The organism is Amycolatopsis minnesotensis, assembly GCF_039529815.1.
In the GTDB taxonomy this organism is placed as follows: domain Bacteria; phylum Actinomycetota; class Actinomycetes; order Mycobacteriales; family Pseudonocardiaceae; genus Amycolatopsis; species Amycolatopsis minnesotensis.
The window spans coordinates 165,803-221,061 of sequence record NZ_BAAANN010000002.1 but is presented as its reverse complement, the minus strand read 5'-3'; the positions used below and the strand labels follow the sequence as shown (position 1 = coordinate 221,061).

The window sequence follows — 55,259 nt, the reverse complement described above, 5'->3', positions numbered from 1 at the left end:
GGCAGCTTCGCCGCCGTTCCCGCGCTGGTCCGCCACGCGACCGCGGTCATCCCGGCGCTGCGGCGCTCGGGCAGCAGCACGCCGTGCGCGCCGAACGCGGCCGCGGACCGGATCACCGCGCCGAGGTTGCGGGGGTCGGTCACGCCGTCGAGCGCGACGAGCAGCGGCGCGGTGCCGGATTCGGCGGCCACCCGCATCAGGTCATCGGGGTGCGCGTACTCGAACGGCGGAACCTGCAGGCCGAGGCCCTGGTGCATGGCCCGGTTCGTCTTGCGGTCCAGCTCCTCGCGCGGGATCTCCAGTATCGAGATGCCCTTGTCCGCGGCGATCCGGACGGCCTCGGTGACCCGGTCGTCCGCGTCGATGTTGAGCGCGACGTACAGCGCGGTCGCGGGCACGTCGGCGCGCAGCGCTTCGACCACCGGGTTGCGGCCCGCGATCAGTTCGGGGCTGTCGGCCTTCTTCTTGTTCTTCTTGTCCGCCGCGCGGGAGGCCGCGGCCGCCTTGCGCTGCGCGGGGTGCCCAGGCCGCTGGTCGGCACGCGGCGTCGGGCCCTTGCCTTCGAGGCCCTTGCGGCGCTGGCCGCCGGAGCCGACGACCTGCCCCTTCTTCGTGCCGGGCTTGCGGATCGCGCCCTGCCGCCGGGAGTTGCCTGCCATGGTTGAGCGTCCTGACTGCTAGTTGTGGTCCTTGAGCGTCCACACCGGACCGTTGGGGGTGTCCTCGACCGCGATGCCCGCGTTCGCGAGACTGTCGCGGGCGGCGTCCGCCCTGGCGAAGTCCTTCTCGGCGCGAGCCTTCTGGCGCTGTTCGAGCAGCCCCGCCACCAGGTCGGCAAGGGCTTGGCGGGCGGGTGTCTCGGCGGCCGAGCTGTCCGCCCACGCCGCCGAAAGCGGGTCGAGCCCGAGCACGTCGGTCATCGCGCGCACCGACGCCGCCAGCTCGAGCGCCCCCTTTTCATCGCCCGAATCGAGCGCCGTGTTGCCCTCGCGGACGGTGTTGTGCATCACGGCGAACGCCTGCGGGGTGGCGAGGTCGTCGTCGAGCGCGGCCGCGAACTCCGGTTTGACCTGTCCGATGTGGACTTCTCCGGCGGCGGTGCCGACGCGGCGGAGGAAGCCTTCCAGGCGCTGGAACCCCTGCGCGGCCTCGGCGAGCGCGCCGTCCGAGTATTCGATGGTGGATCGGTAGTGCGGCTGGATCAGGTACGCGCGCAGTTCGACCGCGCGGTAGTTCTCCAGCATCGCCGGGATCGACACGGTGTTGCCGAGCGATTTCGACATCTTCTCGCCGGACAGCGTCACCCACGCGTTGTGCAGCCAGAACCGGGCGAACCCGTCACCTGCCGCGTTCGACTGCGCGCGCTCGTTCTCGTGGTGCGGGAACACCAGGTCGACGCCGCCGCCGTGGATGTCGAACTCGGCGCCGAGGTAGCTGGTCGCCATCGCGGAGCATTCGAGGTGCCAGCCGGGCCTGCCGGGACCCCACGGGGTCGGCCACGAGGGCTCGCCCGGCTTGGCGGCCTTCCACAGCGTGAAGTCGCGCGCGTCCCGCTTGCCCTCCGCCAGCGTCTCGCCCTGCTGGACGTCGTCGAGCTTCTGCCCGGACAGCGAGCCGTAGCCGTCGAAGGACTTCACCGAGAAGTAGACGTCACCGCCCGCCGCGTAGGCGTGCCCGCCGTCGATGAGGCGCTGCATGAGTTCGATCATCTGGGTGACGTGCCCGGTGGCGCGCGGCGCGATGGACGGCGGCAGGCAGCCGAGCGTTTCGTACGCCGACTCGAAGGCCCGCTCGTGCGTCGCCGCCCATTCCCACCACGGCCTGCCCGCGCCGGCGGCCTTGGCCAGGATCTTGTCGTCGATATCGGTGACGTTCCTGACCAGCAGCACGTCCAGTCCACTGTGGACGAGCCAGCGGCGGAGCACGTCGTAGTTCAGCGCGCCCCTGACGTGCCCGATGTGCGGCACGCCCTGCACGGTCGCCCCGCACACGTACATCGACGCCGTTCCGCTCCGGGCGGGGTGGAACTCCCGCACGCTTCGGGTCGCGGTGTCGAACAGGTGTAAGGGCACGCCCGAAATGGTACCGGGGTGCGTTCCGCCTACAGAACGCCGTGCTCCCGGAGCGCGGTCAGCAGCGCGTCGGGGCGTTCGGTCGTCGGCAGCGGGTCGACCAGCGCGAACCGGCAGCCCAGCGCCCGCGCCCCGCCGTCGGCCTCTTCGCTGTCGCCGACCATCAGGGTGTCTTCCGCGGGCACGCCGAGCCCCTCGATCGCGGCTTCGAAGATCCGCGGGTCGGGTTTCTGCGCGCCGACCTCGAAGGACAGGACGAACTCATCGACGTAGGCGTCGAGGCCGCGCGCGGTGAACGCGGGGCGGATGTCGAACGCGATGTTGCTCAGGATCCCGACCGCGAGCCCGCGCTCGGCCGAGCCCTTGAGCGCCGCCTCGGTGTCCGGGTACGGCGTCCACTCCGCCGGGTCGCACAGCCGCGTGTACAGGGCTTTCGCTTGCTCGTCGTTCGGCACGCCGGACTGCCGGAGCACCTCGAGGTAGACCTTCTCGTGCAGGTCCGGGTCGAGATCGCGGTTCTCCCACGCGTGCTGGTACTCCGCGTCGAGCTGGACGACCTGGCCGACCGGGGCGGTCATGCGCCGCATCAGCTCGGCCTGGGCTTCGAGGTCGAGCGGATCGCCTTCGTCGCCGGTCAGGTCGGCCAGCCAGGTCTCGTCCTGCTCGAGGCGGAACACGGTGCCGGAAAAATCGAACAACACAGCCCGAATCGTCACGGCACCACAGTACCCACGATCATGCTCAGGCAGAGAAGCCTGTGATCTTCTCGGGGACCACGCGGACGATCACGCGGACCACGTCGGCGGGCTCCTCGGGGTAGTCGTTGCCGCCGTACTTGTTCGACAGCTCGTCGATGAGCGCGCGGCCGTCGGTCTCGGTGATTTCGGCGCGGCCGCGGACCTCGACGTAGTTGTACGGGTTCTCGGTCTCGAAGATCGAGATGGACACGCGCGGGTCGCGGGCGAGGTTGCGCTCCTTGCGCCTGCCGCGCGTGGTGGAGAACAGGATGTCGTCGCCGTCCCGCTTGACCCAGACGACCGAGGACTGGGGCTGGCCGTCGGGGTTCGTGGTGGCGATCGTGGCGTAGTTCTTCCCGTCGAACAGGCCGCGGGTCTTCTCGTTGAGAGTGGCAGTCATGACGCCGAACCTAGCGGCACGAGCAGCGCGGTCGCGATCGCGGCGACGCCTTCACCCCGTCCGGTGAGGCCGAGTCCGTCGGTCGTGGTGCCCGCGACGCTCACCGGCCCGCCCGCGGCGTCGCCCAGTACGCGCTGCGCCTCCTCGCGCCGAGTACCGATGCGCGGCGCGTTGCCGATGACCTGCACCGACGCGTTCCCCAGCGCGAACCCGGCCTCGGTGATCCGGCGCCGGACCTCGGCGAGCAGCGCGGGACCGTGCGCACCGGACCAGCGCGGGTCGCCGGTGCCGAACACCGCGCCGAGGTCGCCGAGGCCGGCGGCGGTCAGCATCGCGTCGCACAGCGCGTGGGACGCGACGTCACCGTCGGAGTGCCCGGCACAGCCTGCGGCACCGTCCCAGCGCAGGCCCGCGATCCAGCACTCACGGCCGTCTTCGAGGGGATGGACGTCGACGCCGGTGCCGATTCTCACAAGCTCTCCAGTAGCGATTCGGCGACCGCGAGATCGAACGCCGAGGTGATTTCGAGTGCGTTCGGATGTCCGTCGACGAGGTGCACCGCGGCGCCGAGCGCCGCGAGCGGGTCGGGGGAGTCCGCTACTTCGCGGAGGGCTTCCGCGGTGTAACCCTGTGGTGACTGGACGGCCCGCAGGAAGGCGCGGTCCTCGGTGGTCGTGAGCACGCCGCCTTCGACGATCTTGACGGTGTCGGTGACCGGGACGACCGGTACCACCGCCCGCGCGCCCGCGCGAACCGCTTCGACGACCGATTCGACCAGCGCGGGCGGAGCCAATGCGCGCAAGGCATCGTGCACGAGCACTATTTGCTCCGCCGACAATTCCGCGGCGTCGAATGCGCGACGCAAGGGCGAAACACCGGGGCGGTCTTCGACAACACGACAATGGTGTTTCAGAGAAGGCCCTTCCGGAAAGAGAAGGGCGTTTTCGTAGGACGCAACACGCCGCGCGGGGGCGGTCACGATCACCAGATCCACGCACTGGGAATCGATCAGCCCGCGCACGGCGCGCGTCAGCAGTGGCTCACCCTTGACGAGGGTCAGCACGCCGGGTTCCTCGGAACCGTCGGTCGGCACGAGGGCGACCACACTCGACTCGGTCATCAGGCGCGATCGTGTCCGGCTGAATACGTACTGTTCCTCGGGGTGATTCTCGGTCAGACCGCTGCGGTTTCCAGCACTTCGTCGAGCAGCACTTCCGCTTTGCCCTCGTCGGTGCCTTCGGCGAGCGCCAGTTCGCTCACCAGGATCTGCCGCGCCTTGGCCAGCATCCGCTTCTCGCCGGCCGAAAGGCCGCGGTCCTTCTCTCGCCGCCAGAGGTCTCGCACCACTTCGGCCACCTTGTTCACATCGCCGGAGGCGAGCTTCTCGAGGTTGGCCTTGTACCGACGAGACCAGTTCGTGGGCTCTTCGGTGTGCGGAGCACGCAGCACGTCGAAAACGCGGTTCAGACCATCCTGGCCAACGACATCGCGCACGCCGACGATCTCGGCGTTGTCTGCTGGCACGCGAACCGTGAGATCCCCTTGCGCGACCTTGAGGACGAGGTACTTCTTTTCCTCGCCCTTGATCACACGGGTCTCGATCGCTTCAATGAGTGCGGCACCGTGGTGCGGGTAGACGACGGTCTCTCCGACCTTGAAAACCATGTGTCCTCTGCCCCTTTCGCTAGACCCATCCTATCACGGCGCGCCGAGGGGCACCTAGCGCCCCGCATCCGTCCTCGCAGGTCAGCGGCCTAATGGTGGCACGAGCGGGGGTTGACAAACGTGCATTTCCCATGCTCATGCAGGTGAGGCGCGAGCCGCCGGGGCACGCCTCGGTGATTCCACTGTGGACGGTTGATCATCATCGCCGCGCCCGCTGCCGGTACCAGGTTCTCCGGTGCCGGCGGGCCCCGGCTACCCTTCGCGTGGACAAGGCACGCCCTAGGAGGGACGGAAGACCGTGAGGCTGCAGAAACGTCGCGTACTGGGGGCCACCGTGCTCGGTTTCGGTGCCGTCATGGCGATCGCGGGATGCGGCGCCGGGCAGATCACCCAGACCAACACCCAGCAGGCCGCGGTGAACGGCGCCTACGCACAGGCCGGCGGGCTGTCCATCCGGGATGCCGCGGTGGTCAACCGCGAGCAGTGCGAGCAGGCCTACCCCCAGGGCAGTTCCGCGCCGCTGAGCCTGCGCGTGATCAACCAGGGCCCGAAGGACGACGTGCTCGAGGCGGTGACCTCCGACCTCTCGGCCGGTGGTGTCGTCGGCGGGTCGAAGACGATCGTCGCGTCGCACACCCTCGTGCTCGGGCCCGCCCAGGCCGCCGGCGACGAGCAGGCCGCATCGCCCGGTTCGTCCTCGGCCCCGTCGTCCCCCGGCGGCAAGCAGAGCGGCGCGCCGTCGGCGTCGTCCGAGCCGTCGGCCGCCGAGCCGACCCCGGCCAAGGTCGGCGAGGGCACGGTGACCCTGGAGGGGCTCAAGACCGCGATCTGGCCCGGCCAGACCGTCAAGGTCACGTTCACCTTCCGCGACGCGGGCGCGGTGACCGTCGAGGTGCCGATGGCGGCTCCGAAGCACGCGCTCAAGTGCGGCGTCGAGACGAAACAGGAACAGCCCGCGCACGAATGACCGGGATTGTCGGTGCCCGGCGCTAGCCTGGCGTCGTGGTCAAGAAGGGTTCCGGCTTCCGGTGTGGCGAATGCGGGTACGAACCCGCCAAGTGGGTCGGACGCTGCCCGGAATGCCAGGCGTGGGGCACCATCGAGGAGCGCGGTGACGCACGCCCGCCGATAGCCAGGGTCGCCGCGGGTGCGCCGAGCGCTCCGGCGCGGCCCATCGCGGAGGTCGACGTCGAGGCCGCGCGGGCGCGGCACACCGGCGTCTCCGAGCTGGACAGGGTGCTCGGCGGCGGGCTCGTCCCCGGCGCGGTGGTCCTGCTCGCGGGGGAACCGGGGGTCGGCAAGTCGACGTTGCTGCTCGAAGTCGCCTACCAGTGGGCGGTCGGCGGCACCGCGGGCCCGTCCCTGTACGTCACCGGTGAGGAGTCGGCGGGCCAGGTCCGGCTGCGCGCCGAGCGCACCGGGAACCTCAACCGCGGGATGTACCTCGCCGCGGAGAGCGATCTTTCCGCCATCCTCGGCCACGTCGACGCGGTGAAACCGGGCGTGCTGATCGTCGACTCGGTGCAGACCATGTCCTCGCCGCAGGTGGACGGCGCGCCGGGCGGGGTGACCCAGGTCCGCGCGGTCACCGCGGGACTGGTCGCGCTCGCGAAGGAACGCGGGCTGCCCATCGTGCTCGTCGGGCACGTCACGAAGGACGGCTCAGTGGCGGGGCCGCGCGTGCTCGAGCACCTCGTGGACGTCGTGCTGCAGTTCGAGGGCGACCGGCATTCCACGCTCCGGATGCTGCGCGGGGTGAAGAACCGGTTCGGCGCGGCCGACGAGATCGGCTGCTTCGAACTCGTCGAGGACGGCATCGTCGGGGTGCCCGACCCGTCCGGCCTGTTCATGAACACCGGCGCCGATCCGGTGCCCGGTACCGCGATAACCGTTGCGGTGGAAGGGAAGCGCCCGCTGCTCGGCGAGGTGCAGGCGCTGGTGTCCAAATCGCACATGCCCCAGCCGCGGCGCGCGGTGAGCGGGCTGGACTCCGCGCGCGTCAACATGGTGCTCGCGGTGCTGGAGAAGCGCGCCGGGGTGAAGCTGAGCGAGATGGACGTCTACGCGGCCACCGTCGGCGGGATGAAGATCACCGAGCCCGCGATCGACCTCGCGCTGGTCCTCGCGGTCGTGTCCTCGGCGGAGGACGTGGCGCTGTCGTCCCGGCTCGTGACCGTCGGTGAAGTGGGGCTGGCGGGGGAAATCCGGCGGGTGTCCGGCACCGGGAGGCGGATCGCCGAAGCCGCCCGGCTCGGTTTCACGCACGCACTGGTGCCGCCGGACTCCGGGAAGCTGCCGGACGGGATCCGGGTGCTGGAGGTGAGCAACGTCGGACTCGCGCTCGCCGCGGCGAGAAAGGCTTGACGGGCCGATCCTGCTACCTCACGGGCTTCTCCCCGCGCTTCGTACTCACGCCGTAGGTCAACACGGACTCGTCGACGACAGTTCCGGGTTTCAGGTCATCCGAGATGTCGTTGTAGTCGGGAAGATCCTGGAGGGCGGTCGTTCTGGTGCCGATCAGCTGTCCGGTCCGGGGGTCGACGGTCAGGGCGAACAGTTTGGTCGAGGTGGCCAGGCTGAACTCGGTGCCGGTGCGGCCGTCCGGCAGGGCAGCGTCCGTGGTGATCGCGACCTGTGGCAGCAGTGCGAGGGCCTGGTAGAGCCGGGTTCGGATGGAGGCTGGGTACAGGCCGGTTCCCAGCATCTCTCCCGCCAGCGAGAACACACTGGACTCGGCCTCGCTGATCGGCAGTGAATGGCGCAGGGTGGCGAGGAGGTCTTGGGCGGTGTGCGGCAACGAGTCCAGGATCGCCTGCCTCGGTGACAGCCACCGCGTGGGGTACTCGTTGTCCATGTCGCGCCGTAGCGAAGGTGCGCAGTAGTAGTAGGCGTTGCTCGCGGGTCCGGCGGGTGGCGGGTTGAGGCCGTAGTTCTCGGCATCTTGTGCGGTACTGGAGATCCACTGGATGCGACCGGTCATCGTCTGCGTCTGGCCGAAGTCGGCGGCGCCGAAGCCCGGCGACCAGGTTTCGGACAGGCACTCGGAGCGGTAGGCGATGGGCGTGCCCTTGGCATTGGTCCGCTTCCAGTGGCGGTCCGCGATGTAGAGGTATTGCCCCTCTGGCAGCACCGGATCGGTCGCGTGGATGCCGTCGAGTGCGGATTGCCTGCTCGCCACGGGGGTGCTTTCTTCACCTCGCACGGCGATCACGGTTGCCCCGGTCATCAGCGCCAGCGCGGTGACTGCGGCCGCTACCGGTCGCCAGCGATGCGTGCCGCGCGGGCTCGGCGCGGCCACGAGTCGCATGTGCGTCTCTGGTGGCGGTTCGGCGCGCAGGAGCAGCGCCCTGGTGTCGGCGAGCCGACTCTCGTCGGGGCCGGTTTCGTTGTGCAGCAGGGAAAGTGCTTCGTCCAAATCGGACTCCGACCAGAGTTGGCGCGGGGTGTCGTCAGTCATCGCGGTCGCCTCCCTTCGGTGCGCTGGCGCGGAGTTGCCGTCGTACCCGGTGCAGGCGCGATCTGACCGTCCCTTGGGGAATGCCGAGCGCCTCGGCGACTTCCGCGGGTTCGAGCCCCGCCCACGAAACCAGGAGCAGCGTGTCGCGATCGGCTTCGCTGAGGTCCGCGAGCGCGCCAGCGAGCAGCGCGGCCTTCCGCTGCGCGTCGACCGCGGCGGGCACGTGCGAGTCAGGCCCGTGCGCCACATGCTCATCCCGCCCCGCGAGCCGTGCTGTCGCGTTTAGCCCGCGAACTTCAGTCCGGACGTGGTGGCGCAGCAGGTTGGTGGCGATCCCGTAGAGCCACGCGCGGAACGTCCCGGTGTCGGGGCGGTAGGTCTCGCGCTGGCGCAGCGCGGTCAGGAAGGTCTCGCCGACCAGGTCGTGCGCGGTCTCGGTGCCGACGCGGCGGGCGAGGTAGCGGTGCAGCGCCGCGGCGTGCCGGTCGAAGAGGAGGCCGAAGACCGGCGCGGGGTCCCCAGAGGTCAGATCGGGGCGGTCGAGTCCCATGGCGGGCACCGCCGGATCGGACGCGTCGGTCAACGGCTGCATGTGGAGGTCTCTGCCGGTGCGCGCCGCGGCGTTCATACGTTCGGCGTCAGTGGTGCGGATTCGTGCCAGGTTAGACCGTTCGGCGGATAGTGCAGAAATTCCGAAATGACTAGAAAGTCGGTAAGTAATTAACGCTGGAGGGGTTCATGATCCGGAAACTCGCCTTGGTGACCGCTGCGGTACTGGTCTCGGGAACGTTGGTGCTGCCATCCGCGGCGACCGCCGCCCCTGCCGCGGTGAAGACGCTGAACGTCGACTACCAGGTGCAGGTCACCGGGTACTACTGCGGGCCGGCCGCGACCAGGATCGCGTTGTCGGCGCGCACCCAGAACCTGCCGGGCCAGGACGACCTCGCCGCCCAGCTCGGCACCACCGAGAACGGCACCGACCACATCAGCCAGGTGGTGACCGTGCTCAACAACGACCTCGGGACGACCTGGTACGAAACGAAGGAGATGCCGAGCGACCCGCCGAGCCAGGAGCAGAAGGACCTGCTCTGGAACGACATCGTGAAGGACATCGACAACGGGTACGCGCTCGTCGCGAACATCGTGGCCCCGCCGGACAACCACCCGCCGGGCTACCCCAACGAGACGATCTACCACTACTTCACGGTGATCGGCTACGACACCGACGCCCGCACGGTCCAGATCGCCGACCCGGCGAACTTCGGCGGCAACCAGATCTACTGGCTCGGCTTCGACCAGCTCGCCTCCCTCATCCCCCCGAAGGGCTACGCGGCCTGAGCTGCAGTTAGCGGGCTAAACGTCCCCGGCGACAAAACGCGCTCGGCCCCTCGTTCTCGTGGGGGCCGAGCGCGTTTAGCCCGCTAACTGCGGGCGGGGGCTTCAGTCGGCGATCAGCCGCGCGACGGCCGCCACGATCGACTCGCGCCTGCGTGCCATCAGTGCGTCGTCCCGCTTCGGGGCCGACAGCTCGAAGCTGCCGGTCGTCGACAGGTGGATCACGAGGGTGAGCAGTTCCTCGGCGCCGAAGCGGCTCGGCAGGCTGCCGTTCTCCTGCGCGTCACGGATGGCCGCGACCTTGCGCACGGTCGCCTTGGCCACCATCGCGGGCGGCTCTTCGCGGCCGCCGCGTTCGAGCGCGTACCAGGTCGCGAGGCGCAGCGACTCCGGGTGCTCGTGGTAGCGGTCGAAGAGCTTGCCGGCGTAGCCGGGCAGGTCGGCCGGGTCGATCGGCACTTCGGTGACGGTACCGATCACGATCGCGTCGAAGACGGCGTCGAAGAGCTGGTCCTTGTTGCCGAAGTACGAGTAGATCATCGCCTTGTTGCAGCCCGCGTTGGCCGCGATCCGGTCGACCCGGGCGCCGGCGATGCCGTACGCGGAAAACTCCGCCGTCGCGGCTTCGAGCAGCTTCCGCCGAGTTTCCTGTGCGTCACGGGCCATGCCCTCAGGATAGTCGACTAACTAGTTGGTTGTACGGGGGCGGCGAAATTGCTTGGCCGGACCGGGTCGGCTCTGCACACTCCGGTGCGTGAACGTCGATCTGGTCGCCATCGCCGAAGAGGACCGGTCCGTGCTGGCGAACCTCCTGCAGCTCTACCAGTACGACTTCTCCGAGTTCCACGGTCACGAGCTGAGCTCGCACGGCACGTTCACCTACCGCCACCTCGACAGCTACTTCCTGGAGCCGGGCCGCGAGCCGTGGTTCGTCACCGTCGACAGCAGGCTGGCCGGTTTCCGCGCTGGTGCGGCAGGACGTGGACAACGACGGCTCGCGGAACCTCGGCGAGTTCTTCGTGGTGCGGAAGTACCGCAGGCGCGGAGTCGCCACCGCGGCCGCGAGACTGCTTTTCAGCAGGTACCCGGGGGTCTGGACGCTGACGTTCGATCACGACAACCCCGGTGCGGCCGCGTTCTGGCTCGCCCTGATCGAGCTGGTTGCCGAATCGGGCACGACGACGTTTAGCCCGCTGAACGCGAAAAGCCGGGTTCGGTTCTCGGTGCCTTGACCTCGACCGTGCTGGAGCTCGTAGGTTCGAGTCGTGTCCGATTTGTCTGGGCACGGCGGGCGGGGTGCGCCGGGGAGCTCCCGGAGCCGGTACCCGCGAGGAGCCAGCGACAAGGGGGCGCGGGATGCGTGACGAGAAAACCGCGGGCAGGCGCGAGTGGATCGGGCTCGGGGTGCTGGCCCTGCCGACGCTGCTGGTGTCGATCGACGTGTTCGTGATGCTGATGGCCTTGCCACGGCTGAGCGAGGACCTGCACGCCGACGGTGTCGAACAGCTCTGGATCGTGGACAGCTACGGCTTCATGATCGCCGGGTTCCTGATCACCATGGGCAATCTCGGTGACCGGATCGGCCGCCGCAGGCTGCTGCTCATCGGCGCCGTCGGCTTCGGGCTGGCGTCCGTGCTCGCCGCGTTCTCGGTCAGCGCGGAGATGCTGATCGCGGCTCGCGCGCTGCTCGGGATCGCGGGCGCCACGCTCATGCCGTCGACGCTGGCGCTGATCAGCACCATGTTCGCGGTGCCACGCCAGCGCGCGGTCGCGATCAGCGTCTGGATGGTGTGCTTCATGGGTGGCGCCGCGATCGGCCCGCTCGTCGGCGGCGTGCTGCTGGAGCACTTCTGGTGGGGATCGGTGTTCCTGCTCGGCGTACCGGCGATGGTGCTGCTGCTGGTGCTCGGGCCGCTGCTGCTCCCCGAGCACGCGAACCCCGGCGGCAGCGTCGACCTGGTCAGCGTCGCGCTTTCGCTGGCCACGATCCTGCCGATCATCTACGGCCTCAAGGAACTGGCCCGCGACGGGCTCGGCGCGTACCCCGCGTGCGCGCTGCTCGCCGGGCTCGCGTTCGGCGCGGTGTTCGTCCGCCGCCAGCAGACGCTCGCGCATCCGCTGCTCGACCTGCGCCTCTTCCGCAACCGCGTGTTCAGCGCCGCACTCGGCAACATGCTCTTCGGCACCTTTCTGATGGGCGCGATCATGCTGTTCATCAGCCAGTACTTCCAGCTCGTCCAGGGCCTCACACCGCTCGTCGCCGGGCTCTGCATGCTGCCCGCCGCCATCGGTTCCACGGTCAGCACGCTGCTGGCGCCGATCCTCGCCCGCCGGTTCCGGCCCGCGTACCTGATCGCGGGCGGCCTGGTGCTGTCCACCGCCGGGCTCGTCGCGATCACGCGCGTCGATGCCTCCTCCGGCCTGCCGGTACTGCTCGCCGGGTTCATGGCCATCAACCTCGGCGCGGGTCCGATGGTGGTGCTCGGAACCGATCTCGTGGTCGGGTCCGTCGCGCCGGAGAAGGCGGGCGCCGCGGGTTCGCTCAACGAGACCGCGGGCGAGTTCGGGTTCGCGCTCGGCATCGCGGTGCTCGGCAGCATCGGCGCCGTGGTGTACCGCGCTCAGGTGACGGTTCCGCCCGGGGTGCCGCCGGTGGCGGCGGACGCGGGCAGGCAGGGGCTGGCGGAAGCGGTCGCGGCCTCGGGGTCGCTGCACGGCGAGACGGCGGTGGCGCTGCTGCGTTCTGCCCGCGAATCGTTCACGGCCGGGCTGAACGTGGTCGCCGGGGTGAGCGCCGTGCTCCTGCTCGGGGCCGCCTTCGTGGCGCTGGGGATGTTCCGGTCCGTGCCGCCGCACGCGCACGCGGCGCAGGGGGAAGCCGGGAACCTGCCCGCCTCGGGTTGATTTTCCGATTTCACTCCAATGGGTGTGACAGTTGCCGTATGGTCTGTCACATTCATTGGGGCGAAGGAGTCGGACATGACCGGTTTCGATGTGGACCCGCAGGACCTTCGCGATGCGGCCGGAGCCATCAGGCGCGCGGTCGACGCCGCGGACCTCCACTTGGACGCCGTGCCCGACGGCTCCGTCTCACGGGCGTTGGGGCACGAAGGTGCCTTCGCCGCGTTGGCGCAGTTCTGCGGAACCTGGCAGACGGCCGCGGGAGACCTGAGGAAGCGCGCGCTCGACCACGCGGCGGACCTGGTCACCGCGGCCAAGAGCTACGAAGAGTCCGACCGGCAGGTCGTGCTGCCCGGCGGTGACCGCTGATGGCGGCCGAACTGGGCGGCACCGAAGACCCCAAGGCGCTCGTCCCCGGTGACCCCGTCGCGGTCGTCGCGGTCGCGGACGTCCTCGGCGAGCACGCCAAGACCTTCGGCAAGATCGGCGAGGACCTCGGCCTGGTCCGGATCGAAGGCTGGTCCGGCAAGGCCTGCCACGCGTTCTGGGAGGGCTTCTCGGCGGAGAAGCCCAAGTGGACGCTGGCGCGCGACACCCTCGACTCCGGTGCCGCCGCACTCCGCGCGCATGCCGAGACGCTGGGCTGGGCGCAGACGAACGCGGCCGAAGCGATCCGCCTGTGGAAGCAGGGTGAGGAGGCGAGCCGCAAGGCCGTCGCCGATTTCAAGGAGCACCAGGGCGGCGGCGTGGACGCCCCGAAGGACCCGATGCTGTCCGATCCCGGCGACGCGCTCCGCAAGCAGGCCCGCGAGCTGCTCGAGCGGTCGCGCAAGCAGCTCACCGAGGTCGGCAACGCCACCGCCGCGGCGCTCGGCCTCCCGGTGAGGAGCCCGACGTGGTTGCAGCGGGCGGGCCAGTTCGCCAAGGAGCACAAGGTCGGGCAGCTCAGCGTCGGCAAGGACAAGGAGTTCGGCGACAAGGCCGGAGTGCCGAAGGAAAACATGAACAAGTGGGGTCACCAGGACCCCGAGGAGCCCAAGAGCACCAAGCCCGACGTCGAAGTCACGATCCTCAGTGGCGAAGCGAAGAAGGGCGGCGAGTGGAACCTCGTCGATCACCAGCAGAACATCGGCGACACCACGTTCGCGGCCTCGGTCGACGCCGAGGCCGGAGGCAAGATCAGCGGCACACTTTCCGCGGGAACCGACGGGGTCAAGGTCGCGGGCGCGGTCAGCCTCGGCGTGACGGTGACCGGTGAGGCCACCTGGTCGTCCGGGCCGGTCGAAGTCGGCGCGAACGGGAAGGCCTTCGTCGGCGGTGAGGCCAAGGGATCGGTGACGATCGACAAGTCCGGCGCGCACGTCGGGGGCAGCGCGTTCGCCGGTGCCAAGGTCGAGGGCGAGGTGAAGGGGGACGTCGCCGGTGTCGGCGCGGGCCTCAAGGGTGAAGCGTGGGCGGGCGCGGGTGCGGCGGCCAATTTCGACGCCGGGATGAAGGACGGCAAGTTCACCCTCGGCGGAGATCTCGGGGTCGGGCTCGGGGTCGGCGGGAAGGTCGGCTTCGAGTTCACCGTGGACCCGGCGAAGGTCGTCGACAGCGCGGGTGATGTCGCTGACAAGGTGGGTGACACCGCGGGCGACGCGGTGAACGAGGCGAAGAAGATCGCCCACAAGTTCAACCCGTTCGACTGAGGAGCACGATGGCGACACAGCTACCCGTCAAGATCGACCTGACGCTGCCCGAGGGCTGGCAGCCGGCGCCGCCGGACGAGGTGGGCGCGCCGGAAGCCGCGTTCGTGGCACTGCGCCTGCCCGCCGACGACGGGTTCACCACGAACATCACCGTCAGCGGCGCGATCCGCGACGACGGCGCCACCCTGGAAGCGATCGCGGACGAGTCCGTCGGCAGGCTCAGCGGGTCCGTCGGCGAGGTGGACGTCCTGACCAGGGCGGCCGCGGGCACCGAGGAGGCGCCGAGCTACACGCAGACCCTGCGGGTGGCCGCCGAGCTGGACGGTGCCCATCGGGAGCTCATCCAGTGCCAGGTCTACCTGGAGATGCGGGACGACGATCTGCCCGCTGAACGCGCCGTGATCGAACTCGTGTTGACGAGCACGGTGGGCGGGTTCGAAGATTTCGTCGGGGAGTTCCAGGAGTTCGTGCGATCGGTGGTGCCAGCCGGCGCCGGGTGAAGGGGAGGCGGCCGGTGAACCATCCCGTGGTCGAGTTGATCGCCGATCGGCTGGCAGGCGGAAGCGAACCGGGCGCGCGCACGGACGGCGAGCGGCTCGCGCTGGCGGTCGAGGGCGGCAGCAGCCGCGGCACCTACTCCAGCGGGATGACGCTCGCGATCGAGGAACTGGGCCTGCTCGGCTGCTTCGACGCGGTCTACGGCTCGTCGATGGGTGCGCTGAACGGGGCGTGGCTGCTGTGCGGGCGCGCGGGCCGCGGGATCAGCACGTGGTGGGACCCGGCGGTGATGCGCCGGATCCTGAACCCGTGGGGGCCGTTGCACGGGCGTCCGGTGGTCGACACCGACTACCTCGTCCACAGCGTCTACAGCAGGCTCCAGCCGATGGATTTCCCGGCCATTCTGGACAATCCGGTCACGTTCCATCCACTCGGGACGGACGCGGACACGGGTGAGCCGACCGATCTGCACGAGTTCATCGAGGACGAGGACACCCTGAAGCGGTCGTTGCGGGCGACGGCGTCCATCCCGATCCTCGCCGGGCGCCCGATCGAGCTGGGCGGCAGGCGGTTCGTCGACGCGGGCATCGCGGAGCCGCTGCCGTATCGGACGGCGCTCAAGCAGGGCGCGACCCGCGTGCTGATGCTGCGCACGCGCCGCGCGGACGAGCTCCCGATCCGCCCGCCGCGCCTGTACGACGTGGTGGTGCCGCGGTTCCTGCAGCGCCACGCGCCGGGGGCGATCGGCGCCTGGCGGGCGCAGTACGAACTCGAAGTCGAAGACGAGGACTTCCTGGCGAACGGCGGCGACACCGTGCTGACGATCCGGCCGCCGCTGGACTCGCCGGACGTCGGCCTGCTCGAACGCGAGCCCGACCTGTTGAAGCGGGCTGTCCTGCTCGGCAGGGACGCCGCGCGGACGGCGCTGGCGGCCTGATCAGCGCGGCACGAGCAACTCGACGCCGTCGAGCGGGCGCTGGAGCCCGAACTCGAAGACGCTCTCCGGCTCGGACGCCTCGAACTCGTCACGGCCGAAGCGCGCGGTCATGGGCAGCCCGCCGAGTTCCTCCTTGCCCGGCCCATCGCCTCGACGCGGCGGCAGGTGCCGCGGATGGTCGCGGTGGAAAGCGCGGTGGCCGCCGGGGTTTCGGCGCTGCTCGGGACGGCGGCACGGTGCTGGTGGCGCTGGAACATCCCCGCGACCGAGGGGAACTCGGTCACCAGAGATGGGTGTGGCCGCTGAACTTCTGGAGGGTGCGCACCGACGGGCGGACGAAGAAGTGACCGGCGGCGAACCCGATTCCGGCCAGTGCCAGGAAGGCGAGCTGGCCGACGAGCGCCACCGGGTTCCCCGCGCCGGACAGGGCGCGCGCGAGCACGGCCAGCAGGGCGAAAGCCATCGCCGCGACCGCGCACACCACGAGCGCGTTCCTGGTCGTGCGGGCCTTCGGCACGTCGAGGTACGGGGTGCGCACGCATCGGCGGGCACTGATCAGCGCGACGCCGAGCGCCACAGTGGACAGTGGAGCGAGTGCGTCGGTGACCCGGATCGCCGCGGGGACGTTCTTCTCCAGCACGCCGCCGACGAACTGGAGCAAGCCGTAGAGGAGCAGGGCGCCCACGCACAGCGCGACCCCGATCAGCACCACGCTGGACCGGAAGCGGTACGCGAAGGCGGGCGGCAGCTCGCGGTACCTCGGGTCCATTGTGGTCTCCCCAGAAAAGGCGGGCGCCGGTGCGGAAAACCCCCACCGGCGCCGCTCGATTACTGCTGTGCCAGCAGGTTCGCGCAGCGGATGAGGCCGATGTGCGAGTACGCCTGCGGGTGGTTGCCCAGTGAGCGCTCGGCGACCGGGTCGTACTGCTCCGGCAGCAGGCCGGTCGGCCCCGAAGCGTCCACGAGCTGTTCGAACAGCTCCTCCGCCTCGGTGCGGCGGCCGGTCAGCAGGTACGCCTCGACCAGCCACGCGGCGCAGATGTGGAAGCCGCCTTCGCCGCCGGGCAGCCCGTCGTCGCGACGGTAGCGGTACACAGTGGACCCGCTGCGCAGCTCCGCCTCGATCGCGGTGACGGTGTTCTGGAAGCGTTCGTCGCTCGGGTCGATCAGCCCGGTGAGCCCGACGAACAGCGACGCCGCGTCCAGATCGGTGCCGTCGTAGGCGGTGGTGAACGCGGAAACCTCGTCGTTCCAGCCGTGTTCGAGCACGTCGGACTTGATCGCCTCGCGCAGTTCGTGCCAGCCGGCCGGGATGTCGCGGTCGTAGACCTCGCCGAGCTTGATCGCCCTGTCGATGGTCACCCAGCACATCACGCGCGAGTACACCCGGTGGCGCGGCACGTGCCGCTCCTCCCAGATGCCGTGGTCCGGCTCGAACCAGCGCCGCGTCACGGCTTCCGCCATCGCGCGCACCATCTGCCAGTCCTGGTCGCGCAGTTCGCCGCGCGCACCCGCCAGCGTCACCACCAGTTCCACCACCGGGCCGAACACGTCGAGCTGCACCTGGTGGTTCGCCAGGTTGCCGACCCGCACCGGCCGCGAGCCCGCGTAACCGGGCAGCGACTCGATGACCGCCTCGGCACCGATCTGGGTGCCGGCGAGGGTGTACAGCGGGTGCAGCCGTTCCGGGCCGGCGAGTGTCGCGAGCACGCCGTGCAACCAGCGCAGGTAACCCTCTGCCTCTTCGAGCGAGCCGAGGTGGACCAGTTCCCGCACGGTCATCGCGGCGTCGCGGATCCAGCAGTAGCGGTAGTCCCAGTTGCGGACGCCGCCGATCTCCTCCGGCAGCGACGTGGTGGCCGCGGCGAGCACGCCGCCGGTGTCGAAGTTGACCAGCCCGCGCAACGTCAGCGCCGAGCGGCCGACCAGATCCGGCTCCACCGACGGCAGCTTCAGGGTGGCGGCCCAGGTGCTCCAGTACGCGCCCGCGCGCGCCCGCCGGTCCACTTCGGACAGTTCGTGCGCGCCGAGATCCGTTGTGCCGCAACGGAGTTCGAGCACTACCGGGCGCTCCGGCTCGGGCTGCACGAGTGCGGTCGCGGTGTCGTGCATGCCGTCCGAGGTGATCTGCCACGCGACGCCCGGCGCGCGCAGCACGAACGGCTCCGAGGTGCCGAGCACCCGCAGCCCGTCGTCCTCCTGCACCAGCCGCACCGGCACGCCGCCGAACTCGGGGCGTGGCGCGAAGACCACCTCGGCCGCGGCCTGGCCGGAGATCACCCGCACCAGGTCGGTGCGGTGCGCCGGGCTCTCCGGTTCGAGGTAGTCCGTGACGAGCAGGCGCGACCAGCGCGTCTCCACCGTCATCGTGTTCGGCAGGTACCGCTGGCCGAGCGGGAGCCCGTTGCGGTGCGGCTTGATCGAGAAGTGCCCCGCGCCGGGGCCGCCGAGCAGGTCCGCGAACACCGCGGGCGCGTCGGGCCCGGGATGGCACAGCCAGGTCAGCTTCGCGTCCGGCGTGACCAGTGCGACCGACCGCTCGTTCGCGAGCAGCGAGATGCGCTCGATGGGCGGGGCCTGCTCGCCGTAGAGCCACGCGCGCCGCTCTTCGAGGATGAACGCGAGCACCATCGCGACGTCGATGGTGTCCGGCACGCGGAAGGTCGCGAGGGTTTCGCCGTCGCCGACCTTCACGCCCATGTCGGGCCCGGACAGCCTCGCGAACGCCTTCTCGTCGGTGACGTCGTCGCCGAGGAAGATCGTCGCGGTCGCGCCTGCCTGGTGGCGCAGGGTGTCCAGCGCGCGGCCCTTGTCGGTCTGGACCACCGCGAGCTCGACCACCTCCTTGCCGTCCGTTGTGGACACGCCCTCCCATGTGGACGGTCCGCTGTGGACGGAGGCGAGCACGCGGCGGCCCGCGTCGTGCTCGGCGCGCCGCACGTGGACGGCGATGCTGGCAGGCTTCACCTCGAGCGAGACGCCAGGCACGTCGAGCACGAGCTGTTCCAGCTCGCTTTCCAGCTTTCTGTGCAGATCACGGGCTTTCGCGTCGAGCGCGTGCACGAAACCGATGTCGAACTCGGAGCCGTGGCTGCCGACGAGGTGCACCTCGGATGGCAGGCGGGACAGTGTCGCCAGGTCGCGCAGCGCGCGCCCCGAGATCACCGCGGTCGTCGTCTCGTGCAACCCGGCGAGCGCTCGCAGCGCACCGACGGACTCGGGCAGCGGCCGTGCTTCGTCCGGGTTGGACGTGATCGGAGCCAGCGTGCCGTCGTAGTCGCAGGCGACCAGCAGGCGGGGCGTGCGGGCGATCTGGACGATCGCGCGGCGCAGCTCGGCGGGCAGGGCCTCGGCGGTCAACACTCCTCCTCGGGAGCTTGTGGTGGGGACCTAGGTGGCCGTCTCGGCCCCGAGTGCTTCCAGGAACGAGCGCGCCCACCGGTCGACGTCATGCGTGAGGACTTGACGCCGCAGGGCGCGCATCCTACGGCGCCCCTCGGCTGGGTCGAGCGTAATGGCTGCCTGCAACGCGTTCTTCACCCCGTCGAGATCATGGGGGTTCACCAGAAAGGCGCTGCTCAGCTCCGCCGCCGCGCCCGCGAACTCGCTGAGCAGAAGCGCCCCGCCGAGATCGTGGCGGCACGCCACGTATTCCTTGCACACCAGGTTCATGCCGTCACGCAACGGGGTCACGACCATGACGTCCGCCGCCGAGTAGAAGGCCGCCAGCTCCGCGCGGTTCACGGACTGGTGGAGGTAGTGCACGACGGGGTGGCCCACGCGCGCGAACTCGCCGTTGATGCGGCCGACCATCTGCTCGATCTCGCCGCGCATGCGCTGGTAGTGCTCGACGCGCTCCCGGCTCGGCGTGGCGAGCTGGACGAAGGTGACGTCCTCCGGCTTGACCCTCCCCTCCTGCAGCAGTTCGTGGAACGCCTGCAGCCGCAGGTCGATCCCCTTCGTGTAGTCGAGCCGGTCGACGCCGAGCAGCACGGTCTTCGGGTTGCCGAGGTCCTCGCGCACCTGCGCGGCCCGTTCGACGACCTCCTTCGTCTTGGACAGCGAGTCGAGGCCCGCCGCGTCGATCGAGATCGGGAACGCGCCGACGCGCACGGTCCGGTCGCCGACCTGCATCATGCCGGGCCGCGACCGGACGCCGACCGCGCCGCGGCTCGGTTCGAGCCCGACCAGCGTCCTGGCCAGCCACAGGAAGTTCTGCGCGCCGCCGGGGCGGTGGAAGCCGACGAGGTCCGCGCCGATCAGGCCGCGCACGATCTCGGTCCGCCACGGCAGCTGCATGAACAGCTCCACCGGCGGGAACGGGATGTGCAGGAAGAACCCGATCCGCAGGTCCGGTCTCAACTCGCGCAGCATGCTCGGCACCAGCTGGAGCTGGTAGTCCTGCACCCAGACGGTCGCACCCTCGCCCGCGACCTCCGCGCTCGCCTCGGCGAACCGGCGGTTGACCCGGACGTAGCTCTCCCACCAGCCGCGGTCGAACACCGGGCGCTCCACGACGTCGTGGTAGAGCGGCCACAGCGACGCGTTCGAGAAGCCTTCGTAGTAGTCCTGCACTTCGTCCGAGGTCAGCGAAACCGGGTGCAGGACGAGCCCGTCGTCCTCGAACTCTTCGACGTCCACGTCGGGCACGCCGGGCCAGCCGACCCAGGCGCCCTTGCGCGACCGCAGGAACGGTTCCAGCGCGGACACGAGCCCGCCGGGGCTCGCGGTCCAGCGCTGGGTCCCGTCCGATGAGCGGTCGAGGTCCACCGGCAGCCGGTTGGCCACCACGACGAACTCGGCGGAGGTGTAAATGCTCTGACTCAAGGCAGCTGCTCCCTCGCTCGGCGCGACGCACTCGGCGTCACGACACTATCCGCCCGAGTGCCCCGATGCGGGTGAGCTAATCCACCCTTCTCCCCTGATCCAGTGGTCCGGCCATCCGCGGCCCGGCCAGCTTGCGCTCGAGCCTGCCGAGCCCGGTGCGCACCGGCTGCGCGAGGTATTCGCCCAGCACCACCCCCGCGGCCAGCGCGAGGCCGACCGCGATCGCGGTCATCAGCGTCGAGATGTTCGTCGACGGGTCGACCGCGAGGTTGTACAGCCCGCGGTAGGTGGACAGGCCGGGCAGCAGCGGCGTGATCCCGGACACCGCGACCACCAGCGGCGTCACCCGGAGGCGCCGCGCGAGGACGCCGCCCGCGAATCCGACGAGCGTGGCCGCGCCCGCCGACGCGCTCACGGCTTCGAAGTCGCCGAGGACGAGCAGCCCGTATGCCGCGGCGCCGATCGCCCCGGCGGCACCGGAGACCAACGTCGCCCGCAGCCGCGAATAGCTGGCCAGCGCGAAGCACGCCGCCGCGCCCGCACCGCCGACGATCATGATCGGGAGCAGCTGCGGGCTGTAGGGCGGGACCTCCGGCGTGGTCGGCGGCAGGCCGAGCTTGACCGCGATCTTCAGCGCGAGGATCACGCCCGCGATCAGCCCGGCGCTCATCAGCGCCGTTTCCATGGTGCGGCCCGCCGCCGTCACGTTGTAGCCGGTGATGGCGTCCTGCACGGCGGAGACGGTGGACAGCCCGGACAGCAGCACGGTGATCGCCGCCGCGACCACGAGCGTCCGCTTGTCCTCGGTGATCAGGCCGGAGGAGGAGATCGCGATCGCGGACACCGTCGCCACCATCCCGCCGACCACCTGCTGGAAGAAGAACGGCAGCGCGAAGCGGTTGAGCAGGCGGCCGATCCGGTCGATCACCGCGCTGATCACCATCGCGATCAGCGCCACGTCGATCGTGCCGCCGATGAGCAGGGTGATGAAGAAGGCCAGGCCGCCCCACGCCGTCGTCGCGACCCAGCGCGGGTACGGGTGCTTGGCGCGCGTAACGCGCTGGAGCTCGGTGTATGCCTCCTCGGCGCTGATGTTGCCGCGGGTGATCTGCCGGACGAGGAGCTCGGTGTCCGAGAGCCTGCTGTAGTCCAGGCTGCGGGACCGCACCACGCGCAGCGCGCTCACCGGGTTCATGTCGGTGCCGCGGTGGCAGGTGACGGTGATGGACGTGAAGATCACGTCCACCTCGCAGTGCGGCAGGCCGAGCGCGTTCGCGATGGCGAGGATCGTCGCCGTCACGTCGGAAGCGCCCGCGCCGCTGGACATCTGCACCTCGCCGATGCGCAGGGCGAGGTCGAGGACGAAGTTGACGGTGGAGTCGTCGGGCAGCGCGGGCCCGTGCAGCGTGTCGCTGTCGACCACGGGCTGTTCGCCCGTCGGCGCTTCCAGGATGTGCCACGCGCGTCGGCGCAGCTCGCGGTGCTTTTCTCTGGACCTGCGGCCCGCCGGTGACTTGTCGGCGCCGGGCTTTTCTTCCGGGGCCTCGAGAATCCGCCAGGCGCGCCGTTTGTTGGCAGGCCCCTTGGCGCGCTGGTTGATCTTCATGATGTCGTCCACCTCCTTCGTCCTCGCCCGGACCATCGACACGCTCGCTCCGACCGTTGCACGACTGAATCTGTGGCGTCCACCACAAGTATGTAGTGATCGTCACGCGTTGTCGTTATGGCGGCTCAGCGCTGGTCCGAGGGGGTTTCCGGGAGAGGTAAATCACTCGCCCGAGGTTTTGGAGCAACCGCTCTGATATGAATCAGGGCATGCCACGGCCGCGCTTGCACGACGTCGGCCACGTGCTGGACGTCGCCGAGGAGCTGCTCGCCTCGCGGGGCGCGCGGGGCGTGACGCTGCGCGCCCTCGCGAGTGCCGCCGGGGTGTCCAACGGCTCGCTTTACCACGCTTTCGGCTCGTTGCCCGCGCTGCTCGGGCGGACCTGGCTCCGCGCGGCGCGCCGGTTCCTCGTTTCGCAGGCAGAACGCGCCGAGGCGGCGCTGCCCGATTCCGTGGCGGCCACCGTCGCCGCCGCGGGCACCCCGGCGGACTTCGCGGACCGGCGGCCCGCGGCCGCGAGGCTCCTGCTGTTCGTCCGTCGCGACGCGTTGCTCGGCCCCGGCCTGCCCGAGTCGCTCGCCGACGAGCTGGGCGCGCTCGACCGCGAAGTCGTCGCGCTGCTCAAGCGTCTCGCCGACGCGCACTGGGGCCGTCACGACGCGTGCGCCGTCGAGGCGATGACCGCGTGCGTCGTCGACCTGCCGACCGCGTTGCTGCGGCGGTCGCTGGAGCTGCCCGGCCCGGTGGACCCCGGCGCGCGCGCTCGACTCGAGGCGGCCGTCCGCGCCGTGCTCGCCATTCCGCTACCGAAGGAGCGCCATGCCTGAACTGCGAACCGGCGACGTGCACGTCCTCGACCTCGGCGACGGGGAGAACCGGTTCTCGCCGTCGTGGCTGGCCGAGGTCTCCGACGCGCTGGACACCGTGGCCGCGGCACCGGCGCCGCTGGTCACCGTCGGCGGCGGGAAGTTCTACTCGAACGGCCTCGACGTCGAGTGGATGACCGCGAACGGTTCGTCGGCCGGTGAGTACGTGCGCGACGTCCAAGCCCTGCTGGCGCGCGTGCTGACCCTGCCGGTGCCCACCGTCGCCGCGGTGAACGGGCACGCCTTCGGCGCCGGCGCCATGCTCGCCCTCGCCCACGACTTCCGCGTTTCGCGGGCAGAACGCGGTTTCTTCTGCCTCCCCGAAGTGGACATCCGGCTGCCCTTCACCCCCGGCATGGCGGCGCTGGTGCAGGCGAAACTCACCCCGGCCGCGGCCGTCGCCACGATGACGACCGGCCGGCGCCTCGGCGGGACGGAGGCGGCGGCGCTCGCCATCGTCGACGAAGCCACCGAAGACTTCTTCGATCGGGCCCGCGCCCGCGCGGCCGAACTCGCCGGCAAGGACCCCGGCACGCTCGGCGCGATCAAGACCACCATGTTCGGCGACGCCGCGGCCGCTCTGCGGAGCGCGGGCCGGCCGGTTGCTAGCATGTGTCGGCCTAGGCCGGTATAGCTCAGCTGGTAGAGCATCTGTCTTGTAAACAGAAGGTCAGGGGTTCGAGCCCCCTTGCCGGCTCCCTCTCCGCCCCTCCCCGCCCTGATCCGCGGGGAGGGGCGTTGTCGTTCCGGGTATCGCCGACGTCTTGCGCGGCCGCGTGTCTGGGCCGAACGGGTGTTCTTGCCGTTTGCGGCGATCGTCGCGCATCGGACATCTGGCGCGCCGCTACGGCATTGGCTAGATTTCTCGCGGAGGGGTTGAACGGCGGTCAACGTGACGTGCCCGCGATTCATTTTTTGCAGCGTGAGATGGGGAGATTTCGTTGCGCGCGCATAAAGTCGTGTCCGTGTTCTGCGCTGCGGTTATATCGCTGACAATTCCTGTCCAGGGTTTCGCGGCCGCGGCAGACCGCCAAGCGCCTGCATCGGCCGGTGTCTTTGCCAGTGCTGACAACGCTTTTGTCTGGTGGGTAGCGTTGCGGGACGGTCGCGGGTTCGTCCGTGCCGCGGCGTTGAACGCACTGGCGAGCGAGCCGCAGGAAGCGGGAATCTCCCGTTTCTTCGCCACGGAATACGACTTCGCGGTGCGGTATTCGGCGGAACGCTCTGCGCTGAACGCCGATTTCGCCCGTCGTGTTCTGGACACGCATACGGCGCGGTTTTCTCCCGAGGTGCACGCGGCCGCGCAGCGGGCGGTGACTGGGTCCGACGCCGATCGGGACCAGTTCGCCCGCACCGGTTACGCCGCCGCGCGCGAACGCGACCAGCACAACCGCGAAGCCGACGGCAAGCAGGCGGCGGCGATCGTGGAAGCCGATCGGCAGTTCGTCCGCGGGCTCGGCCAGACAGATCCCGGACCGCAGGTCAGGGCCGCCGCGGCGTGGGCACTGCGGCCGGGGGCGGGCGACAGCGACCTCGTCGAGTTCTTCTCCTGCGGCTGGGCGAGCGCGGCGAGGCTGGACCTCGAAACCCACCGAACCGCGGCCGCGGACCGGGAAGTGGCATGGCGAGTCGTCGCACGACGGCTGGTCACCGAAGCGCAGGACGCCGAGAAGGCCGCGCTCGAAGCGTCGCAGGAAGCCGCCGCGCAACTCCGCGCGGCGGCGGCCCGTGCGTGGCGAGAGGTCGGGGACAAGACGGCCGCACCGCGTTCGGCGTGGGCGGACGCGGGTGAGATCGCCTTGAAGCAGGCGGAAAACTGGCGTGCCGTGGCCGCGGCGGCGCAGGCGGCCACCGGTCCGAACTGGCAGGCGATCGCCGGCCCGGCCACGACCAGCCAGGACCAGTGGCAGGTCGAACAGCAGACCGCGCGAGAGCAGGCAGCCTACTGGACGGCGTTGCTCCAGCAGGCGGAATCGGGCGAACAGCGCATGACCAAATAGACCATCACTATTTCTTTTTCCTATGGAAAGAGGGTATTGCTGTGCCCAAAAAATCTCCCGTGAAAGTGTTCTTGCTGTTCCTGTCGATGACCGTGCTGGCCGGGCTGGTGAGTCCGGTCGAGGCAGCGGGGCAGGGACTTCGAAGACCCGCGACGGCTTCCGGCGAGGCGCCCCGCCCGATGCCGGAATCCTGGTGGAAGCTGTGGGACGGGCAGTCGGGCCTCGACATCAAGGGCGATCCCCGGCTGCGGAAACTGGTCGAGGACATCGCGATCTTCGACGAGGACGTCGAGAACCGCGAGGCGGCGCAAGCGGCGTTGAACGTCGGCACCGACGACGCGATCATGACCTACCTGACCATCGGTGCCGACGAAGCGCGCGCCCGTGCGGCCACGCGGAAGAAGGAAACCGCGCAACGGAACCGGACCGCCATCGAAGCAATGGCAGGCACGGGTGGCCCCTATTTCAACGGCGAAGTCACCCGCGTACTGGCGGGCACGGACTACGACCGTGACGCCTTTCTCGCCTATGGCGCCGAGATCGCCAAAGCGCGTGACGACAAGACCGCGCGCGATGCGAAGGCACGGGCGGATCTGTTGCGGTCCCGCGTGCGGATGCTGGTGGGGGTCGGCGGGTCGGAGGTGCAGAAGGCCGCGCAGGCCGCCTTGGACGCGGGTACCGACGCTGCCATCGACGAGTTCCTCAAAGCCGGTTACCTGGTGGCGGCGAAGAAGGACGCGGAAGCCCGCGAAGCCTATTTGAAGGAACTCGAAGAGCGGAACAAGGCCGCGGAGCAGCTCAGCGAGCTGGCCAAGCGCGCGGCCAGGGCGGCGCAGGCCCGCAAGAACCTGGTGATCGCGCACGGCAATGGCGTCCACGCCTTGCAGCGCGCGGCCAACGCGATGGTGTCTGCCTCGAACGAGGCCAGGCACGCCGCGCAGATCCTCGCGGCCAACGAGACGAGCGGGGCGCACTCGCCGGATTCGTTCGCCGACGCGAAACGTGAGGTCGCCCGCCAGCTCGGGTACGCCAACGACGCCGCTTTCGCCGCCAAGCAGGCCGCCGCGAGCGCGACGATCGAAGCGAACGTGCTCGTCGAAGTCGACCTTCCCTACGGCGCGCAGTGGTCCGCGATGGCCACGGGCATGGAAAACGCCGCACGGGCCGCGGTGGGCGCGGTGGAGACCGCACAGCACGCCATCGACGCGACCATCGCCACCGACGGCGCGCGCGATGCGCGGGACAAGGCGGAGAAGCACGCCGAGCAGGCACACCAGTGGCGCCTGCACGCCGAAGAGCACGCGCGTTCCGCGGCTCAGCTGGCAGAAGCGGCGCGGCTGCAAGCCGTCGCCGCACAGGACGCCCTGGCCAGGGCCAGGCAGGCCAGGATCGACGCCGAGGCCGCTGAACAGCAGGCGTGGGCGGCGGCGGGCCGAGCGCACGAAGCACGAGTGAACGCCGAGGCCGAGCAGCATAAGGCGGCCGCGGCCCGGCAGACCGCCGAGCGGGAGCGAGCGATCGCGGCGGACGAGCGTGCCAAGACGGACAAGGAAGCCGCGAGCGCGCGCAGCCACCGTGGTGACGCCGAACGCCTGGCCGGGGTCGCTCACGAGGCCAGGGTGCGAGCCGACGCTCAGAAAGTCGCCTCTGATATCGCCGCGGACGCGGCCGAAGCGGAAGACCGCAAGGCCGCCGACATCCGCGCACAGGCGTTCGCGGCGGAACAGAACCGGCAGGCCGCCGAGGCACGGGCACAGGCGATGGGCGTGCTCGAGGTCCAGGCCAAGGGCACCGATCACGAGAAGGCGGCAAAGGACGCGGCGACGAAGGCCCGTGGCGACGCGGATGCGGCGACCACGGCCGCGATCGGCTCGCGGAATGCCGCGGACGCGGCCAGCGGCGCGGCGGTGAACGCGCGCATCCACGCGACCGAAGCGGGCAGAGCCGCGGCCAGGGCGAGAGCGGCGGCCGACCAGGCCAAGGCCGCCGCGGCCGAAGCGGACCGGTGGGCCGCAGCGGCCGAGTACGCGGCCGCGGAGGCGCACAAGTATTCGGAGCAAGCGAACGCGAAGGCCGCTGAGGCGACCGAGGCCGAGGTGAAGGCCGCCGAGCATGCCCGGTCAGCGGTGCAGCTCGCCGAGCAGGCAGCGTTCGAAGCGAGCCAGTCGCTGCGGGCGGCGGAACGGACCAGGGACGAGGCCAACGCCGCCGCGGCCGAGTCCGTCTCGGCGGCGACGCAGGCCGAGATGGCCATACGCGCGGCGACCGCGGCGCGCGCGTCGTCCAACGGCATCACCGATCCGGCCAACACCGCGATCACCGTCGTGGCGCCGTTCACCGGCGCGGACATCGACGCCGATTTCGTGGTCGAGGTCGCGAACCAGGCCCGTCAGGTCGGCAAGGAACAGGCCGCCGCGGCGGAAACCAGGGCCGAGGAGGCGAAAACCGCGGCAACGGCGGCACGAAAGGCCGCCGACAGCGCCGCGGCCGAGGTCAAACCGGCGTTCGAAGCGGCCGCGCAGGCGGCGGCTTCGGCGGCAGCCGCCGCACGCTCGGCCGCCGACGCGCAGAAGGCCGCCGCGGATGCCGCGACTGAAGGAGCCGCGGCCAGGGCCTCCGGCGAACGAGCCCAGCAGGCCGACCGGCAGGCGGGAAACGACGCACGCGCCGCAAGGACGGCGGCGAACATCGCCAACAACGACGCCGTGATCGCGGGCAAAGCCGCCGACGCCGCCGAACGTGACGCGGTGGCAGCCAACAAAGCCGCGAAGAAGGCAGAAGACGACGCCGAACTGGCACGAAGCGCCGCCACCCAGGCGGAAACGGATGCCGCCGCCGCGCGGGATGCCGCCAGGCAGGCTCAGGAAAACGCGGACCGGGCGACCAAAGCGGCCGACGGCATCAAGGACAAGGCCGTCGAGATCCAGCAGGCCGCCGACCGAGCCGAAGAGCAAGCCCGCCGGGACGAAGCCGAACGACGTCGGCAGGTGGCACTGCAAGCCAATGGAGGGAACGGGCTCGATCTCACCGAGGACGAGTTGGAGCTTGTCTTTTACGAAGGCGGGGACGAGCTTGTCGAAGAGTTTCAAAACGCAAACTCGACGGCCCGCAGGTCCATTGGCGACTTCTTTGTGGAGATCGGCGCGGAAGTCCTCAACGACTTGCTGGGGATAGATGACGCGAAGAAGTGTTTTGGTGAAGGTAACGTAGAAAGCTGCCTGTGGACGGTAATAAACATCGGTGACTTCCTTTCGATACTGGGGAAGGTGACCGAGGTCGGTGCCGCGCTGATCAAAGTGGTCCGTCGAATCGGTCCATTTCTTGAGTCGGTTGGTGTAAGTAAACGAGTTCTCGAAAAGACAATCGACCTTCTTGAAAAAGCAAGAGGAAATCCGTGCTATCGTAGACCTGTTCCCCGAATGCTGCCGGACGCATCTGGTGCCGGGGGATCGCATGCGGTTAAATCTGCAACCAGCTCGGAAAATCCATGCATAAAATGGACTAAAACCAGTAGGCCGACATTCGGCCATACTTTTACGGTACATCAAGCGGGTGCTAAGAATACGAAGAAGCTCATTGACAGGGCTCGTGCTGGAACTCCACAGGGGCAGTGGTTGGACGATGATGCCGCAGTTGAGTTCCTGAAGAACGCCTACCGCCCCGGGTTCCAGGTGACGGTGGTGGAAATCCCGAAAGGTCTGGGTCAGGTGATCATGCCCGATGGCTCCATGGTGTCGGCTGGTCATGCCTTGCTTGTGCCAGCGCTGAACGGGTTGTATAAAACGGCTTATCCGTACATTCCGCGCGGTTGACAGGTAGGGACTCGATGGAATTTCACTTGACTTTGACACCACCCGGCAAGACTGCGGAGCCGCTCGACGAGCCGATGGGTGAGTTCGATCTAAACGACTATGAACAAGTTGCCATGTATGCCTGCGAGTTGCTGGGGCAGACCGATGCGCGGTTCAGTATAGGCGGTTTCGGGCAAAGTGACTGGAACTTCGACATAATGACGGACTTTTCGGCCGTTGCAGAAGCGTTGCCTGTTTTTGTCGATTTCGTCCATTCGCGTCGATATGGTGAACTTGACCTGTATCCTCAAGGTGTGGAACGAACTCTGAAGTTCTTTCCGGAGAAGGATATGGTCCGCATTGAATGTGAATCGCGAACAGAATACTGGAGGCCGGATCCATGTGTCGAAATCATGGACTTCGACACTCTCGATTCCATGTTGCAAAATTTGGCCGCAAATTTTGCAAAATCTGTACAGATCGTGTGCCCGGAACTGTCCTCCCGAGAGCCTTTGAATAGTTGGCTCTCGTGGGTTTGACTGAAGTCTGCTTACTTTGAATTCGCCCGGAGTTGACAGTGCGTACGTGCAATACTGGCGATCTCGCCAAGAGATTGAGGATGATGAAGAATACACCGGATTTATCTCTTTGACGAAAATCGTCCGATGACCAAGTTTGCCAAGGTTCTTGGGGCCTCAACCTTAGGGAGAGACGTGAGCCGAAGACGGGTGTGCGGGCGTAGTGGCGCGATCGCCGCGGTGATGGTGGGCGTGCTGGCGGGGAGCGGTGGGGGGCCGATCGCCACGGCGGCCGGGGCCGAACTGGCCTCGGCGACCACGAAATCGAGCGTCGCATCGGTGACGCAGGAGGAGAAGATCCGGGCCGCCGCGGCGGTGGGAATCACTGCGACGCCGGAGCTTCTGGTGCTCAGTGAGCGCGATTTCGTGTTCGAGTTGTGGAAGGTGTCGAGTACGCGGCCGGAGGTGCGGGCATCGGCCGAGCTGGTTTTGTCGGGATCGGACGCCGAGCGCAGTCAGTGGATCAAGTCCGGTGTGCACGAGGCCGTCAAGCGGGATCAGGACAACCAGGTTCGGGACGCGGAGGCGGCCAGGGGCGCCCGTGAGCTGAAGCAGGGTGCGGCGGCGGTGATCGGGGTGATCCCGACGCCGGACAAGCTCGTGGTGAGTTACCGGGACTTCGTTTACTGGCTGTGGCAGCAGGTTCCGGAAAAGTACGGCAAGACCAGGACCGCCGCGCTGACCGCGTTCGGTGCGGCCGAAGAGGCGCAGAAGGAGTTCCTGCGGGCCGGGATCCGGACGGCGTACGCGGAGGACCAGCAAAACGAGATCGACGCCAACGAACAGACCTCCAAAGAGGAAAAGGAGCGCCTGGCGTGGCGAGCGGCGAAGTCGCGCGCGATCGGCCAGGTGCTCGGCGTGGTCCCGACAGAGGGCATGCTGGTGCTCTCCGACGACAACTTCATCAGGGAGATCCTCCAGCGCGCGACTCCGGACACCGAGGTCGCCGCCGCCGCGAACCAGGCGCTGCGTGACCCGGACCCCGCCGCCTGGAAGCGCTACATCGCGACCGGGATCTTCGAAGCCGACCAACGGGACAAGGCCAACGCGCAGGCGAAGCAGGCCGAGGCCAACCGGCGCCGCGCGTTGGAAATCCGGACCAGGGCCCAGAACAGCGGGCTTCGCCCGAACCTGGTGTTCGCCGCACAGGCGGCGCTCGCCGGGTCGGACCAGGACGTCGACGACTTCCTCCGAGCCGGCCAGTACCAGGCAACCAAGCAATCCTTGCGCGGCGAGACGCAGGGCACCCGTGCCTGGTACATCCGCGGAACCTGGCCCGGCGGCGGCGTGCAGCTCAGCCAGGGACCGGAGTTCAAGGAGGACGGGACCGCGCTGATCGGTGAGGCGACCTGGGATGTGGTGACCGGCCTCGGCAGGGCGGACTGCTATTCCCTCGAGTGGGTCGGGCACCCCGGTGTGTACCTCGCGCTGAACGGGATCTGGACCGGTGTGCTCCCCAGCGACGGCACCGAGGCGTACCGGCGCAACGCCACTTGGTGCCCGCGCCAGGGATTCGCGGGCGGTGGCACGGTCTCGTTGGAATCGGTGGGGCTGCCCGGCCGATTCCTCCGCCAGCACAACGGCGGCATCGTCGCCGACCCGAACGACGCGACCCTCAAGGCGACCGGGGACCCGCGTTCGTTCACCGCCGACGCGTCGTGGTGGATCGATGGCCCCAACCCGCCAGTCGTCTCGCCGATCCTGACGCGCTGGCTCAACGACGAAGCGATCCGCGGGCGCCTCGGCGCGGCCACCGGTCAGGAGATCGTCGACGGATCCGTCCGGTATCGCGCCTATCAGCGCGGCCGCTTGTACTGGAGCGCGGCTACCGGGGTTCGCGAAATCGAGGGCACGATCCTGGACACCTACCTCCGCCTCGGCGGGCACGGTGCGTTCGGTGCGCCGACCTCCGACGAATCCGGCACGCCGGACGGCGTCGGGCGGTACAACCACTTCGCGAAGGACAGTTCGATCTACTGGACGCCTTCGACCGGAGCGCACGCGGTAACCGGTGCGATCCGCGCGCTGTGGGCGCAACTGGGCTGGGAGACCTCGTACCTCAGGTACCCGGCCAGCGATGAAACCGATATCCCCGGCGGACGGCGGGTCCTCTTCCAGGGCGGGCGCATCGACTACGACGCGACCACGGGTAAAGCCACGGCCTACCGCAAATAGGGTCATCGGTGTGAGGGCCGCTGCCGCCCGGCCCTCACACCGGCCGGCAGGAACGCGGTGGTATCGCACCCGGAGGGTCGTCGTCCAGGTCGTGTCGGCGAACCAGGCGTCGCGTCCGGCATCGTGCCCTTATCGCGTGGCGATCGATTCCTTGTCCGCCAGGAAGCTTTCCCAGCTTCGCTCGCCGACCTGCGTTCCGTCGAGGGTGAGGTTCTCACCGGCCCGGTAGGCGCGGCCCGCCTTCCCGGGGATCCGGATCGGCAGCAAGGGGCGGCGTTTTCCTTGCTCCTCAAGAAATCCGCGAATCAATTTGTCCATTGTGTACACGGTGGGGCCGGTCAGGTCGGGTACGCGGCCGGCGGGCGCGCCGAGTGCCAGTTCCACGAGTCTGGCCGCCACGTCGCGTGCGTCGACGGGCTGGAAGCGGAGGCCGCCGGGGTTCGGGATCACCGGCAGCTTCGCCATCTTCCCCAGCATGCCGAAGACGATCTCGTGGAACTGGGCGGCGCGCAGCAGGGTGTACGGCAGGCCGGAGCCGGTCACGGCCTGCTCCGCGGCGAGCGCGGTCCGGAACCAGCCGAGCGGGACGCGGTCCGCGCCGACGACCGAGATGTACACCAGGTGCCGCACCGATCCGGCGTCCGCCGCGGCCCGCACCAGGTTGCGTGCCGCGATGTCGTCGCCCTTGGGGCCACCGGCGAGGTGCACGATGATCTCGGCTCCGGCCACCGCGGCCGGGATCCCTTCGTCCGCGACGAGGTCGCCGGTGACGTACTCGACGCCGTCGGCTGGCTCGCGGTGGTGCCTGCTGAGCACGCGCACCCGGTGGCCGGTGGCGCGCAGGAGCGGGACCACCCGCTTGCCGAGCGTGCCGGTGCCGCCGGTGACCAGGATGGTGTGGGTCATGATCTTCTCCGAACTCGTTTCACCCGGTCACATCGGCCGGGTTCCGGGGGTCTACTCCGATGACACCCCGCGAGAGAGGAATGTGACCGTGGACGAACGCGCTTGGCTGGCGGACCGTTTCGAGGAGAACCGGACTCGCCTGCGGGCGGTGGCCTACCGGATGCTCGGCTCGGCGAGCGAGGCCGACGACGCCGTGCAGGAAGCCTGGCTGCGCCTCAGTCGCACGGACACCGCCGAGATCGAGAACCTCGCCGGATGGCTGACCACGGTGGTCGGCCGGGTGTGCTTGAACATGCTCCGCTCGCGCACGTCGCGGCGGGAGGAGCCGTTCGACGGGCGACTGCCGGAGCTGGACGCCGAGAGCGTCGATCCCGAGCAGGAAGCGGTGCTCGCGGATTCGGTCGGGCTGGCGCTGCTGGTGGTGCTCGACGCGCTGACCCCCGCCGAACGGCTCGCGTTCGTGCTGCACGACCTGTTCGCCGTGCCGTTCGACGAAATCGGCCCGATGATCGAGCGGACCCCGGCCGCGGCGAGGCAGCTCGCGAGCCGCGCCCGCCGCCGGGTCCGGGGCGGTGCGCCGGTGCCCGAAGCGGACCTCGCTCGCCAGCGCCGTGTCGTCGAGGCATTCCTCGCCGCCGCTCGTGGCGGCAGCTTCGACGAACTGCTCGCCCTGCTCGACCCGGACGTGGAACTCCACGCCGACCGGCAGGCGGGGCCAAGCCCGGCGGCGATCACGCTCCGCGGCGTCCGCGACGTGGCCAAGGGCGCGCTGCTCGCGTCGGAACGGATCAGGGTCACCGAGCCCGCGCTGGTCGACGGGTCCGTCGGGCTCGTGATGGCACCGCGCGGGAAACTGTTCCTGGCGCTGAGCTTCACCTTCAGCGAGGACAGGATCACCGCGGTGGACGTGATCGCGGACCCGGACCGGCTGCGCGGGGTGGCGCTCGCCGTGCTCGACTGACGCTCAGGGGTGGCGGCTCGCGAGGACGCAGAATTCGTTCCCCTCCGGATCGGCGAGGCAGACCCAGCTCTCCTCGCCGGTTTGGCCGACGTCGGCGTGCCGGGCACCCAGGCCGAGCAGGCGCCGGACCTCTTCGTCCTGCTCCCCGTCGGTCGGGTTGACGTCGAGGTGCAGCCTGTTCTTGTGGGTTTTGCCTTCGGGCACGCGCGCGAAGGTCAACGTAGGCGGCACGGGGCCGGCACGGGTCTTGCCTTCGGGCACCGCCGGGGAGCCGATGGTGACGAGCCCGTCTTCTTCGTCCTGCACCTGGTAGCCGAGGACCGCGCACCAGAACCGGGCGAGGGCCGGTGGATCGGCGCAGTCGATCGCGAGCTCGGTGAACTTGCTGGTCATATCGGGACCTCCCGGTCGTCATCCGGCGTTGACCTCGCCTGCAAGAGCCTGCTTCGCGAGTTCGAGGACGGTCTTGATGCGTCCGCCGTCTCGTTTTCGAGCACCCAGGCCCAGCGGTGCGCGGCGACGGGACGGATCATGAGGGCGTCCACGCACGCCATTGTGCCCGGCGCCCCGGTGGGTGCCGAGCGCGTTTAGCGGGCTAAACGCGCCCAGGCGGCGGCCACGGTCGTACGTGCTTCTTCCGCGGTCACGGTGAGCCGCGTCTGCCCCGACAGCTCTCGCCGCCACCGTTCCTCGTCGACGCCGGAGGTGAACATCTCCGGGCCGGGGAGCCGGTTGACCGGTCCGAACCGTTTGAACAGGGCGCCCGCGCGCTGGTCGAGCGCGCCGAGTCCGGCGAGGAGCCAGAGGTCGAACAGGTCGCGCGGCGCGGCGCGGTCCACCCAGGCCGCCGTCTTCCACGCGGCGAAGGATTCGATCGCGGGGATCGTCAAGCTCGCCGCCGTCGCGTCGGAGTAGCGCTGGACCAGGTCGCGGCGCTCGGTCGGCCACGGCGGGTATCCGGTGCGCCCGAGCAGCTGCACCCTGACCGTGGTCCCGTCCGGCAGCCGGATGACGGCGGGGTCGACATCCCGGACGTCGGTCAGGGCCGGTTCCCAGGTGAGGCCGGGAAACTCGCGGCGCGTTCCTCGTCGCACCGCGTGGTCGAGCGCCGCCGCCACCTGGCCGCGGCTGGTCAGCGCGATGAGGTCGATGTCCTCGGAGAGCCGTCCGCCGGGGGCGAAGCTGCGGGACAGCGCGGTGCCGCCGAAGAACAGCACCTCGTCGGCGAGGTTCGCGCTGAGCACGGCGAGCAGGTGCGAGATGAGGTGATCGCGCCGGACCTGGGCGCGGGCCACGCCGAACCGTTCGGCGATCGCGCTTTCTTCGTCGGGATCGAGCACGGTCAGCCTCCCGCGAGTGCGCGGCGCAGCGCCGCCCGTCGCCGTTGGGCCACCGCGAGTTCGTCGAGGATGTCCCGGTCGGCGCGGGGAAGCAACGCGCGCACCGCGGCGTGCGCTTCGCCCGGCAGGTCGCCGAATTCGGGTCGTGCGGCGAGGTCGAGGAGCGTCTGCTCGACGGTGGTGACCCAGTGGGGCCCGAGTTCGCCCGCACGCCGCTCGACGTCGAGCGCCGGTACCGCGCGGCGTGCGAACAGGACGGTCGCGTCCCGGTCGGCAAGGCGCAGTGGCCTGCGGTGCCGCCCGGCCGCGACGGTGGCGACGGCCAGCGCGCGCGGAATCGCACCGTGCACCCGCGCGGCCGACAGTCCCATCAGTGCCACGGTGTCCACTCCCTCGTCCGCCGCGGCGACCCCGGCCGCGACCGATTCGAGGTCCGGTAGCCAGTTCTGCCCGGTCTGGTCGTCGGGGACGATCGCGTAGTACCCGGTCGCGATCCGGTGCAGGGCGCTCGTCCTGGTGAGCCTGGCGAACTCGGGACGCGGATGGGTGTAGACGCCCGCGGCGTCCTGCGGCCGGAGCACGCGGATCGGACGGCGGGCCAGCTCGGGCGGGACCCTTGCGGTCGTACGCGTCATCAGTGTCACCTCCGTAGGGTTCAAGCCTACGCTCGTGCCACTGATCAGGCATCCCGCGCGACGCCGGCGATCACCGTGGTCACCATCCGGTGGACGTCCTCGGTGCCGGGTGGTCCGCTGCTGCGGTCGGCGAACGCCAGGTGCCCGCCGCCGATCAGGGTGGGCGCGAGGGTGTCGATATCGGCGTCGGCCGCGATGCGGCCGAGGTCGCGCTCGGCGGCGAGGTAGGAGGCGATCATCGCGGCGGCTTCGGTGACGAGGGGGATGCCGGTCGGTGTCGTCCGGCGCAATCGCGTGCGCAGCTCGTCCCGGAAGACGATGAGGCTGACGATCCCCACGGCCACCGATTCGAACAAGGCGGTCAGCGCGCGGGTGAGGTTGTCGGCGACGGTGCCGGTCCCCGCGGATTCGCGCAGGGCGGTGGCCTGGTCGCCGAGCTGCTCGATGCGGTCCTGCACGAGCTCGGCGAGGAAGTCGTCGAAATCGGCGAAGTGCCGGTGCAGGACGCCTTTGGCGCAGCCCGCTTCCGTGGTGACGGCCCTGCTGGTCAGCGCGTTCGGTCCGGCGCGGAGCAGGATCCGCTCGGCGGCGTCGAACAGCTGCTTGCGCGCGTCGCGGAGGTGAACCCCTGTCGGCATGTCCCGCATTCTCCCTTTTCGCTCGTCGCGGACCACTACCCGGTTCCCTAGTGGGCGCTCGCCCACTAAGGTGGGCACATGCCCACTAATACGCCGGAGCAACCCGCTCCCGAAGCCCACCGAGCCAGGCAGGTCGCGGAGTCGTTCGGTACGGACGCCGAACGCTACGACCGGGCCCGCCCGCCTTATCCCGACGCGATGGTGGACCGGATCGTCGCGGCGAGTCCCGGCACCGGGGTCCTCGACGTCGGCTGCGGTACCGGCATCGCCGCCAGGCAGTTCCGGGCGGCGGGCTGCACGGTGCTCGGCGTCGAGCCCGACGCGCGGATGGCGGAGTTCGCGCGACGCGACGGGCTCGAGGTCGAGGTGGCGACCGTCGAAGCCTGGGAACCCGCCGGCCGGATGTTCGACGCCGTCGTCGCCGGGACGGCCTGGCACTGGGTGGATCCGGTCGCCGGCGCGGCCAAAGCGGCGCGGGTGCTGCGACCCGGTGGCCTGCTGGCGCCCTTCTGGCACGTGTTCGAACCTCCGCCCGCGCTGGCGGACGCCTTCGTCGAGGCCTACCGGCGGATCGCGCCCGACGCGCCTGCCAACGCCAGGCCGGTGAGCGAGGAGGAGCGGTCGAAGTCGGCCGTCGAGCGATACCAGCCGCTGCTCACCAAGGCCGCCGACGGGATCAGGGAGACGGGTGCGTTCAGCGAGCCGGAGCAGTGGCGATTCGACTGGGAGCGCTCCTACACCCGTGACGAGTGGCTCGACCACCTGCCCACGTCCGGCGGCCTGACCCTGCTCTCGCCGGACGAGCTGGCGGAGGTGCTGGAAAGCGCCGGTGCTGTCGTCGATGCGATGGGAGGCAGCTTCACGATGCGCTACGCGACTGTGGTGGTCACCGCGACGCGAATCCGTTGAGCGCGTTTAGCCCGCTAACTGCAGGCAGGCGCCTCGCCGGGGGTTTCGGCTTCGGCCAGCCGCCGCCGCAGGTAGGCGCGCTCGGCCTCGGTCCCGGCGAGGCCCAGCGCTTCACGGTAGGCGGCCGCGGCTGCGTCGAACTGCCCGAGGCGGCGCAGGAAATCGGCACGCGTCGCGGGCAGCAGGTGGTAGCCGCCGAGGCCGCCGGTTTCCGCCAGCGAGTCGGCCAGCGCGAGCCCGGCGGCCGGGCCGTGCGCCATCGCGATCGCGACGGCCCGGTTGAGTTCGACCACCGGTGACGGCAGCACCTTCACCAGCTCGCCGTAGAGGACCACGATCTGCGGCCAGTCGGTTTCGGCCGCGGTCGCCGCCGTCGCGTGGCAAGCGGCGATGGCCGCCTGCACCTGGTACGGCCCCGGCCTGCCGAGATGGAGTGCCGCGTCGAGCACGGTGATGCCCTCGGCGATCTCGTCGGCGTTCCAGCGCGTCCGGTCCTGGTCTTCGAGTGGGACGAGCGCGCCATCGGAGTCGACGCGGGCGTCCCGTCGCGAATGCTGCAGCAGCATGAGCGCGAGCAGGCCGTCCGCCTCGGGCCGGCCCGGCATCAGCCCGGTCAGCACCCGCGCGAGCCGGATCGCCTCGTCGCTCAGGTTCCGGCGGACCAGCTCGGCACCGTCCGTCGCCGCGTACCCCTCGTTGAACAGCAGGTACAGCACCCCGAGCACGGAGGTCAGCCGTTCGGGCAGCAGGTGCGCTGGCGGCACGCGGTAGGGGATGCCCGCGTTGCGGATCTTCCGCTTCGCGCGCACGAGCCGCTGCGACATCGCGGACTCCTCGACGAGGAACGCGCGCGCGATCTCACCCGTGGTCAGCCCGGCGAGCGTGCGCAGCGTCAGCGCGACCCTGGCGGGGAACGGCAGCGCGGGGTGGCAGCAGGTGAACATCAGGCGCAGCCGGTCGTCCTGGACCGGGGAGTCCTCGGGCTCGTCCTCGGCAGGCGGCAGCGCCGCGATCTCCCGCAGCTTCCGCGCGCCGACGGCTTCGCGGCGCAACCGGTCGTTGGCGCGGTTGCGGGCGGTGGTGGTGAGCCAGGCGCCGGGGCGACGCGGGATGCCGTCGCGATGCCAGGCGTGCAGCGCGCTCGCGAAGGCGTCCTGCGCGCATTCCTCCGCGAGGTCCCAGTCGCCGGTCAGCCGGATCACCGTGGCGACGACCTGGCCCCATTCCTCGCGGAAGGCCGCCGCGACCGCGCCCTCGACGTTCATCCGCACTCCTTTCCCGCCAGGAAGGTATCCCGCACGGTGACCGCCGTGTCCGAAACCCGCCGGACATCGGTTCGCGGCGGTGGTTGTGTCGGTGGGCATGAGGGAACGGGTGGATGCGACGAACTGGGACACGCTGGCGAAGGAGCTCGACGAGCACGGCTGCGCGCTCACCGAACCGGTGCTGTCCCCGGAAGAATGCCGCGAGATCGCCGGGTGGTACCACGAAGCCGAGCGCTTCCGGTCGACGATCGACATGGCCCGGTACCGGTTCGGGCAGGGCGAGTACCGGTACTTCGGCTACCCGGTGCCGGACCCGGTGCGCGAGCTGCGAGAGGCGTTCTACCCGCGGCTGCTGCCGATCGTCCGCGACTGGGCGCGCCGGCTCGGCTGGGCGGCGGAGTGGCCGGAGACCCTGGAGGAATGGCTCGAACGGTGCCACGCCGCGGGGCAGAGCAGGCCGACGCCGATCCTCCTGCGCTACGGCGCCGGCGACTGGAACGCGCTGCACCGCGACCTCTACGGCGATCTGGTGTTCCCGTTGCAGGTGGTGATCGGTCTCGACGAGTCCGGAGTGGACTACACCGGCGGCGAGTTCCTGCTCGTCGAGCAGCGGCCGAGGGCGCAGTCGCGCGGCACCGCGACCGTGCTGCCGCAGGGGCGCGGGCTCGTGTTCACCACGCGGGACCGGCCGGTGCGGTCGGCGCGCGGCTGGTCGGCGGCGCCGGTGCGGCACGGGGTGAGCGCGGTGCGGTCGGGCCTCCGGCACACGCTGGGCCTGGTCTTCCATGACGCCGCCTGAGGTCGCGGCGGCGCTTCGGGGCGCGATCACGGTCACGATCGGTTCGAGCAGGGACGCGCCGTCGAAGGCCGCGGCCGCCGAGCTCGCGGCGAACTGGCACGGGATCGTGCTCGCGGTCGTCGACTGGCCGGAAGAAGCGGCGTCCTGGCTGCGGCACGCCCGGCGGTTCACCCGGGGCGGCCCGGACGCGTGGGTCGTGGTGGCCGATGGCCTCGGCTGGGCGCGCATGACGGAACGCCTGGCCCGCTCGACCGACTGGGACCCGGCCCGCACCCACCGCCTCTTCCTCCCCCAGCGCCCCAGCCTGCATTTAGCGGGCTAAACGCGCTCGCGGAGCACTCGTCACCCGCGGCGTCGCCGGGTGCGTTTTGCCCGCTAAACGCTCCCGGCGGCTCGGGGCGGGCTGGAGGGGTGGCCCAGGTGGGCGGATGGCGCTGGCCTGCAGTTAGCGGGCTAAACGCGCTCTGCATAGGATGGCGTGGTGATCGCTGTTGAAGCGGCTTTCGCCGCCTCCGCGACCGAACGGCTGGTTCTTCGCCGCCCGCGTGGCGCGGATGTCGACGAGGTCCACCGGATCCACGCCGATCCCGCGACGAACCGGTTCAACCCCGCCGGGCCGAACACCGATCTCGAGCAGAGCCGCGAGCAGTTGCAGGCGTGGCTCGACCACTGGACGGGTTACGGCTTCGGCTACTGGGCGGTCGAATTCCACGGCAGCGTGATCGGCTTCGCCGGCCTCCGGCACGCCGAGTGGCGGGGCAGGGCGATCTTGAACCTCTACTACCGGTTCGGCCCCGAGTCGTGGGGCAGGGGCCTCGCGTCCGAGGCGGCGAAGCACGCGGTCGCCATGGGCGTCGAGCACTTCCCCGGCGTCCCGGTCGTCGCGCGGACGAAGCGGCTCAACGTCGCATCCCAGCGGACGGCGATCGCGGCCGGCCTCGCCCGCCGCCCCGACCTCGACGGCCAGGACGACGACGGGACCGGTCACGCCGTCATCCTGGCGTCGAACTGGGACTAGCTACCAGCGGTCGACGTGCAGGACGTCGGACAGCGGTTGACGTTTCGCGGGCTTAAAGCTGTCGCCGGTGTAGTAGGCGGTGGGGATCAGCGCGGCCTGGTGGACGTTGCCGGGCAGCCCCAGCACCTCGGCGGCTTCCCTTTCGTACGCAAGGTGCAGGGTCGTCCACGCCGTGCCGAGGCCGAGCGAGCGCGCCGCGAGCATGAAGCTCCACGCGGCGGGCAGCAGCGACGCCCACAGCCCCGCCTGGTTCCCGGCGGGCAGCTCGGCGCGGCGCGTCCGCAGGCACGGGATGACGAGCACGGGCACGTCGCCCATCCGGTCGGCGAGGTATTCGACGCTGCTGCCGACGCGCTGCTGCACGGCAGCGCGGGCGGGGTCGTCGGCGAACAGCTTGCCAGCCGCCCCCGATGAGTCCAAATAGGACCGGCACGCGCGCTGGTACAGCTCGCCGATGCGGGCGCGCTGCGCCGGATCGGTGACCACGAGCCACTGCCACTCCTGGCGGTTGGACCCGCTCGGTGCCTGCAACGCGATCGTCAGCGCCTTCTCGATGACCTCCATCGGCACCGGCCGGTCGAAGTCGAGGCGTTTGCGGACGGCGCGAGTGGTGGTCAGCAGCTCTTCGGGCGTCATGGGCCCGAGACTAGTTCTTGGTGATCCCCGCGACCGCCCGCACCACGGCCATGCAGCGGTCTTCGACGTAGTCGAGCCCGGCGGCCTCCGCGATCGCGCGCGCTTCGGGCGAGACGATGCCCTGCTGCAGCCACAACGCCTTCGCCCCGATGGCGACGGCCTGTTCGGCGATGCCCGCGGCTTCGGGCGCGGGCCGGAACACGTCGACGACGTCGACCGGCTCCGGAATGTCCGCGAGGGACCGGTACACCTTCTCGCCGAGCAGTTCGTCGGCGACGGGGTGCACGGGAACGATCCGGAACCCGTACGACTGGAGCGCCGCGGGCACGCCGTGCGCGGCCTTCGCCGCGTCACGGCTCAACCCGACCACGGCGATCGTCTTCGCCGCCGCCAGCACTTGCTCCGCGAGATCAGCCATACCGAGCACAACACCGGCCGCGCACCGGTCCATTCCGGTGGTGGAAGATCGCCGGGTGATGCCGAAGACCCGAACCGCGCTGCCATGGCTCCTGCTCGCGGCGGCCGCCGTCTGGTGCGTGGTGCGCGGGATACTGGCCTACACCTCGGGCCTGCCCTCGGGCGGCGACACCGCCGTCTACCAGGGCGGCGCCGCGACCCTGCTGCACGGCCTCCCGCTCTACGACGCGGATTTCCTCGACGCCGAACCGGACTTCGCGAAGCTCCCGTTCACCTACGCGCCGTTCGCGGCCGTGCTGTTCATCCCGATGGTCCTGGTGCCGTCGCAGGTTGCGTGGGGCGTTCTCAACGCGATCTCGCTGGTGGCCGTCGCGCTCGTCGGCTGGCTGGTGCTGAGGCGTGTCGAGACGCGGCCTCGCTGGCTGGCGCCGTCGTGGGGCGGTGTCGCGGCCGCGCTGCTGATGACGTTCACGCAGCCGCTTTCGGTGACGCTCGAATACGGCCAGATCAACGCCGTGCTGATGATGTTCGTCGCCGTCGACGTGCTGGTCGTGTGCGGTTCGGCGGGGCGCGCACGGTATGGGGGCGGCGTGCTCGTCGGCGTCGCGGCGGCCACGAAGCTGACGCCGCTGATCTTCGTAGTGCACCTGCTGCTCGTCGGCAGGCGCGCGGACGCGGCGCGCGCGGCGGGCACGTTCGCCGGGTTGCAGTGCCTGATGCTGCTGATCGCGCCGCACGACACAGTGCGCTTCTGGACCCGCACCGTGTTCGACTCTTCGCGGATCGGGCCGACGGAGTGGGCCTGGAACCAGTCCGTCGGCGGCCTGCTGCGCAGGCTCAACGACGGTGCCGCGTGGTCGCAGCCGGTCGCCTACGGCATCGGCGCGCTGCTCGCGGCCGGCGCGATCGTGCTGGTGCTCCGCTACCACCGCGCCGGGCAGCCGGTGCCCGCGCTGCTCGTGAGCGCGTTCCTGGCACTGCTCGTCAGCCCGGTTTCCTGGATCCACCACTGGGTGTGGGCGGTGCCCCTGGTGCTCGTGCTCCTCGCGCGGCGCAAGGTCGTGGCGGCGGTGGTGACGGTGCTGGTGTTCGCGCTGCGCCCGGTCGACGCCCCTGGCCCCGGCGAGCACCCCGGGCTGTGGGAAACCGGCTACACGTTCGTCCTCGGCAACGCCTACGTGCTGTTCGCGATCGCGTTCGGCGTGGTGCTGCTGGTACGGGGCCGCGACCGCACCCGGCGACCCGAAGTGCGATTAGCCCGCTAAACGCACTTCAGCGGGCTGGTCCGGCGGGCGCGGGCGGGAGCGCGTTTAGCCCGCTAACTGCGCGCGGCGGACCGGGGAGGGTCAGAGCTTCCAGAGGCGCAGGCCGCGCACCCGGTAGATCGGCCACACCACGTGCCACGGCTTGCGCGCCAGGAACTTCGCCGAGCAGGTCAGCACGGTGCGCGCCGAGGTCAGTGCCACGTCGTGCTGGTCGGGCCACACCTCGCCGGGTTTGCCGGTGGCGAGCCGGAACACGGTCAGCAGCCCGCGGCCCTGCAGGTCGTACTTGGCGCCGGTGTCCCCGGAGCCGGGCGTCAGGTCGGCGATGTCGCTGCCGAACGGGCCGCCGGGGCCCGCTTCGAGCTTGCCGACGTATTCGAGGGGCACGTCACGGGTGGTCGCCACGATCGCCTTGCCGTAGACGCGCTTCGCGTACCGGTGCAGCAGGTTCCGTTCCCACGCGGGCAGGATGCGGGACTGCTCGAACAGCGCGGCGCACTCGGCGTGGCCGATCCGGAAGATCTCGGGCACGTCCTCGTGCGGCGTGCTGGTCGCCGCCTCGGAGAAGAGCCGGGTCTCGTAGCGGATGCGGGCGGTCAGCTCGTCGAGCTGCTCGCGGCGCTGCACACGCTGGCGGGTGAAGGTGTGCCGCTGGGCCACCCCGGCGATCGCCACGTAGCCGACCGCACCGGCCACGACCACCGTCAGGATGATCTGCCACCACTGCATGCGCGCCTCCTTGCCCGTTTCGCGGACACCCTAGGCGAGCAGCGTGCCAAACGCCTCACTTTCGGGTGAAACCGGGCAGGGTGAACACCTCACGGAAAGTGCCCTTACCAACCGTTTCCGTCATCTTTCCCTGGGTGTTTCCCCGGTAATCGAAGCGCGGTTCGACGGCCAGGGTGAATAGGGGGTGACGAGTTGCACGCGCGGGTCGAAAGTTGGCCGTGAGCAGTGGCAAAGCCGGATCGGATTGGCGAGGATGACGGTGATGACTACACAAGAATCGCTGGAGCCGCACGTATTCGTCATCTTCGGCGCGACCGGGGATCTCGCACGGCGCAAGCTCTTTCCCGGGCTCTTCCGCCTTACCAGGTCGGGGATGCTGCCGGGCGAATTCCGCATCATCGGCTCCGGGCGCCACAGCCCCGGCACCGACGAGGAGTTCAGGGACCGGCTGGCGGAGTCGGTGCGCAAGTTCTCCGGCGACTTCGACGACCGCGCGTGGGACGAGTTCGCCAAGCACATCTCGTTCCAGACCTCGTCCGCCGAGAACGGCATCGAGCTGGCGCACGCGGTCGAAGCGGCGCAGAAGGAGCTGGGCGGCGCGCGGAAGCTGCTCTACCTGTCCGTGCCGCCCGGTTCGATGCAGCCGATGGTGCGCATGCTCGGGGAAACCGGCCTCGCCGAGGACGCCAGGCTGATACTGGAGAAGCCCTTCGGCCGTGACCTCGAATCGTCGCGGACGCTGAACGCCGAACTGCACAAGGTGTTCGACGAGGAGCGGCTCTTCCGCATCGACCACTTCCTCGGCAAGGAGTCGGTGCAGAACATCCTCGCGCTGCGGTTCGCGAACGGCCTGTTCGAACCGGTCTGGAACCGGCAGCACATCAGCTATGTGCAGATCGACGTGCCGGAGGAGATCGGCATCGAGGGCAGGGCCGCCTTCATGGAGTCCACCGGCACGTTCCGGGACATGGTGTCCACGCACCTGTTCCAGCTGCTCGGGTTCCTCGCGCTGGAGCCGCCGGTGCACGTGGACGCGGACTCGCTGCGCACCGAGAAGCGCAAGCTCTTCCAGGCCGTCCGGCCGCTGGACCCGGCGAGGGTGGTGTACGGGCAGTACGTCGGGTACCGGGACGAGGAGGGCGTCGACGACCAGTCGACCGCGGAGACCTTCGTGGCGCTGGAGGTATGGGTCGACAACTGGCGCTGGAAGGGCGTGCCGTTCTACCTGCGCACCGGCAAGGCGCTGGCGCAGAGCCGCCGCACGATCACCCTCGGCTTCCAGGAGCCGCCGCTGAAGATGTTCGACGCGGCCGACGGTTTCGACGGCGCGCCGAACGAGCTGGTCTTCGAGCTCACCGACGACCCGAAGCTGACCATCGACCTGCGCGCGAAGCGGCCGGGCCCGTCGCTGCGGCTCGACCACGCCGAGCTGCACCTGCGCTTCTCGGAGGCGTTCGTGAACGCGGAGCCGCTCGAGGCGTACGAGCGGCTGCTGCTCGACGTGCTCAGGGACGACCAGACGCTGTTCACCAGCGCCGAAGAGGTGGAGCGGCTGTGGGAGCTGTGCACTCCGGTGCTCGAGAACCCGCCGGACGTGCTGCCGTACTGGCGGGGCGGCTGGGGCCCGGAGGCGGCCGTGAAGCTGGCGGGTGAGCGGGGCTGGCGGGTGCCGGAGAAGTGACGTTCAGCGGGCGAAACGCGCCCAGACGCACTTGCCGCCGGGAAGCGGTTCGGACCCCCATGCCGTGCTGAGCGTCTCGACGAGGCGCAGCCCCCTGCTGCGCGCGGCCAGCGAGTCCCCGACGCGGAGCACCGGCGGCCTGCTGTTGTTGTCGTAGACCCTGAGTTCGAGGCCGCGGTCGTCGTGGCCGAGTTCGAGCCGTACCGCGCCGGAGCCGTGTTCGATCGCGTTGGTCACCAGCTCCGAGGTGACCAGCAGGATGTCGTCCGCCTGCTCTCCCGCGACACCGAGTTCGGCGAGCCGGGTCCGCACCGCCCGCCGGGAAGTCGCGGCCCCCGCGGGGCCCGGTTCCAGCGTCACGCTGAGCTTGTCCCCGTCCGGGCGCGCGGTTTGGGTACCCTGGCGAGCCACTCCCGTCACCTCCTGCATTCGCCGTCACGGAGGCAGCTACCCACCCGGGGGTGAGTTCAACCATCAGGGGAGCGGCGGAATTTCCCCGATGCCCTCGCGAAGCTTCTTGAGGGTGCTCGCCAGCAGCCGGGAGACCTGCATCTGGGAGACCCCGACGCGGCGCGCGATGTCGGACTGGCTGAGCCCGAGGCCGAAGCGCAGCAGGACGATCTTGCGTTCGCGATCGGGCAGCGTCGCGACGACGGGGCGGAGCAACTCGCGCAGCTCGGCCTGGTCGAGGTTCTCGTCCGGCGTGCCGAAGCGGTCCGGCGTGGAGTCCTCGACCATGCTGTCCAGCGACGCGCCGTAGCGGCCCTGCCCGGCGACCAGCCCTTCGTGCACCTCTTCGCGGCTGATGCCGAGGTGCTCGGCGATTTCGCTGGGCTTCGGCGCCCGCGACAGGCGCGTGGTCAGCTCGTCGCGCGCGGCCGCGATCGAGCTGTTCAGCTCCTTGAGCCTGCGCGGCACCCGCACCGACCAGCTCGTGTCGCGGAAGTGGCGCCGCAGCTCGCCGGTGATGGTCGGCACCGCGAAGGCGACGAAGTCGCTGCCGTATTCGGGGTCGAAGCGGTCCACCGCGTTGATCAGGCCGACCGTCGCGACCTGCACCAGGTCTTCGAGCGGCTCGTCGGAGTTGCGGAACTTGCGGGCCAGGTTGCGCACCAGGTCGAGGTGGTCGCGCACCAGCCGCTCGCGCAGCTCGCCCCGTTTCGGGTCGTCCTCGCCGAGCGCGGCGAACTCCGTGAACAGCGCGCCGCCTTCGTTTTCCGGACCGTGCCGACCGGCGGGACTGCCCGTGTTCTCCCGGGTCACCGGCCCGACTCGCGGACCACGTCCACTCGGGACAGGTAGCGGTCGCCATCGGGCACCGTCGACCGCCGCACGCTGGTGGCGAGCGCGGTCAGCAGCTGCCAGCCCAGCGCGTCCTCCTTGACCAGGCCGGGGTCGTCGGCGAGCACCGAGACGCCGATTTCGACCTTGCCGTCGACCGAGGTGAACACGCAGGTGAGCTTGCCGTCCGCGGCGGCGGGGATGAGCAGCGCGCACGCTTCGTCGACGGCCATCCGCAGGTCGTCGACCGCGTCGAGGTCGAAGTCCTGCCGCATGGCGAGGTCGGCCGCGATGGTGCGCAGCGTCGGCACCACCCCCGCGGTGGCGACCGTGGCCACCTCGAACTCGACCGTCCCTGACTCGTCGTCGGCCACCCGCGTTCCTTCCAGGTCCATTGGTCTCCCGTGCTGTCGCCACCGGTACTGGTGCCCCGCTGACGAGAAATCTAAACGAAGGAGTGTTTCACTCGCGCGGGCACGGGGTAGCAACCTTTCGTCGAGGTCGCAGGACGAAGGGCGGGGACCGACATGGCCGACGTGAGCAGGCTGCCGACCGTGGTGTCGGAGGAGTGGGAGTGGCAGCTCCAAGGGGCCTGCCGCGGCGCCGACAGCAGTATGTTCTTCCACACCGACAACGAGCGCGGCTCCGCCCGCGAGCGCCGCGAGTCGAGGGCGAAGGCCATCTGCCAAACCTGCCCCGTGCTGCGCCAGTGCCGCGAGCACGCGCTGTCCGTGCAGGAGCCCTACGGCATCTGGGGCGGCCTCGGCGAAATCGAACGGCGCGAGCTGTTCCGGCAGCAGCGCACCGCGAAGCACGCACTCACCTCCTGACCATCAGGGGATCGTTCCCGCCCGCCTCGGCTGGGTTAAGCTCAAGGCCACCGTTCTACGGACCATTGCCCGCGCGGCAGCGCGGGTGACCCGTCCCGATGGCACGGATGGCGCTTGAGAACACAGGCGTGTACCGGAGTGGCGTCGGTAGACCCTGAGGAGAGTGTGGATGGCCACCGCGGAGACCGGTTTCTCCCTCACCGTGTCCGATGGTGCCCGGGTCGTGGTGACCGGGGAGTTGGACCTCGTCACCAGCCCGAAGCTGCAGGAGGCGCTCACCGAACTCCTCGACGCGGGCAGCTCGGCGATCGAGGCCGACCTCACCGGCGTGACCTTCTTCGACTCCTCGGCGCTCAACGTGCTGTTGCAGACGCAGAAGCTGGTGGGTGAGCGGGAGGTCACGCTCACCATCTCGCCGAGCCGTCAGGTGCAGCGCGTCATCGACCTCACCGGCGTCGCCGAGCACTTCACCCTCGCCTGATCGAAGGAATCCCCACCGGGGAATCGTCAGGGGGCCTGAAGATCACCAGTGGCCCGTGGTGACGCGGGCTTCGTCGGAGCCGTCCGGCCACGACGGCACGGTCACCGCGACGACGCGCAGCCCCGCGGAGTCCGCGCGGAACTGGAACGCGGTGCCGAGCGGGATGGTGGCGCACACGCCGGGTACCAGCGCGACGACTTCCTCGCCCTCGCTGCCGCGCCGCCAGAGTTCGCCGGAACCCGCGGTCACGTACCAGATTTCCTGCACGGTCTGGTGTTCCACGGCGGCCGACACCTGCTCCGGGGCGAGCACGAACTCGGCGAAGCTCGCGAGCGCGCCGAGCCGCGCCAGCGGGTGGACTGCGGACCCGTCCGGTGCCCGCACGACCGGTCCCCGGCCGGGATTTCTGGTCTCCCACATGACTGCCCCCAAGACTCAAGCGAAGTGGGCACCGGCGTTCGTGTTCAGCACTTCGCCGGTGATGTTGCGCCCAGCAGGGCCAAGGAGGAACAGTACGGCCTCCGCGATTTCGCCGGGTGTCGCCACCCGATTCAACAGGGTGGTCGCCGCGAACGCCTCGGGCTCGGCCAGCAGCGGGGTGCGCACCGGCCCCGGCGCGACGCTGTTGACCGTGATCCCGAACGGCGCGAACTCGCGCGCGGCCGCGCGGGTGAGCCCGATGACGGCCGCTTTGCTCGCCGCATAAGGGGTTCCGCCGAGCAGGCCGCCGCCGCGGTGCGCCGCGACCGAGGCGATGGTGACGATCGCGCCGCCGCCCCCGTCCCGCAACACCGGCGCCACGGCCTGCATCGCGTAGGCGGTGCCGTGCACGTTGACGTCGAAGACCCGGCGCAGCTCGTCCGGCGAGCTGTCCAGCAGGCCGCCGGAAGGCGCGATGCCAGCGCAGGTCACCAGCCCGGTCAGGGGCCCGAGCGAGCGCACCGCGCGGTGCACCCGCCCGGGGTCCGTGATGTCCACCGATATCGCTTTGTCGACATCGGAAACGGCGGAGACGTCGAGATCGAGCACCGCGACGGACCGGCCCGCCGCCAGTGCCAGCCGTACCGTGGCGAGCCCGATCCCGGACCCGCCGCCGGTGACGACCAGCGTCATCGGTGCAGCCCGGCGTCGGTGGCCAGGTCGACGGACCTGGTCTCGCGCAGGAAGTACACGCACACCGCGCACAGGACCGCGATCACGATGACGTACAGCGAAACCGAGGCCGACGACCCGGTCGACGCGATGAGCTGGGTGGCGAGGATCGGGCTCACCCCGCCGCCGACGATGCTGCTCGCGTTGTACGCGACCGACGCGCCGGTGTAGCGGTAGCGGGTGGCGAACAGCTCCGGCAGGAACGCGCCCATCGGCCCGAACAACGCGGCGAACGCGATCAGGCCGACCGACAGCGCGATCGCGATCAGCACCGGGTTCCCGGTGTGCAGCAGGGCGAACAGCGGGAACGCCCACACCGCGGCGAGCACGGCCGAGGCGATGCACACCGCGCGCCTGCCCACCCTGTCCGAGTACACCGCGAGCGCCGGGGTCGCCAGGCCCATCACCGCCGCCGCGATCATCGTGCAGATCAGCAGCATGTTCCGGTCGAGTTTCAGCTCGCTCGTCCCGTAGGACAGCGAAAACGTGGTGATCGTGTAGAAGAGCGTGTGCGCGAGGATGAAGGCCACAGTGGACAGCGCCAGCGTACGGGGCTGCTTCTTGATCACCTCGACGATCGGGGCCTTCGCCTTTTCCTGCTCCCGCATGGCCTTCTCGAACACCGGGGTCTCGGCGATCTTCATCCGGATGTAGTACCCGATGACGATCAGCACGGCGCTCGCGAGGAACGGCACCCGCCAGCCCCACGACTGGAAGTCCGCGTCCGACAGGGAATTGCTGAGCACGAGGAACGCGCCGCTGGCGACGATGAACCCGATCGCGGGCCCGATCTGCGGGAAGCTCGACCACAGCCCGCGTTTTCCCTTCGGCGCGTACTCGGTGGCCAGCAGCACCGCGCCGCCCCATTCGCCGCCGAGCCCGAAGCCCTGCAGGAACCGGCACAGCACCAGCAGGATCGGCGCGCCGATGCCGATCGCGCTGAACGTGGGCAGCACACCGATCGCGACCGTGCCGGTGCCCATCGTCAGCAGCGACACCACGAGCATCCGCTTGCGGCCGATCCGGTCGCCGAAGTGGCCGAACACCACCGCGCCGACCGGGCGGGCCACGAACCCGACGCCGAAGGTGGCGAACGCGGCGAGGGTGCCCGCGAGCGAGGAGAACGTCGGGAAGAACAGCTTGCCGAACACCAGCGCGGCCGCGGTGCCGTAGATGTAGAAGTCGTAGAACTCGATCGCGGTGCCGATGAAGCTGGCCACCGCGATCCTGGCCGCGCGCACCGGCGGCTTCGCCACTTCCGGCGATCGCACGGCAGCGTGCTCTGTCATTCGTTTCTCCGTGAGGGGTTCAGGAACAGACCGCCCCTTGCGCGGCGGAGCCGACAAGGCGCGCGTACTTGCTGAGCACCCCGGTCTTGCGTGACGGCTCCGGCGGTCGCCAGCCTTCACGCCGCGAAGCCAGTTCGGCCTCGTCGACGAGCACGTCCAGGGTGCGGGTCTCCATGTCGAGCACGATGGTGTCGCCGTCGCGGACGAACGCGATCGGCCCGCCGTGCGCCGCCTCCGGCGCGACGTGGCCGACGCAGAGCCCGGTGGTGCCACCGGAGAACCGGCCGTCGGTGAGCAGCAGTACGTCCTTGCCGAGCCCGGCGCCCTTGATCGCCCCGGTCACCGCGAGCATCTCGCGCATACCGGGCCCGCCCTGAGGTCCTTCGTTGCGGATCACCACGACGTCGTTCGGCTGCAACTCGCCGAGCGCGTCCATCGCGGCCTGCTCACCGTCGAAAACCCTTGCCCTGCCTTCGAAACGCGCGGTGTCGAACCCGGCGCTCTTCACCACGGCGCCGTCCGGCGCGAGGCTGCCGTGCAGGATGGTGATGCCACCGGTGGGATGAATCGGGTCGGTCATCTTCCGCACCACGTCACCGTCCAAATCGGACGGTGCGAGCGCGGCGATGTTCTCCGCCATGGTCTTCCCGGTCACGGTGAGGCAGTCGCCGTGCAGCATGCCCGCGTCGAGCAGCGCCTTCAGCACCACCGGGATCCCGCCGACGCGGTCCACGCCGGTCATCATGTGGCGCCCGAACGGTTTCACGTCCGCCAGGTGCGGCACGCGGTCGCCGACGCGGGTGAAGTCGTCGAGTGTCAGGTCGACGTCGGCCTCGTGCGCGATCGCGAGCAGGTGCAGCACCGCGTTCGTCGAACCGCCGAGCGCCATCACCACGGCGATCGCGTTCTCGAATGCCTCCTTGGTCAGCACGTCGCGCGCGGTGTGCCCGCGGGAAAGCATGCCGACCACGGCTTCACCGCTCGCGCGCGCGAACCCGTCGCGGCGGCGGTCGGCCGAGGGCGGGCTGGCCGATCCCGGCAGCGACATGCCGAGCGCCTCGGCCGCGGCGGCCATCGTGTTCGCGGTGTACATCCCGCCGCACGCGCCCTCGCCGGGGCAGATCGCCCGCTCGATCCGGTCGACCTCCGCGCGCGTGATCAGCCCGCGCGCGCAGGCGCCGACGGCCTCGAACGCGTCGATCACGGACACTTCCCGCCCGTCCACGGTGCCGGGCATGATCGAGCCCGCGTACAGGAACACCGACGCGAGGTCGAGGCGCGCCGCGGCCATCAGCATGCCGGGCAGGCTCTTGTCGCAGCCGGCGAGCAGGATCGTGCCGTCGAGGCGCTCGGCCTGCACCACGGTTTCCACCGAGTCGGCGATGACCTCGCGCGACACCAGGGAGAAGTGCATTCCTTCGTGGCCCATCGAAATGCCGTCGGAGACCGAGATGGTGCCGAACTCCATCGGGAACCCGCCGGCCGCGTGCACGCCCTGCTTGCTCGCGCCCGCGAGCCGCTGCAAGGAAAGGTTGCACGGGGTGATCTCGTTCCACGACGACGCGACGCCGATCTGGGGCTTGGCGAAGTCGTCGTCGCCCATGCCGACCGCGCGGAGCATGCCGCGCGCGGCGGCGCGCTCCATCCCGTCGGTGACGTCCCTGCTGCGCGGTTTGAGATCCGCCATGGCTACTCCTCCTTGCCTGCTCGCGCGAGCATGAGGGCGAGCAGCTGCGGCTGGAAGTGGGTGATGTGCTCGCGGATCGCTGCCTCCGCGCGCAGGGGATCACCCGATTCGATGTCCGCGACCAGTGTGGCGTGGTTCGCGTGGACCTGCTCGATGGTGTCGTAGAGGCCGAGGTTCATCCGGAAGATGTGCAGCAGCGGCTCGCTGATGCTTTCCCACAGCCGCAGCAGCCGCCTGCGCCCGCACAGCACGTAGAGCTGCCGGTGCAACGCGAAGTCCTGCAGGATGACCTGCGACCAGTTGCCTTCGCGGCAGGCGATCTCCAGCTCGCCGAGGATTTCGTGCAACGATTCGAAGCGGCCCACGGTGGTCTCGCGCACCAGGTAGCGCACGGCGAGGGGTTCGATCCCGGCGCGGATCGCCATGATCTCCTCGCCGTCCTCCGGTGTCAGCGACGCGACGCGGGTGCCGCGTCTGGCCTCGACGACCACGAGCCCTTCGACGGCGAGCTGGCGCAACGCGTCGCGCACCGGGCCCCTGCTGACGTCCAGCGTGGTGGCGATATCGCGTTCCACCAGGCGTTCGCCGTCGGCGAGCTGGCCGGAGAGGATCGCGTCGCGCAGCCTGCGGGTGACCGTGTCGCCCAAAGCGGGCGAGAAGGCTTCAGTCATCCGGCAAGCATCCCCTCACGGAGGGTCAGCGCGGAAGACCGTTCATCGAATGTGACCTCGGCCAGTCCGACCTGCGATCCTTTGTGGACTTTCGAGGTCAGGCGCGCGCCCTTGGCCAGCCCGATCGGGAGCAGTCCTCGCTCGATCGAGGCCGAAGCTGGCACGGCCGTGCCATACGCGGTGTAGCCGCCTTCGCCGTCGAGGCGGTCGCCGGGTTCGAGATCGCGCTTCGCCGTGGTGACGACGTCGGCGGCGAACGAGCGCGCGGTGCCGGTCGGCGCGCGGCGGACGGCGGCGGACACCACGCTGACCGCGAGTTCGAGCCCGATCAGGTGATACGGCCGGTACATCGCGGCATACTGTCCACTGTGGCCGGCCTTGAGGCCGTACTGGGCGAAGCAGTCCCGCACGTACTCCGACGGCGCTTCGAGCGTCACGTACACGCCCCACCGCAGGTCGCGGTCGACTTGCGCGCCGTCACGGCGAAGGCTCGACACCACCTCGACGACGCCCTTGCCCGCCAGCGCGCCGCCGTCGGCCGCCGGGACGCACACGCTCGCCAGGTCGTCCGCGCCGCATGGCGGGAAGAGCAGTCCGGACGGCGGCGCGGAAAGACCGGTGCCGTTGGCCACCGCGACCATCTCGATCGCCGATTTCGTGCCGTCCAGGAACGAGTTGAACATGCGCGGGTTGAGCCGCGCCGATTCGGCGTATCCGGGTGCGAACCCGTAGTGCCCCCACACCGTTTCCGGGGTGGAAAAGTGGTATTCGGGCAGGTACTTGGTGCCCTTTCCGGCGGAGACGACGTCGAACCCGCAGGTGCGCGCCCAGTCCACCAGCTCGCAGATCAGCGCGGGCTGGTCGCCGTAGGCCATCGAGTAGACGACGCCGCGCGCACGGGCGCGCGCGGCGAGCGCCGGGCCGGCCAGCGCGTCCGCTTCGACGGTCACCATCACCACGTGCTGGCCGCCGTCGATCGCCGCGAGCGCGTGCTCGATGCCTGCCAGCGGGTCGCCGGTCGCTTCGACGACGACCTCGATGTCCGGATCGCCGAGCAGGTCGTGCGCGCTCGCCGCGATCTTGACCTCGCCCGTGGCGTACCCGGCCGCCTCCAGTGCCGTCGCCGCGCGCTCCGGCGACAGATCGGCGACCGCGCTGACCAGGAGGCCGTCCAGGCGGCGGGCCTGGTGCAGGAACATCGTGGTGAACTTCCCGCACCCGATGACCGCGCAGCGCACCGGGGAGGTCCGCGCGCGCAGATCGTCGAGGAGGTTCAGCACAGCCACACCTTCGGCCGCTCCTGGTCGATTGTCAATGGTTAACCACAGCGATCATGTTCGGCCCGCCTTACCGTGATCGGGTGAAGACGGTGTCGGAGGCCGAAGGGGTCGCGCTGACCGGTGTCGTGGTGGCGGCGCTGGCGTGGACCGGGTTCGGCGCGCGCTCGATCGGCACGTGGGCGATGGAGGTGGTGTGGGTCGTCGCGGGGCTCGTCCTCGTGCTCGCGGTCCGCCGCGGGTTCCCGCTGACGCGGCTGCTGTGCTGGCTGCTCGTGCTGCACGCGCTCGTGCTCTGCTACGGCGGGCAGTACACCTACGCCGAGACGCCCGTCGGCGAATGGGTGCAGCAGTGGCTCGGCACCCAGCGCAACAACTACGACCGGTTCGCGCACTTCGTCCAGGGGTTCGTGCCCGCGATCGCGGTGCGGGAGGTGCTGCTGCGCCGCTCTCCGCTGACCGGCGGCCGCTGGCTCGCCTTCCTGACCGTGTGCGTGTGCCTGTCGATCAGCGCGTGCTTCGAGTTCGTCGAATGGGCGAGCGCGCTCGCGCTGGGCGGGAGCGCGGACGATTTCCTTGCCACGCAAGGAGATCCGTGGGACACGCAGTGGGACATGTTCCTGTGCCTGTGCGGCGCGCTGGTCTCGCTGGCGCTGCTGGCGCGGCGGCATGATCGACAACTATCTACAACAATTTGACGAACGAAAACTTTGTGTAGATGAGTGGCCATGGCCCCGGTGTCTCTTCCGGAGGTGTCGTTCGACCGGCACCCGGACTCCTACCGGCACTGGCGGCTCCGCCTGGACGGCCCGATCGCCCGGCTCGACCTGGACGTCGACCCCGGCGGCGGGATCCGTCTGGGGTACGAGCTGAAGCTGAGCTGTACGACGCCACGCAGCGCCTGCGGTTCTCGCATCCCGAAGTGCGCGCGGTGGTGATCGGCAGCGCCAAGGACAAGGTGTTCTGCGCCGGCGCGAACATCCGCATGCTCGCCGCGTCGCCGCACGAGTGGAAGGTCAACTTCTGCCGGTTCACCAACGAAACGCGCAACGGTTTCGAGGACGCGGGTGAGCATTCCGGCCAGACCTACCTCGCCGCGGTGAACGGCACCTGCGCGGGCGGCGGCTACGAAATCGCGCTCGCGTGCGAGAAGATCCTGCTCGTCGACGACAACTCGTCCACGGTCGCGCTGCCCGAGGTACCGCTGCTCGGCGTGCTGCCCGGCACCGGCGGGCTGACCCGCGTGGTGGACAAGCGGCACGTGCGCAAGGACCGCGCCGCCGTCGAGTGGGGGCTCGTCGACGAGATCGTCCCGCGCCGGGACTTCGAGGCGACCGTCCGCGAGCGCGCGCTCGAGGCCGCACAGGCTAGCGCGCGCCCCGCGGACGCGACGGGGATCGACCTGCCGCTGCTGCTGCTTTCCGGGATACTGGGCGCGATCTACGCCGGCGCCGTCCCGGTTCCGGTGTCCACAATGGTCACCGGGGTCGATTTCGGCGTGCGCGCCCACCCGTGGTCCGAACTGTCCACTGCGGATCCGATCGACGCGCCGTACCCGTCGTGGGAAGACACCGTGGCGTTGTGGCTCTACACCTCCGGCACCACGGGAAAGCCGAAGGCGGTGATGCACCGCCACGCCGACGTCCGCGCCGTCGTCGAGTGCTACGCCGAGCGCGTGCTGGGAACCTCCGCCGAGGACCGGTTCCTGTCCGTGCCGAAGCTGTTCTTCGCCTACGGGCTGGGGAACTCGGCGTTCTTCCCGCTCGCCGCGGGTGCGACGACGATACTGGAACCCGCGCGCCCGTCACCGGAGCTGATCGCGCGGCGCGTGCGCGAGGAACGGCCGACGCTGTTCT

58 protein-coding genes, 1 tRNA gene and 2 pseudogenes (2 of these 61 running past the window's edge) are annotated in these 55,259 nt (G+C 70.0%); 28 read left to right on the top strand and 33 right to left on the bottom strand.

Going from position 1 to position 55,259, the window contains the following annotated elements; translation table 11 throughout:
- The 7 genes from rlmB to ABD256_RS03115 form a co-directional block, all read right to left on the bottom strand.
- On the bottom strand, positions 1-659 hold the 5' portion of the coding sequence (gene rlmB, locus ABD256_RS03145; protein ID WP_344413148.1) for a 23S rRNA (guanosine(2251)-2'-O)-methyltransferase RlmB. It extends 301 nt beyond the left edge of the window; the window shows 659 of its 960 coding nt (coding positions 1-659); its start codon is at positions 657-659; the stop codon falls past the left edge of the window.
- An 18-nt stretch (positions 660-677) separates the two neighbouring features.
- Positions 678-2,072 (bottom strand): cysteine--tRNA ligase, encoded by a 1,395-nt coding sequence (cysS, locus tag ABD256_RS03140; RefSeq protein ID WP_344413146.1) that lies wholly within the window; start codon positions 2,070-2,072, stop codon positions 678-680.
- A 29-nt stretch (positions 2,073-2,101) separates the two neighbouring features.
- Positions 2,102-2,788: an HAD family hydrolase gene (locus ABD256_RS03135; protein WP_344413144.1), complete on the bottom strand. Its 687-nt coding sequence runs from the start codon at positions 2,786-2,788 to the stop codon at positions 2,102-2,104.
- A gap of 25 nt (positions 2,789-2,813) precedes the next feature.
- Positions 2,814-3,209 carry a PPOX class F420-dependent oxidoreductase gene (locus ABD256_RS03130; RefSeq protein ID WP_344413142.1) on the bottom strand — a complete coding sequence of 132 codons (396 nt, stop codon included), beginning with the start codon at positions 3,207-3,209 and terminating at the stop codon, positions 2,814-2,816.
- Entirely contained in the window at positions 3,206-3,682 is a 477-nt protein-coding gene (gene ispF / locus ABD256_RS03125; RefSeq protein WP_344413140.1) for a 2-C-methyl-D-erythritol 2,4-cyclodiphosphate synthase, read from the bottom strand. Before ispF ends, ABD256_RS03130 begins: the two co-directional genes overlap by 4 nt.
- Entirely contained in the window at positions 3,679-4,272 is a 594-nt protein-coding gene (locus tag ABD256_RS03120; RefSeq protein ID WP_344413138.1) for an IspD/TarI family cytidylyltransferase, read from the bottom strand. The genes ispF and ABD256_RS03120 overlap by 4 nt, the downstream gene beginning before the upstream one ends.
- 110 nt (positions 4,273-4,382) lie before the next feature.
- Positions 4,383-4,874, bottom strand: coding sequence for a CarD family transcriptional regulator (locus ABD256_RS03115; RefSeq protein ID WP_020669809.1), 492 nt, complete (start codon positions 4,872-4,874; stop codon positions 4,383-4,385).
- A gap of 298 nt (positions 4,875-5,172) precedes the next feature.
- Here ABD256_RS03115 and ABD256_RS03110 point away from each other — a divergent pair, with 298 nt between their 5' ends.
- Both ABD256_RS03110 and radA read left to right on the top strand, forming a co-directional pair.
- Positions 5,173-5,841: a copper chaperone PCu(A)C domain-containing protein gene (locus ABD256_RS03110; RefSeq protein ID WP_344413127.1), complete on the top strand. Its 669-nt coding sequence runs from the start codon at positions 5,173-5,175 to the stop codon at positions 5,839-5,841.
- A gap of 35 nt (positions 5,842-5,876) precedes the next feature.
- A complete protein-coding gene (gene radA / locus ABD256_RS03105; RefSeq protein WP_344413125.1) occupies positions 5,877-7,238 on the top strand; it encodes a DNA repair protein RadA in 1,362 nt (453 codons plus the stop codon).
- Between the two features lie 13 nt (positions 7,239-7,251).
- Here the strand turns inward: radA and ABD256_RS03100 are convergent, their stop codons facing one another.
- Together ABD256_RS03100 and ABD256_RS03095 are read right to left on the bottom strand one after the other, a co-directional pair.
- Positions 7,252-8,331, bottom strand: coding sequence for a hypothetical protein (locus tag ABD256_RS03100; RefSeq protein WP_344413123.1), 1,080 nt, complete (start codon positions 8,329-8,331; stop codon positions 7,252-7,254).
- A complete protein-coding gene (locus tag ABD256_RS03095; protein ID WP_344413121.1) occupies positions 8,324-8,923 on the bottom strand; it encodes an RNA polymerase sigma factor in 600 nt (199 codons plus the stop codon). Before ABD256_RS03095 ends, ABD256_RS03100 begins: the two co-directional genes overlap by 8 nt.
- Before the next feature lie 146 nt (positions 8,924-9,069).
- On the opposite strand from ABD256_RS03095, the gene ABD256_RS03090 reads away from it, so the two are divergent.
- On the top strand, positions 9,070-9,669 hold the full coding sequence (locus tag ABD256_RS03090) for a C39 family peptidase (RefSeq protein WP_425546367.1): 600 nt from the start codon (positions 9,070-9,072) through the stop codon (positions 9,667-9,669).
- Positions 9,670-9,771: 102 nt separating this feature from the next.
- On the opposite strand, the gene ABD256_RS03085 is transcribed toward ABD256_RS03090, so the two are convergent.
- Entirely contained in the window at positions 9,772-10,332 is a 561-nt protein-coding gene (locus ABD256_RS03085) for a TetR family transcriptional regulator (RefSeq protein WP_344413119.1), read from the bottom strand.
- A gap of 302 nt (positions 10,333-10,634) precedes the next feature.
- On the opposite strand from ABD256_RS03085, the gene ABD256_RS03080 reads away from it, so the two are divergent.
- The 6 genes from ABD256_RS03080 to ABD256_RS03055 all read left to right on the top strand — a co-directional run bounded on the left by ABD256_RS03080 (position 10,635) and on the right by ABD256_RS03055 (position 15,693).
- Positions 10,635-10,898, top strand: coding sequence for a hypothetical protein (locus ABD256_RS03080; RefSeq protein WP_344413117.1), 264 nt, complete (start codon positions 10,635-10,637; stop codon positions 10,896-10,898).
- Between the two features lie 124 nt (positions 10,899-11,022).
- Entirely contained in the window at positions 11,023-12,570 is a 1,548-nt protein-coding gene (locus tag ABD256_RS03075; protein WP_344413115.1) for an MFS transporter, read from the top strand.
- A gap of 75 nt (positions 12,571-12,645) precedes the next feature.
- Entirely contained in the window at positions 12,646-12,936 is a 291-nt protein-coding gene (locus tag ABD256_RS03070) for a hypothetical protein (protein WP_344413113.1), read from the top strand.
- On the top strand, positions 12,936-14,258 hold the full coding sequence (locus ABD256_RS03065) for a putative T7SS-secreted protein (RefSeq protein ID WP_344413111.1): 1,323 nt from the start codon (positions 12,936-12,938) through the stop codon (positions 14,256-14,258). Before ABD256_RS03070 ends, ABD256_RS03065 begins: the two co-directional genes overlap by 1 nt.
- Before the next feature lie 8 nt (positions 14,259-14,266).
- Positions 14,267-14,758, top strand: coding sequence for a hypothetical protein (locus ABD256_RS03060; RefSeq protein WP_344413109.1), 492 nt, complete (start codon positions 14,267-14,269; stop codon positions 14,756-14,758).
- Between the two features lie 14 nt (positions 14,759-14,772).
- On the top strand, positions 14,773-15,693 hold the full coding sequence (locus tag ABD256_RS03055; RefSeq protein WP_344413107.1) for a patatin-like phospholipase family protein: 921 nt from the start codon (positions 14,773-14,775) through the stop codon (positions 15,691-15,693).
- 107 nt (positions 15,694-15,800) lie between these two features.
- Here ABD256_RS03055 and ABD256_RS03050 read toward each other — a convergent pair whose 3' ends face one another.
- The 5 genes from ABD256_RS03050 to ABD256_RS03030 form a co-directional block, all read right to left on the bottom strand.
- A complete protein-coding gene (locus ABD256_RS03050; RefSeq protein WP_344413105.1) occupies positions 15,801-15,977 on the bottom strand; it encodes a hypothetical protein in 177 nt (58 codons plus the stop codon).
- Positions 15,974-16,462, bottom strand: a complete 489-nt coding sequence (locus ABD256_RS03045; RefSeq protein WP_344413103.1) for a hypothetical protein — start codon at positions 16,460-16,462, stop codon at positions 15,974-15,976. Before ABD256_RS03045 ends, ABD256_RS03050 begins: the two co-directional genes overlap by 4 nt.
- Positions 16,463-16,521: 59 nt before the next feature.
- The gene (gene otsB / locus ABD256_RS03040; protein WP_344413101.1) at positions 16,522-19,053 is read right to left on the bottom strand and encodes a trehalose-phosphatase; all 2,532 of its coding nucleotides are present in this window, start codon (positions 19,051-19,053) and stop codon (positions 16,522-16,524) included.
- A 30-nt stretch (positions 19,054-19,083) separates the two neighbouring features.
- Entirely contained in the window at positions 19,084-20,520 is a 1,437-nt protein-coding gene (locus ABD256_RS03035) for an alpha,alpha-trehalose-phosphate synthase (UDP-forming) (protein ID WP_344413099.1), read from the bottom strand.
- A 76-nt stretch (positions 20,521-20,596) separates the two neighbouring features.
- Entirely contained in the window at positions 20,597-22,126 is a 1,530-nt protein-coding gene (locus ABD256_RS03030) for a threonine/serine exporter family protein (protein WP_344413479.1), read from the bottom strand.
- A gap of 209 nt (positions 22,127-22,335) precedes the next feature.
- Between ABD256_RS03030 and ABD256_RS03025 the strand changes: the two genes are divergently transcribed.
- The 7 genes from ABD256_RS03025 (at position 22,336) to ABD256_RS02995 (ending at position 31,536) form a co-directional block, all read left to right on the top strand.
- Positions 22,336-22,953, top strand: a complete 618-nt coding sequence (locus ABD256_RS03025) for a TetR/AcrR family transcriptional regulator (protein ID WP_344413097.1) — start codon at positions 22,336-22,338, stop codon at positions 22,951-22,953.
- Positions 22,946-23,626: an enoyl-CoA hydratase-related protein gene (locus tag ABD256_RS03020; RefSeq protein ID WP_344413095.1), complete on the top strand. Its 681-nt coding sequence runs from the start codon at positions 22,946-22,948 to the stop codon at positions 23,624-23,626. The genes ABD256_RS03025 and ABD256_RS03020 overlap by 8 nt, the downstream gene beginning before the upstream one ends.
- Positions 23,617-23,689: transfer RNA gene (locus ABD256_RS03015), tRNA-Thr, on the top strand. The genes ABD256_RS03020 and ABD256_RS03015 overlap by 10 nt, the downstream gene beginning before the upstream one ends.
- Positions 23,690-24,086: 397 nt before the next feature.
- Positions 24,087-24,992 (top strand): hypothetical protein, encoded by a 906-nt coding sequence (locus ABD256_RS03010; RefSeq protein ID WP_344413093.1) that lies wholly within the window; start codon positions 24,087-24,089, stop codon positions 24,990-24,992.
- A gap of 59 nt (positions 24,993-25,051) precedes the next feature.
- Positions 25,052-28,804 (top strand): hypothetical protein, encoded by a 3,753-nt coding sequence (locus ABD256_RS03005; protein ID WP_344413092.1) that lies wholly within the window; start codon positions 25,052-25,054, stop codon positions 28,802-28,804.
- 14 nt (positions 28,805-28,818) lie between these two features.
- The gene (locus ABD256_RS03000; RefSeq protein ID WP_344413090.1) at positions 28,819-29,322 is read left to right on the top strand and encodes a hypothetical protein; all 504 of its coding nucleotides are present in this window, start codon (positions 28,819-28,821) and stop codon (positions 29,320-29,322) included.
- A 174-nt stretch (positions 29,323-29,496) separates the two neighbouring features.
- Entirely contained in the window at positions 29,497-31,536 is a 2,040-nt protein-coding gene (locus ABD256_RS02995; protein ID WP_344413088.1) for an AbfB domain-containing protein, read from the top strand.
- Between the two features lie 129 nt (positions 31,537-31,665).
- Here ABD256_RS02995 and ABD256_RS02990 read toward each other — a convergent pair whose 3' ends face one another.
- Positions 31,666-32,442, bottom strand: coding sequence for an SDR family oxidoreductase (locus ABD256_RS02990; RefSeq protein ID WP_344413086.1), 777 nt, complete (start codon positions 32,440-32,442; stop codon positions 31,666-31,668).
- A gap of 88 nt (positions 32,443-32,530) precedes the next feature.
- Between ABD256_RS02990 and ABD256_RS02985 the strand changes: the two genes are divergently transcribed.
- Positions 32,531-33,403, top strand: a complete 873-nt coding sequence (locus tag ABD256_RS02985) for a sigma-70 family RNA polymerase sigma factor (protein ID WP_344413084.1) — start codon at positions 32,531-32,533, stop codon at positions 33,401-33,403.
- A gap of 3 nt (positions 33,404-33,406) precedes the next feature.
- Here the strand turns inward: ABD256_RS02985 and ABD256_RS02980 are convergent, their stop codons facing one another.
- From ABD256_RS02980 to ABD256_RS02965, 4 genes are all read right to left on the bottom strand, one after another.
- The gene (locus ABD256_RS02980; RefSeq protein ID WP_344413082.1) at positions 33,407-33,796 is read right to left on the bottom strand and encodes a VOC family protein; all 390 of its coding nucleotides are present in this window, start codon (positions 33,794-33,796) and stop codon (positions 33,407-33,409) included.
- A 194-nt stretch (positions 33,797-33,990) separates the two neighbouring features.
- Positions 33,991-34,743 carry a nucleotidyl transferase AbiEii/AbiGii toxin family protein gene (locus ABD256_RS02975; RefSeq protein ID WP_344413080.1) on the bottom strand — a complete coding sequence of 251 codons (753 nt, stop codon included), beginning with the start codon at positions 34,741-34,743 and terminating at the stop codon, positions 33,991-33,993.
- A gap of 2 nt (positions 34,744-34,745) precedes the next feature.
- Complete coding sequence (locus ABD256_RS02970) at positions 34,746-35,378, bottom strand: hypothetical protein (RefSeq protein WP_344413078.1); 633 nt, start codon at positions 35,376-35,378, stop codon at positions 34,746-34,748.
- 44 nt (positions 35,379-35,422) lie between these two features.
- A complete protein-coding gene (locus tag ABD256_RS02965) occupies positions 35,423-36,016 on the bottom strand; it encodes a TetR/AcrR family transcriptional regulator (RefSeq protein WP_344413076.1) in 594 nt (197 codons plus the stop codon).
- A gap of 78 nt (positions 36,017-36,094) precedes the next feature.
- Here ABD256_RS02965 and ABD256_RS02960 point away from each other — a divergent pair, with 78 nt between their 5' ends.
- Positions 36,095-36,925, top strand: coding sequence for a class I SAM-dependent methyltransferase (locus tag ABD256_RS02960; RefSeq protein ID WP_344413074.1), 831 nt, complete (start codon positions 36,095-36,097; stop codon positions 36,923-36,925).
- A 14-nt stretch (positions 36,926-36,939) separates the two neighbouring features.
- Here ABD256_RS02960 and ABD256_RS02955 read toward each other — a convergent pair whose 3' ends face one another.
- Entirely contained in the window at positions 36,940-38,190 is a 1,251-nt protein-coding gene (locus ABD256_RS02955) for an RNA polymerase sigma factor (protein WP_344413071.1), read from the bottom strand.
- 97 nt (positions 38,191-38,287) lie between these two features.
- Between ABD256_RS02955 and ABD256_RS02950 the strand changes: the two genes are divergently transcribed.
- From ABD256_RS02950 to ABD256_RS02940, 3 genes are all read left to right on the top strand, one after another.
- Positions 38,288-38,989: a 2OG-Fe(II) oxygenase gene (locus ABD256_RS02950; protein ID WP_344413069.1), complete on the top strand. Its 702-nt coding sequence runs from the start codon at positions 38,288-38,290 to the stop codon at positions 38,987-38,989.
- Positions 38,976-39,311, top strand: coding sequence for a hypothetical protein (locus tag ABD256_RS02945; RefSeq protein WP_344413067.1), 336 nt, complete (start codon positions 38,976-38,978; stop codon positions 39,309-39,311). Before ABD256_RS02950 ends, ABD256_RS02945 begins: the two co-directional genes overlap by 14 nt.
- 159 nt (positions 39,312-39,470) lie before the next feature.
- Positions 39,471-40,007: a GNAT family N-acetyltransferase gene (locus tag ABD256_RS02940; protein ID WP_344413065.1), complete on the top strand. Its 537-nt coding sequence runs from the start codon at positions 39,471-39,473 to the stop codon at positions 40,005-40,007.
- On the opposite strand, the gene ABD256_RS02935 is transcribed toward ABD256_RS02940, so the two are convergent.
- Together ABD256_RS02935 and ABD256_RS02930 are read right to left on the bottom strand one after the other, a co-directional pair.
- Positions 40,008-40,643 (bottom strand): nitroreductase family protein, encoded by a 636-nt coding sequence (locus tag ABD256_RS02935; protein WP_344413063.1) that lies wholly within the window; start codon positions 40,641-40,643, stop codon positions 40,008-40,010.
- 10 nt (positions 40,644-40,653) lie between these two features.
- A complete protein-coding gene (locus ABD256_RS02930; protein WP_344413059.1) occupies positions 40,654-41,061 on the bottom strand; it encodes a CoA-binding protein in 408 nt (135 codons plus the stop codon).
- Between the two features lie 58 nt (positions 41,062-41,119).
- Here ABD256_RS02930 and ABD256_RS02925 point away from each other — a divergent pair, with 58 nt between their 5' ends.
- On the top strand, positions 41,120-42,325 hold the full coding sequence (locus ABD256_RS02925) for a glycosyltransferase 87 family protein (protein ID WP_344413057.1): 1,206 nt from the start codon (positions 41,120-41,122) through the stop codon (positions 42,323-42,325).
- An 81-nt stretch (positions 42,326-42,406) separates the two neighbouring features.
- Here the strand turns inward: ABD256_RS02925 and ABD256_RS02920 are convergent, their stop codons facing one another.
- Entirely contained in the window at positions 42,407-43,054 is a 648-nt protein-coding gene (locus tag ABD256_RS02920; protein WP_344413055.1) for a hypothetical protein, read from the bottom strand.
- Between the two features lie 262 nt (positions 43,055-43,316).
- Here ABD256_RS02920 and zwf point away from each other — a divergent pair, with 262 nt between their 5' ends.
- On the top strand, positions 43,317-44,735 hold the full coding sequence (gene zwf / locus ABD256_RS02915; protein ID WP_344413052.1) for a glucose-6-phosphate dehydrogenase: 1,419 nt from the start codon (positions 43,317-43,319) through the stop codon (positions 44,733-44,735).
- Between the two features lie 3 nt (positions 44,736-44,738).
- Here zwf and ABD256_RS02910 read toward each other — a convergent pair whose 3' ends face one another.
- From ABD256_RS02910 to ABD256_RS02900, 3 genes are all read right to left on the bottom strand, one after another.
- On the bottom strand, positions 44,739-45,146 hold the full coding sequence (locus ABD256_RS02910) for an ATP-binding protein (RefSeq protein WP_344413050.1): 408 nt from the start codon (positions 45,144-45,146) through the stop codon (positions 44,739-44,741).
- 63 nt (positions 45,147-45,209) lie between these two features.
- Positions 45,210-45,998 carry a SigB/SigF/SigG family RNA polymerase sigma factor gene (locus ABD256_RS02905; RefSeq protein ID WP_425546366.1) on the bottom strand — a complete coding sequence of 263 codons (789 nt, stop codon included), beginning with the start codon at positions 45,996-45,998 and terminating at the stop codon, positions 45,210-45,212.
- On the bottom strand, positions 45,995-46,390 hold the full coding sequence (locus ABD256_RS02900) for an anti-sigma factor (RefSeq protein ID WP_344413048.1): 396 nt from the start codon (positions 46,388-46,390) through the stop codon (positions 45,995-45,997). The genes ABD256_RS02905 and ABD256_RS02900 overlap by 4 nt, the downstream gene beginning before the upstream one ends.
- Positions 46,391-46,543: 153 nt before the next feature.
- On the opposite strand from ABD256_RS02900, the gene ABD256_RS02895 reads away from it, so the two are divergent.
- Positions 46,544-46,846 (top strand): WhiB family transcriptional regulator, encoded by a 303-nt coding sequence (locus ABD256_RS02895; protein WP_344413046.1) that lies wholly within the window; start codon positions 46,544-46,546, stop codon positions 46,844-46,846.
- A 169-nt stretch (positions 46,847-47,015) separates the two neighbouring features.
- Positions 47,016-47,327, top strand: coding sequence for an STAS domain-containing protein (locus ABD256_RS02890; RefSeq protein ID WP_344413044.1), 312 nt, complete (start codon positions 47,016-47,018; stop codon positions 47,325-47,327).
- A 42-nt stretch (positions 47,328-47,369) separates the two neighbouring features.
- Here the strand turns inward: ABD256_RS02890 and ABD256_RS02885 are convergent, their stop codons facing one another.
- The 6 genes from ABD256_RS02885 to ABD256_RS02860 are packed head-to-tail and all read right to left on the bottom strand — an operon-like array spanning position 47,370 to position 53,412.
- A complete protein-coding gene (locus ABD256_RS02885; RefSeq protein WP_344413042.1) occupies positions 47,370-47,747 on the bottom strand; it encodes a cupin domain-containing protein in 378 nt (125 codons plus the stop codon).
- A gap of 15 nt (positions 47,748-47,762) precedes the next feature.
- Entirely contained in the window at positions 47,763-48,440 is a 678-nt protein-coding gene (locus tag ABD256_RS02880) for an SDR family NAD(P)-dependent oxidoreductase (protein ID WP_344413040.1), read from the bottom strand.
- The gene (locus ABD256_RS02875) at positions 48,437-49,768 is read right to left on the bottom strand and encodes an MFS transporter (RefSeq protein WP_344413038.1); all 1,332 of its coding nucleotides are present in this window, start codon (positions 49,766-49,768) and stop codon (positions 48,437-48,439) included. The genes ABD256_RS02880 and ABD256_RS02875 overlap by 4 nt, the downstream gene beginning before the upstream one ends.
- A 19-nt stretch (positions 49,769-49,787) precedes the next feature.
- Positions 49,788-51,455: a dihydroxy-acid dehydratase gene (ilvD, locus tag ABD256_RS02870; protein WP_344413036.1), complete on the bottom strand. Its 1,668-nt coding sequence runs from the start codon at positions 51,453-51,455 to the stop codon at positions 49,788-49,790.
- Between the two features lie 2 nt (positions 51,456-51,457).
- Positions 51,458-52,126, bottom strand: coding sequence for a GntR family transcriptional regulator (locus ABD256_RS02865; RefSeq protein WP_344413034.1), 669 nt, complete (start codon positions 52,124-52,126; stop codon positions 51,458-51,460).
- Complete coding sequence (locus ABD256_RS02860) at positions 52,123-53,412, bottom strand: NAD(P)H-dependent oxidoreductase (protein ID WP_344413032.1); 1,290 nt, start codon at positions 53,410-53,412, stop codon at positions 52,123-52,125. The genes ABD256_RS02865 and ABD256_RS02860 overlap by 4 nt, the downstream gene beginning before the upstream one ends.
- Positions 53,413-53,486: 74 nt before the next feature.
- On the opposite strand from ABD256_RS02860, the gene ABD256_RS02855 reads away from it, so the two are divergent.
- The 3 genes and pseudogenes from ABD256_RS02855 to ABD256_RS02845 all read left to right on the top strand — a co-directional run.
- Positions 53,487-54,101: a DUF2238 domain-containing protein gene (locus tag ABD256_RS02855; protein ID WP_344413030.1), complete on the top strand. Its 615-nt coding sequence runs from the start codon at positions 53,487-53,489 to the stop codon at positions 54,099-54,101.
- A 30-nt stretch (positions 54,102-54,131) separates the two neighbouring features.
- Positions 54,132-54,808, top strand: a pseudogene (locus ABD256_RS02850) (enoyl-CoA hydratase-related protein); the annotation flags it as partial.
- Between the two features lie 69 nt (positions 54,809-54,877).
- A pseudogene (locus ABD256_RS02845) lies at positions 54,878-55,259 on the top strand (AMP-binding protein); its annotated part runs 332 nt beyond the window's last position; the annotation flags it as partial.

What these genes read in the sequence shown, in the direction of transcription:
- ABD256_RS02980 (WP_344413082.1), bottom strand. Translation starts at nt 33,796, where the DNA reads ATGACCAGCAAGTTCACCGAGCTCGCGATCGACTGCGCCGATCCACCG.
- ABD256_RS03045 (WP_344413103.1), bottom strand. Translation starts at nt 16,462, where the DNA reads ATGGACCCGAGGTACCGCGAGCTGCCGCCCGCCTTCGCGTACCGCTTC.
- ABD256_RS03025 (WP_344413097.1), top strand. Translation starts at nt 22,336, where the DNA reads ATGCCACGGCCGCGCTTGCACGACGTCGGCCACGTGCTGGACGTCGCC.
- ABD256_RS02970 (WP_344413078.1), bottom strand. Translation starts at nt 35,378, where the DNA reads ATGACGCGTACGACCGCAAGGGTCCCGCCCGAGCTGGCCCGCCGTCCG.
- ABD256_RS03085 (WP_344413119.1), bottom strand. Translation starts at nt 10,332, where the DNA reads ATGGCCCGTGACGCACAGGAAACTCGGCGGAAGCTGCTCGAAGCCGCG.
- ABD256_RS02945 (WP_344413067.1), top strand. Translation starts at nt 38,976, where the DNA reads ATGACGCCGCCTGAGGTCGCGGCGGCGCTTCGGGGCGCGATCACGGTC.
- ABD256_RS02885 (WP_344413042.1), bottom strand. Translation starts at nt 47,747, where the DNA reads ATGTGGGAGACCAGAAATCCCGGCCGGGGACCGGTCGTGCGGGCACCG.
- ABD256_RS03130 (WP_344413142.1), bottom strand. Translation starts at nt 3,209, where the DNA reads ATGACTGCCACTCTCAACGAGAAGACCCGCGGCCTGTTCGACGGGAAG.
- ABD256_RS02925 (WP_344413057.1), top strand. Translation starts at nt 41,120, where the DNA reads ATGCCGAAGACCCGAACCGCGCTGCCATGGCTCCTGCTCGCGGCGGCC.
- zwf (WP_344413052.1), top strand. Translation starts at nt 43,317, where the DNA reads ATGACTACACAAGAATCGCTGGAGCCGCACGTATTCGTCATCTTCGGC.
- ABD256_RS02920 (WP_344413055.1), bottom strand. Translation starts at nt 43,054, where the DNA reads ATGCAGTGGTGGCAGATCATCCTGACGGTGGTCGTGGCCGGTGCGGTC.
- ABD256_RS02930 (WP_344413059.1), bottom strand. Translation starts at nt 41,061, where the DNA reads ATGGCTGATCTCGCGGAGCAAGTGCTGGCGGCGGCGAAGACGATCGCC.
- ABD256_RS02935 (WP_344413063.1), bottom strand. Translation starts at nt 40,643, where the DNA reads ATGACGCCCGAAGAGCTGCTGACCACCACTCGCGCCGTCCGCAAACGC.
- ABD256_RS03075 (WP_344413115.1), top strand. Translation starts at nt 11,023, where the DNA reads ATGCGTGACGAGAAAACCGCGGGCAGGCGCGAGTGGATCGGGCTCGGG.
- ABD256_RS02960 (WP_344413074.1), top strand. Translation starts at nt 36,095, where the DNA reads ATGCCCACTAATACGCCGGAGCAACCCGCTCCCGAAGCCCACCGAGCC.
- ABD256_RS03030 (WP_344413479.1), bottom strand. Translation starts at nt 22,126, where the DNA reads ATGAAGATCAACCAGCGCGCCAAGGGGCCTGCCAACAAACGGCGCGCC.
- ABD256_RS03000 (WP_344413090.1), top strand. Translation starts at nt 28,819, where the DNA reads ATGGAATTTCACTTGACTTTGACACCACCCGGCAAGACTGCGGAGCCG.
- ABD256_RS02955 (WP_344413071.1), bottom strand. Translation starts at nt 38,190, where the DNA reads ATGAACGTCGAGGGCGCGGTCGCGGCGGCCTTCCGCGAGGAATGGGGC.
- ABD256_RS03060 (WP_344413109.1), top strand. Translation starts at nt 14,267, where the DNA reads ATGGCGACACAGCTACCCGTCAAGATCGACCTGACGCTGCCCGAGGGC.
- ABD256_RS02895 (WP_344413046.1), top strand. Translation starts at nt 46,544, where the DNA reads ATGGCCGACGTGAGCAGGCTGCCGACCGTGGTGTCGGAGGAGTGGGAG.
- ABD256_RS02990 (WP_344413086.1), bottom strand. Translation starts at nt 32,442, where the DNA reads ATGACCCACACCATCCTGGTCACCGGCGGCACCGGCACGCTCGGCAAG.
- ABD256_RS03095 (WP_344413121.1), bottom strand. Translation starts at nt 8,923, where the DNA reads ATGCAGCCGTTGACCGACGCGTCCGATCCGGCGGTGCCCGCCATGGGA.
- ABD256_RS03020 (WP_344413095.1), top strand. Translation starts at nt 22,946, where the DNA reads ATGCCTGAACTGCGAACCGGCGACGTGCACGTCCTCGACCTCGGCGAC.
- ABD256_RS02890 (WP_344413044.1), top strand. Translation starts at nt 47,016, where the DNA reads ATGGCCACCGCGGAGACCGGTTTCTCCCTCACCGTGTCCGATGGTGCC.
- ABD256_RS03090 (WP_425546367.1), top strand. Translation starts at nt 9,070, where the DNA reads ATGATCCGGAAACTCGCCTTGGTGACCGCTGCGGTACTGGTCTCGGGA.
- ilvD (WP_344413036.1), bottom strand. Translation starts at nt 51,455, where the DNA reads ATGGCGGATCTCAAACCGCGCAGCAGGGACGTCACCGACGGGATGGAG.
- ABD256_RS03070 (WP_344413113.1), top strand. Translation starts at nt 12,646, where the DNA reads ATGACCGGTTTCGATGTGGACCCGCAGGACCTTCGCGATGCGGCCGGA.
- ABD256_RS03100 (WP_344413123.1), bottom strand. Translation starts at nt 8,331, where the DNA reads ATGACTGACGACACCCCGCGCCAACTCTGGTCGGAGTCCGATTTGGAC.
- ABD256_RS02880 (WP_344413040.1), bottom strand. Translation starts at nt 48,440, where the DNA reads ATGACGCTGGTCGTCACCGGCGGCGGGTCCGGGATCGGGCTCGCCACG.
- ABD256_RS03065 (WP_344413111.1), top strand. Translation starts at nt 12,936, where the DNA reads ATGGCGGCCGAACTGGGCGGCACCGAAGACCCCAAGGCGCTCGTCCCC.
- ABD256_RS02875 (WP_344413038.1), bottom strand. Translation starts at nt 49,768, where the DNA reads ATGACAGAGCACGCTGCCGTGCGATCGCCGGAAGTGGCGAAGCCGCCG.
- ABD256_RS02950 (WP_344413069.1), top strand. Translation starts at nt 38,288, where the DNA reads ATGAGGGAACGGGTGGATGCGACGAACTGGGACACGCTGGCGAAGGAG.
- ABD256_RS03115 (WP_020669809.1), bottom strand. Translation starts at nt 4,874, where the DNA reads ATGGTTTTCAAGGTCGGAGAGACCGTCGTCTACCCGCACCACGGTGCC.
- ABD256_RS02965 (WP_344413076.1), bottom strand. Translation starts at nt 36,016, where the DNA reads ATGCCGACAGGGGTTCACCTCCGCGACGCGCGCAAGCAGCTGTTCGAC.
- ABD256_RS02865 (WP_344413034.1), bottom strand. Translation starts at nt 52,126, where the DNA reads ATGACTGAAGCCTTCTCGCCCGCTTTGGGCGACACGGTCACCCGCAGG.